This is a genomic window from Flavobacterium sp. 245, from assembly GCF_004362055.1.
Classification (GTDB): domain Bacteria; phylum Bacteroidota; class Bacteroidia; order Flavobacteriales; family Flavobacteriaceae; genus Flavobacterium.
In genome coordinates, this window is sequence record NZ_SNXB01000002.1 from 576,715 (window position 1) to 634,385 (window position 57,671).

A 57,671-nucleotide genomic window follows, 5' to 3' on the forward strand; every position below is an offset into this window, starting at 1 on the left:
AAAGGGCGATTTCTGTCCATTGTTGTCAAGAAAGCCAAACGAAGAATACGACGCACTTTTTCATCTAATTCTTTAGTTCCAATTTCACCTTTTCTAATCATTTCAGAATAAGGTTTTGCTAAATAATAATTATCATAAGCATTGCTTGTTCCCCAAGAAAGTCCATTAGTCCAAGAACCAAATTCCATATCTAAACCATTATAAATGGCTTGTTTTGTATCATGAACACCACCCCAATCTGAAACTACAACTCCTTTAAAACCCCATTCTTTACGAAGAATATCATTAAGCAAATACTCGTTATGGCAACATTGCTGTCCTTTGTATTTATTGTAAGATCCCATAATTGCCCATGCATCACCATCTTGCACTGCAGCTTTAAAAGCAGGAAGATAGATTTCATACAAAGCACGGTCATCAACTACAACGTTTACAGTATTTCGGTTTGTTTCTTGATTATTTAAAGCGAAGTGCTTCACACAAGCCGCAACACCATTTGATTGAACTCCTTTAATATAAGGGACAACCATTTTTGAAGTTAAAAACGGGTCTTCTCCCATATATTCGAAGTTTCTTCCGTTTAATGGGCTTCTGTAAATGTTTACACCAGGCCCTAATAGTACATTTTTATTACGAAAACGCGCTTCCTCTCCAATAGATTTACCATATAAAGAAGCCAATTCTTTGTTCCAAGTTGCAGAAAGTGCAGTAAGTGCCGGGAAAGCAATACAAGAATCATTTGTCCATCCTGCTTGATCCCACTCATCCCATTTTACTTCTGTACGAATTCCGTGTGGCCCGTCTGTCATCCAGTTTTCAGGAATTCCAAGACGTTTTACACCTGGAGAACTAAATTTAGACTGCGCATGAATCATGGCAATTTTCTCGTCGGTTGTCATTCTTTTAAGCGCATCTTCTACACGCTCATTAATTGGCTTTTTATCATCAAGATAAACCGGAACTTTATTTTGTGCATTCAATCCGAATGAACTCAATAAAACTAAAACAACGATTGTTTTAACGTTTTTAAACATAACTATTAATTATTTAGCATTCAATTTTAATAAAGATACATCTAGTAGTCATTTGTACCTTTTAATAATATTGTAAAACTAAAACGTTATCGTACATGTTACATTTTTAAACGGAAAAAAGTAGTGAATTAAAAAATCAAACAACTGATATACAATTAAATAACAAAAAAAATATAGTAAAAAAAGTAGTGATTCTAAAATATTTCTTTATGATTTCAAGGCCATTGAACCAATTTTCATTACCATTTCTTCAAAATCATTTCTCGAAACGGCAGCTTTATTTCGAGCCCTGGTTCTGTAATTGTAAATTGTGCTTAATGAATATCTAAGAAAAGCCGCAATCTTAACACTGTCTGTAATTCCAAGTCGGATCAAAGCAAAAATTCGCAGCTCGGTATTCAATAATTCTCCTTGTTTTAAAACGATTTGCTCTTCTGGAATAAGCAATGCATTAAAATCCTTTACGAAGGTTGGATATAAATTCAAAAATATAATATCGAAGTTTTTATATAATTCTTCCAATTCATTATCAACTAAAGTTGTGGATTTTAGAATTTTATAAATCTCATCAAATTGTTTGGCGGCCGCTTTTTTATTTAAAATAATTCGATAGTTCTCTAATTTATTGATGTAAGTGGAACAAAGACTGAAAAAATGGGCAATATATTCTTCTTTAACATGATTAGATTCAGATAATTGCGAATTTCTTTCCTGCAGCTGTTCATTGGTTTCGGTAATATCTTTATTTAATTCGGCTAGCTTCTGACTGGTTTCATATAGTTCTCCACGAATTCTAGAAACCTTTTTCATTTGTTTGTAAACATAAATTATTGCAGCAATTAAAAACACCGACAGTAAACTAATGCAGAGCAAATAAATCTGTAATTCCGTTTTTCGCTTTGCTTCTCTTTCCAAATAAACGGTATTGATAATCGAATAAACCTCTGACATTAAAAGCGTTCTGAACTGAATATTACAATAAAGCGCATCTTCAATTGCTGATTGTGTGAGTTTATACGCCATATCGACATCTCCAATTTCATAAAAAACAGAAGCTAATTCTTGAAGAGAAGCATTGTCTTTATTGGCATTTTTAAGATCTGATGTGGCCGAAAGCGCATAATATTTTTTGCGAAGTTCTAGATTATGAGTTGCTTCATAAATTTTCCCTAAGAGATAGGTAATAATAGCATATTGCGGATTATCTTCAGTCGTGGTTTTAAGTAAATTTTCTAGCTTTTTTTGCGTATTGTCATACTTTTTGTGGAAAATATCCTGCGTAAGCTTAGTAATTTGATAATCTAAAGTATTTGGTTTTAAAACCAACAAAAGCGAATCACGATATTTTCCAATTTGCTGGCGGTATTCTTCATTGTAGCTATTTGCAGCATAATGTTCAAAAAATTCACGGTATGCAATGTAATAATTTGGCAGTAAGCTCAAAGCCAGTTTATTTTTGTTGATGCTCTTTAAAATAGCTTCAGATTCGCGGTATTTTCCTGAAGAAGAATAAAGTGTAACCAATTCCAGCTGTGCAAGATTTAAAAGTTCCTTATTCTTAAGCTGTTCGCCAATTTTGATATTCTTTTTGACATAACGAATAGCCGAATCCGAATTGAATTTCTGATATTCTAAATATAAAGTCTTATTGTAATTGTATTCCTGTTCAGGACTTAAACTTTCTGATTTTATTTTCTTGAAGTTTAAAATTCGTTCTTCTTTAAGCTTTACATAATGCTGTTTATTTTTTAACGCATCATTTAATTTATCCAAAATAATATCTTCGCTATCCAACGCAAATGTTGGAAAACTAAGTAATAAAGCACAAAACAGTAAAAGGTTTTTCAATTTGGTGGTAGATAGTTTTTAGAAAAGCAAATATAATGAGATACTAAGGTTCTAAGATGGTAAGGTTCTAAGTTTTTTTTATTCGCCCCGAATTACACGAATTTTCACTAATTTCTACGCTATCTTAAATAATTATAATTCGCGGAAATTTGTGTAATTCGTGGCAAAAAAAATTACAATGTTGCAATTGGCGCCGAAAGACAACTTTCTGGAATATCGAAAGCGTTTACCAAAGCCACAGCGTCTGGTCGAATATCCCAGCATAATTGATTTACTATTTTACGGATTGCTTTTGTTTTAACCGCTTCCATATAACCATCTTCAAGGTACCAAGCTCTGTTTTTTTCCATCTGCGAAAGCGCAAATAACTGATACAATTTGGTCAATATTTGTTTTGAATTTTCATCTGAAATTGCTTTCAAAGCTTCTTGAAACTGCTCTAAAACAATACGTTCTAAATACGCCTGCGCCACATCAATCATTTGATGCTGCACGACATTAAAGGCATCGTAAGCTTCTAATCCTCCGTCAACTAATTTCTTGATACGTCTTGCAGCTGATGCTAGTATTGTTTTTTCCCTGTGTACAAAAGCTTGCAGATGAAATTCGCTGTCCAGCAAATGTTCCTCCTCGGTTCGTCTGGTTGCAATTGGATTTTTCTCTGACAAAGCTGTTTTCGCATTTTCATAAACATAATTAATGATTCCGAGAGAACCCATTTCTCCAAAAGATTTTCTGAATTCAGACAAACGATTTTTAGCAACTAATTGCATTAAAACAGTATTATCGCCTTCAAAAGTGGTGTAAATTTCAGTGTCATTTTTTAAAGCGTCGATTCGGTTTTCAGATAAATATCCTTTTCCGCCGCATGCTTCACGACATTCCTGTAGAATATCTCTTGTACTCCAAGTTGAATACGATTTTAATCCGGCCGCCAAAGCTTCAATTTCCTGCATTTCAGCTTCGGTTCTATTCAAAAATCTATTGGTAAGATATTGAAGTGCAAAATGAACTGCGTATGTTTTGGCTAAATTCGGCAATAATCTTCGCTGATGCATTCTGTAATTTAAAATCGGAACTTCTGATCCGCCTTCTGGCCCAAATTGTCTTCTTTGATCGCTATAGCGAATGGCAATTGTTAATCCTGATTTGGCTGCCGCCAAAGCTGATCTCGGAATTCCGATTCTTCCCCCTACCAAAGTTCCCAACATCGTGAAAAATCGGCGATTGTCACTCGGAATAGGACTTTCGAATTCTCCATTTTCATTTACAGATGCAAATCGGTCTAACATATTTTCTTTTGGAATCACCACATTATCAAAACTGATTGTTCCGTTATCAACGCCGTTTAACCCCATTTTATGGCCACAATCACCGATGGTAACACCATTTACAGCATTCCCGTTTGCATCTCGCAATGGTACAACAAAAGCATTTACGCCATAATCATGATCGTCTATAATTAATTTAGCAAAAACAGTTGCCATTTGCCCGTGGACTGCAGCGTTTCCGATATATTCTTTTTGTGCATTTTTATTTGGCGTATGAATCGTAAAAGTCTGATCGCTATGATTGTATGTTGCAGTCGTTTCTAAACCTTTTACATTTGATCCATGATGCGTTTCGGTCATAGCAAAACAGCCCGGAAGTTTAAGTGAACCAATATCTTTTAAGTATTTGGCATAATGTTTTTCGGTTCCGAGAGACTGAACGCTCATTCCCCAAAGCCCGAATTGAACGCCGAATTTTATAACCAGACTCAAATCATGATAACTTAGCGTTTCCATAATTGCAAAATAATCTTCTACGTTGCCTCCTCCGCCATATTCCTTCGGATAGGCCATATTACCTAAATTTTCTTCGGCCAGAATTTTACACCAATTGTAAACCGTTTGACGAAAAACAGTAATATCTGTTGAAGTTTCATAAGCAAATTCAGGTCGAGAAATAATTGATTTTACTCTTTTGATGATTGGCGCTTCTTTTCCGTCCAGAAATTCCGTTATTTTCTGAATATCAAAATTGCTTGTAGTTTGCGAATTTGCAGTAAACGAATCGGCTTTTGTTTTGAAGTTTTGAAGGGCTTCTTCTCCTAAAATTCCAAGATCATTTTCCAGTTTTTTGAAATCTGATTCTAAAACCGAAATGTCAAGATCTTTTCCGGAAAGTGCCAGAGCAATATCAAAAATGGATTTAATAGATGATTTATCCTGAATACTTTTTTCAATATCCAATTTCCATTGTGTGAGTTCATTTCGCGAAGGCGGATTTGATATATCAACTTTTGAAAGAAGAAACTCTTTTTCGTCTGAAGTTAATGCTGACAACGAATTGATAAACTCTTTCAAAGTAATAAACTCTTTTTGTGTCAGCAGATCATCTGACCACACTAAATAAAACAATGGACTAAAGGCTTGAAGTTTGGTATTTTTCATATAAATAGGATTCGGTTTTTAATAGTTTTCTGCCACTGATTACACAGATTAAAAGGATTTTTTTTCAGCCACGAATTGCACAAATTTTCACGAATTAGATTTATTTAAAGCATGTGCTTAATAAAAAAAGAAATTTGTGAAAATTTGTGTAATTCGTGGCTATTTTTTATGCGCAACAATAATCCTTTTAATCTGTGAAATCTGTGGCTATAAAAATCAATTTACTGCATAAAAAAAACAGGAATGAAAAATAATCATTCCTGTTTTAAAACCCTGTTAAGATTCTCGTAATTTTACTTTCTAAACCAATAAAAAATGTAACATTACTTTATTGAGAATCTTTAGATGACAGGATATATTTTTGTTTTAATGCAAAAATATGATGTGAATTAAAAACTAACACCGCTATAAAAATTATGCTGTACGCTGCAATCTGCAAAGTGCTGATCTTTTCGTTAAAAACAAATGCGGCAAGCATAAAAGCAATCATAGGGTTTATGTTTAAAAGCATTCCCACAGTTGATGAAGGAAGTCCTGAAAGTGCATATAAATTCAGAAAAAGCGGAATAATAGTAAACGCTATAGCTATTGTTTCAATACAGAAATAAAATTTAAATTCTGTTGGCACTGGTCCGCTGTATGCAGGATAAAAAGGCAATAAAACTAATGCTGCCAAGGTAATATGAAACGTAAGCACAATAAATTTATCAAACCCCTTATTGATGCGCTGACTCACCAAATAAGAAGCATATGTAAGTCCGATGATGATGCTGAAAAACATATCCATAATATCAGCATAAGACAATAATACACAACCTAGAATACTTAAACCAACAGCAAGCCATTGTGTTTTGGCTAGCTTTTCTTTCAATAAAAAATAAGCAAGCAAAGTCGTTAAAATTGGGCAAACCAAATAAGCCAATGAAGTAGCTTTAACGCTCACATGATTCATTACATAAATAAAAGTAAACCAGTTCGCCATTAAAAAAAAGCTGCCGCCAATGTTCAGCAGAATTGCTTTTTTCTTTTCAGAAGAAGACAATGCTTTAAAAACCCCCACAGTTTCTTTGATTTTACTTCTTCTAAAAAGAAAAGCAATCAGAAGCATCAAAATACTGCAGCTGAAAACTCTGAAAAATAATATGTCGATAGATTGATAATCATGAATTGGTCTCAAAACCAAACTGAAAAATCCCCACACAGTATAAGCGGTAATGGCAGCAGTATAATATTTTGTAGTATTCATGATTTTGATTTCTTCTTTTAACTGAGACAAATTTCTTAAAAATAAAACAGCAATACAGATACAGTTTTTGTAAATTGCACCATAACAGTTTTTTTTTTATGAAAAATTCCAATTACTTGTATTTACAGTTTGCCGATGTTATTGAAAAGCAGATAAAATCTGGACTTTTAAACGTTGGTGACAAATTGCCGTCGATAAGAGAAGTCTGCGCCGAAACAGGTTATAGCATGAGTACTGTAAGCAAAGCCTATTATGAAGTGGAGAGCAGATCGCTTATCGAATCGCGTCCGCAGTCTGGTTATTATGTAAGTAATATTTCGGCAAGAGTTATTGCTGAGCCATCAGCAAGTACGCCAATTTTGAAAGTTGAAAATATTGACCGCGAAGATTTGGTTGATTTGGTTTACGGCGATATGAGAGTGAAAGATGTTACAATGCTTTCACTTGGTTTTCCGTCAAATGAGCTTCTTCCTATCGCTAAATTGAACAAAGGAATGGTTCAAGCTATGCGTCAATTGCCTAATAGCGGTACAAGTTATGAGGAAATTCAAGGTAACAGCAACTTACGAAAAGAAATCGCGCGTTGGTCTTTTACTTGGGGCGGTTCATTGACAGAAGAAGATATTATTACAACTCCAGGATGTATTTCTGCAATTTCTGATTGTTTACTGACTTTGACAAAACCGGGAGATACTATAATTACTGAAAGTCCGGTATATTTTGGCATTCTGCAGTTGGCAAGATCTTTAGGTTTATATGTTATGGAACTTCCAACAAATATGACGACAGGGATTGAATTAGAAGCGGTTAAAAAAAGGCTTAAAACCAATAAAGTAAAAGCTTGTGTTTTGATGAGCAACTTCAGCAATCCGTCTGGAAGTATGATGCCAAACGAACATAAAAAGGAAGTTGTACGTTTAATGGATTTTTATAATGTTCCGCTAATTGAAGATGACATTCACGGCGATTTGTACTTTGGCGCAAGCCGTCCAACAAACTGCAAAACCTATGACGAAAGTGGTATTGTGCTTTGCTGCAGTTCGGTTTCTAAAAGTTTGGCGCCCGGTTATCGAGTTGGATGGGTTTCTCCGGGGAAATTTAAAAAAGAAATACTGCGTACCAAATTGTATCACACTATTTCAGCTACTACAATTACACATGAAGTAGTTGGGGATTTCTTGAAAAACGGCCGTTATGAGAATCATCTTCGAAAAATTCGCCAGATTTTAAATCAGAATTGTAATAATTACATCAATACCGTTTTGGAATCTTTTCCGGCAGGAACAAAAGTAAGCCAGCCTCAAGGCGGATTTTTTCTTTGGGTTGAATTGGATAAAAAAATTGATACTGCCGCATTTTATCATTTGGCTATGAAACATAATATCAGTATTGCGCCGGGAAGAATTTTCTCTTTTCAGGATCAATTTTCAAATTGTATGCGTCTGAGTTTTGGTCTTCCTTGGACAAATGAATTGAGAACTGCTATTCAGACTTTGGGAAGATTGGCTAAACTTAGCATATAGTTTGTCAATTCCGAAGAATGACAAAACTGTGAAATTATTTTTTTTAATCACAAAAAAAACCAGACAGCGCCACTAATTAAAGCGCTGCCTGGCAACAAATTGAGAAACCAAGTCAATTATTTTTATAAAACGTAGTAGGCATCTTTTTCTGCCTTCTTAGGTTCTTCATTTAAATCAAATTCTTTCAGAATATCAAATTCACTTTGGTATTCGTTCAGCATTTGCTTAATATTTTTTTCAATCGTATTTGCAATTGCAGTAACTGGCGTATCTGTAGGCCTGTTTTCAAACGGATCCTGCAAATGAATTGCCATTCTTTCAATTAAAAAGAAAGCGGCACCGATTGCTGTAATCAGCGGAATTGCAAACCAGCTTAACACGCTTGTTAATCCAAAAGGCAATAACATAATAAACAAACACAGCGTTAATCTAATATACATGCTATAAGTTGTTGGGAAAATGGTATTTTTAATTCTTTCGCATTTACCCATTCCGTCGCATAATCTTGATAATGTATTATCAATTTCGACTTGCTGGTATTTATTGAATCGCTTGTCGTTTTTAGCATTTCTTAAATCTCGTCCATGCAGCATTAAAATCGCATTTGGAATGTTCTGATGATTTTTAATGTATCTGATTTCTTCATCACTCATCAAACCTTCAAGCGGTTTTATGGCATCTTTATTTCTAAGCGCCTGACCTAAACTATAACACCATGCAATTTGTCTTTTAGCAAAATTTTCTTTGAATTCACTTGCTTCAACAGAAAAATCTGGATCTTTATAAAATGTCAAAACCTGACGGATCAATGTTCTGGAATCGTTTACAATAGCTCCCCAAACAATTCGAGCTTCCCACCATCTGTCATAAGCTTGATTGGACTTAAAAGCCAACAATAGTGATATAATCGTTCCAATCATTGTTGGAATTGCAATAGGAATATCTACGGGCAAATTGATAAAATAGTAATGAAAAATCTCAAATAAAATCGTGTAAGCTAATACAAGTACAATTTCTACTTTAATTTTCCCGAGAACGTACTTCATTGGTATTCTTTTCTTTAATAACATATTTTCGGTTTTAATTAAATTATTATTTTTTAAGTTCTTAGTGATTAGTCCTTAGTGACTAGTTTTTTTATTTGAATAAATAATCTTAAAAGTCATGTTTTATCACTATCCACTAATCAGTTCTAACTAAGTACTAATCATTAAGAACTAAGAACTAATCACTAAGAACTAAGAATTAAGAATTAAGAACTAAGAACTAATCACTAAGAACTAAGAACTAAGAACTAATCACTAAGAACTAAGAACTAAGAACTAAGAACTAATCACTAAGAACTAAGAACTAAGAACTAATCACCAAGAACTAAGAACTAAGGACTAATCACTAAGGACTAAGCACTAATCACTAAGAACTAAGAACTAAGAACTAAGAACTAAGAACTAAGAACTAATCACCAAGAACTAAGCACTTTCTTTTACGCCATCTCTTCGTACAATGAAAGAACCGGAATTCCTAGTTTTTCATTGATACTTTCTTTTTTATTTTTTTTGAATTTGATCTTCTCTCCTTTTCGAGTTTCCACTAATAAATCAATGTCATATTTAGAAATTGCTTCAGATAAATACGGAGCCAGATTGTCGTAATCATCATCAATTTTAGAAGTCTGGCTTACAATCTCATATGAAAAATTCTCATTCAAAAATTGTTGTACATCTTTAACATGCATATTGGCTCTGCCATTTTCAATATAAAGTGCTTTTGTGAAATCTTCTTTTAAATTCTCATTTCCTAAATGGAGTATTGGACATTTTTGATTTCCTGCCAATTGAATTAAATATTGATAAATACGTTTGGTTTCGTTTTTATACGAATTTGTAAGGATAACCAGTTTAACAGAAAAATGATCAATGACACGTTTAAAAATTGGAGATGAAAGTCCGTATTGATTGTGTACTTTGATTTTGCAGTTTGGCGTATGTTCTACAATATATCGGCAAGTTTCTAGAACTTCTTCCTGACTTATTGTAAGCCCTGTTTTCATTTCACGCAAATAAAAAGAAGAAGAAAACGAATCTGGAGTCTCGGCCGCCATTAACAAAATAATTTCACAAGCCGAATCTTTAGCTTGATTAACTGCCGCTTTTACTGCGCAAATTGTATCATCTTTTAAAGTAGTGGGTATAAGGATATTTTTCATAAGTATAATCGTTTAGTTTATACGTACAAAATAACTCCCTGTAAATTAGACGGGTCTTAATATAAAATTAGAATTTTCTAAGATTCAACATTAGAATTTCTAATGTTATTTTTTTTGATGTTTGATTTGTTGAAAATAATAGTAACGATTGTTCCTTTATTTTGCTCTGATTGCACTTGAATTTCTCCATCGTGCATGCGGATGATTTTAGAAGCCAGCGGAAGCCCTAAACCATAACCAATATATTTAGTTGCAATTTTCCCTCTGAAAAAAGGTTCATATAAATGCGGAATATCCTCTGGAGGAATTCCTATTCCAATATCATTAATGGCTATTTTAATCGATTCCTTATTGGCAGAAAGCGTTACAAACACCTCATTATTATCGGAGTATTTTACTCCGTTGGTAATAATGTTGTTGATTGCCAATTCTAAAAGCGGTTTATTGCACGGAATTAAAAGCAAATTAGAATCTTTTGGTGCAAAATTAAGTTTGATGCTCACACGATTGTCCGGATAAATTTTATCCAAATCAGATTTTACATCCATTAATAATTCATCAATTCTGGCAATATCCAAAACCTGTTTTTTTCCGTCGTAGCCTGTTTGAGTCAATTTCAGCAGACTTTCGGTTAGGTTTCCTAATCTTGACGCCTGACCATATATATTCTGCAAAGATTCGATATATTCAGAAACCTGACGCTCTTTTAAAAGCATAATTTCCGACTCTGCTATTATGGTTGTAATAGGCGTTTTTAATTCGTGCGAAGCGTTATTAATAAAATTGGCTTGAATTTCAAAAGACGTTTCCAATCGATCTAACATATCATTGAAAGTATGTGTAAGATCTGAAATTTCATCTGAGTTTTTAACATCTGGCAATCTGTTATGAAGATTTGATGCACTAATTCGGTTCACTTCTTTTGTAATTCTCGCGACAGGGTCAATAACACGTTTTGCTAAAAAACGGCCTAAAAAGAAAGCTAAAAGTACGAATCCGATGCCACCAAAAAGCAATATTTTTATAATGTATATACTTGTTGTTTTTCCTCTTCGATCTCTTGCGCCAACAATAACAATGTATTTTTGATTGCTTTCGGTAAAAACCTGGCCTAAATAATATTTACTATTTACTTCAAAATAATCTTTTCCTGTACTTAGAATATTGGAATAAAACTCGTTGGGCAAATTCAGTTTTGTATTATAATCAAAACTGTTGGCGCTGTTTATTTTAAGAACATATTCTTCTTCTTCAATAAGTTCTTCCAGTCCATTTTTTTTAAGGTTGCTGTAGTATTTTATTTTTTCGGGATCTTTTTGAAAATGAATTGAAGCCACGATTTTAGCACGGTCTTCTAGCCTTTTTAAAAAATGATAACGGTTGTTTTCTCTAAATAAAACGAAAACAATAATACATAACAATAATGTACTAAAAGTCGATAAAGCTACATAAGTGAACGTAATTCTTTTTCTTATATCCATTTTATAGCTGTATAACATAACCCAGACCTTTCATAGTATGAATAAGTTTGGTTTTATAAGGTTTGTCAATTTTCTTTCGCAAATAATTGATATAAACATCGACAACATTCGTGTTCATATCAAAATTAATATCCCAGACATTGTCCAGAATTTGGTCACGGGAAACGATTCTGCCAGCATTCCTTGCTAAATAATAGAGTAATTTAAACTCTTTAGCCGTTAAAACAATTGGTTCTCCATCTCTCTTTACTGCTTTGGCTTTCCCGTCTATTTCTAAATCGCCAATTATAATTTTATCAATTTTTTCATTATCCTGATTTGCTCTCCTATTCAAAGCGTTTACTCTCGCATCGAGTTCACCAAATTTGAAAGGCTTGACCAAATAATCATCTGCACCAGCATTTAATCCTGTCACAATATTTTCTGAAGTACCTAATGCTGTTAAAAGCAAAATTGGTACGAAGTTTTTGCTGGCACGAAGTCTTCTGCAAATTTCGATTCCGTTGATATCCGGAAGCATTACATCTAAAACTACAACATCGAAATGGTAATTGTTGATCATTTCAATAGCTGTTTTGCCATCGAGTGCCACACTTACTTCGTTGTTGTTTTCAGCAAATCCTTTACGCAAAATGGACAAAAGATTTGGTTCGTCTTCGACTATTAGTAACTTCATTTAAATTTGGATATACAACAAAAATAAGGATTGACATTAAAAATATAAATCAGAATAGATAAAAATTATGATTTAATTATGAACAATATTTTTTTTTCGGTACTAGATAAACGCTTGAAAATATTAGAAAGTTTCGCCTGCATTTAAGTAAAAACCTTTTGAATTATTCCCCCAAGCGTAATCTGCTATAAGATTTGTTCTTGTTGCTTTGTCGATTAAAACACGAAGTCCAAAACCAAAAGCTGGCTGAACGTATTGAAAAAGCTTTGTATTAGTGTCCGGATTACTTGTTGTTACGAAGTTTGTAAAAACCGTTCCGCTGAACATTTGGTTGCACGTAATTGGAAATCTGAATTCGGTTGCAAGATAAACTAAATTTGTTCCTCTAAATAATCCTTGCGTATACCCCTCCCCGCTTCGGCTACGCTGGTCCCAGCCAATTGCAGGCAAATTTAAATAGGGAACTTTTCCTTTCGTAACAAATTGTCCATAAGTCCAAAGTGCTAAAATATATCTTTTATCTTTTTTTGAAACCGGAATAAAATTTCGGTATTCAGCATACAAAATATTACTTACTTCTTGATTATCAAATATTTCTGGATTAAAACGATAATTTATATTAGCAAACCATCCGTGCGTTGCATTCACTTGATTATCTCTAGAATCGTAAACCAAATTGAGGCTAACGCCATTTAAAAAATATTCTTTTTCATTGAATCCATATTTCTGATTGTAATTATAGTGATAAGTGAATTTTCCATTTGCAACATCAAGATCTTTATCAACAATACTGGAATACCAATCGATATTGACACCGCCACCTACATAAAAGTTTGGATGAACCTGAAAAGAAACCGACTGATGAAATTTAAAATAATTGTAATCCATAGGTTCAGCAATAGAATCAATACTAAAGCCCGCCTCTTGATTGCGTCGTGGCGGAATAATATTTGTTCCTAAACCATAATTTGGCTGCGAAAATATGTATATACGATAATCACCACTCAAAAATATCCTATTGTTTTTCAGCAGAATATTGTTTTTTATGTTTACAAGCCATTGTTTTTTTGTAGTATAGGTTATCCCCACATTCGCGATAGAATATTTATCTGCTTTTTCTTTTCCTTTAAAAGTATATTGCGCGACAGCGCCATAAAAGAAACCTGTAGCAGGTTGAGAACCGATTGCCGGAATAATTAAGAAAAAACTGTTTTTTATGGGTTTTACAACATAAACAGAATCCTTTTTTTTGAAGATTTCTAATATTGTTTTAGGAGGACAAATTTTAGAACTGTCGATTTCTGTTTGAGCGCTCAAAGTAAATTGAATAAAAAAGAGCAACCATAAGATTTTAAATCTATTCTGAAAATAATTATTTTTTAAAAATTTTACCATCTGAAAGTTTTAATTTTTTGAAACAATAATCAATCCATAGGTAAATATACAGCTTATTTTCAGCATTTTAAACTTACACCTCAATAAAATTAAAATAAAAAAAGCCGTCTATAAAAGGACGGCTTGCTATTATATTTTTTATAGAAAATCTATTTTGTGATAAATTTTGGATGGATCAAATTTTCTAATGAATAGATTTCATCCCATTTTTCCTGAGTAATCAGCTTTCTTTCTAAAACGGCAATTTGATGTACACTTTTGTTTGTTTTCAAAGCTTCACCGGCAATACTCGCGCTTTCTTCGTAACCAATAATTGGATTCAACTGTGTCACGATTCCGATGCTGTTCATTACCATATTATAGCAATGGTCAACATTTGCTGTGATTCCGTTTATGCATTTATCTATTAAAGTCTGAATGGCATTTGAAAGATAATCCAGTGAAGTAAACATGGCAAAAGCAATAACGGGTTCCATTACATTAAGCTGCAATTGTCCTGCTTCTGCTGCCATAGTCACCGTTAAATCCTGGCCAATTACATAAAAACAAGTCTGATTTACTACTTCTGGAATTACAGGATTTACTTTTCCTGGCATGATTGACGAACCTGGCTGGCGAGCCGGAAGATTGATTTCGTTTAGACCTGTTCTCGGGCCTGAACTCAACAAACGCAAATCGTTGCAGATTTTTGAAATTTTAACCGCAGAACGTTTTAAAGTTCCCATAATTTGAACGTAAGCACCTGTATCAACCGTTGCCTCTATTAAATCAGGTGAAAGCGTCAATGGAATTCCAACTTCCTTCGCTAAATAAGCCACACAAATTTCAGGATAACCTTCTGGTGCATTTACTTTTGTTCCAATAGCTGTTGCACCCATATTGATTTCCAATAATAATTCCTGAGCATTTTTTAAGCGCTGAATATCTTCTCCAATTGTCGTGGCATAAGCTTTAAATTCCTGTCCTAAAGTCATCGGAACAGCATCTTGAAGCTGTGTTCTTCCCATTTTTAAAACTTCTTTAAACTCCTCGCCTTTTTTAGCAAAAGCAACTTCTAAACCTGCTAAAGTTTTAATAAAGCTTTCCATTTTTAAATACAAAGCGATTCTAAATGCCGATGGATAAGCATCGTTTGTAGACTGCGAACAGTTTACATGATTGTTTGGATGAAGAAAATTGTACTCTCCTTTTTTATGTCCAAGATATTCAAGTCCGATGTTTGCAATTACTTCATTGGCATTCATATTTACAGAAGTTCCTGCGCCGCCTTGAATTAAGTCACTAACAAATTCTTTATCAAATTTACCCGAAATAACCTGATCGCTTCCATAGCAAATCGCTTCGGCGATTTTTGAATCGATTGCATTACAATCTTTGTTCGCTAAAGCGGCCGCTTTTTTTACATATCCTAAAGCTTTGATAAACAAAGGTTCTTTTGAGATTGGAATTCCGGTAATATTAAAGTTTTCTACCGCTCTAAAAGTCTGAATTCCGTAGTATAAATGGTTCGGAATTTCTAATTCTCCTAAAAAATCATGCTCTTTTCTTGTTGATTCCATATAATAAAATTGATATGTTTTTAGCTAAAAAAATAAGCGTAAAGCTACATTATTTTTATACGAAAGCGGATAGATTTTTAAAATGTTTTATGATTTAATCCCAATATTTTGCCACAAATTATTACCTTTTCAGCCTTAAACAATTATCAAAACTAAGTTGAAAAAGGAAAGCGAATATTTTCTTGATAAAGAATATAATACAATTATTTACGCCAAAGATGACCTTAATTTTAAGGATTTTGAATGTTGTGTTTTTAATAATTGTAATTTTTCGGCCTGCACTTTTTTAGCCGTTAGTTTTATTGATTGTGTTTTTAACGATTGTGTTTTCAGCGAAGCCAAGATTAACTATGTGGCTTTTAGAACCGTAACCTTTAATAATTGCGAAATTAAAGAAGTGAATTTCGCAATGTGTGATAAACTGATTTTTGAAGTTCGTTTTAATGATTGCATCCTAGATTTTTCCAAATTTTATACTTTAAAAATCAAAGGAACACCGTTTACCAACTGCAGTTTAATTGCAGTAGATTTTATGGCGACGGATTTAACGAATGTTATTTTTGACAACTGCGATTTATACCGATCAGAATTCGACAAAGCCATCGCCAATAAAGCCGATTTTAAAACGAGTTATAATTATACTATTGATCCATCTAAAACGAAACTTAAGAAGGCTGTTTTTTCTTTGAAAGAAGTGAAAGGCTTATTGTTTAAGCATGATGTGGTTGTGGGTTAATTGAATTAAAAAAGCCAGTACAAAACTGGCTTTTACTATATTTTTTTTGAAATACTATCCTACAATTACATCTCTTTTCATGATAAATAATTTTTAAATTAATTTATAAATCAAAATTACAGATTTATAATACAATTTACAATTTTATATAGTTAAATATTATGCAACTCCTAAATCGTCTCCTGATTTAAATTTCTTAGCTGTAATAACATCTTTAGAATAAAAATCTTTTACAAAAATATCTGTAAATCCAGATAGAGAATGCTTTGCAATGACAGTTAATCTAATATACGAAGAATCATCGCTCCAATTCATTTCTATATCCTCAGTAGTCCTCACCCTCATTGCATGCAGACTATTATTGTCATTTGTCTTTTTACAAGGAATATAAGAAATAAAATTATCCTTTAGCAGAATATCTTTTCCTTGAATATCCACCAACTCCTCCAACTTGTTTATAAAAAGTAGGCTCAACTCTAATATCAAATATTTCGTAGTTTGTTCTATTAACAAATTTAAAGAAATAATTAGTTTGCCCTTCAAAAGTAACTTTACTTATATAGGATGAAATCTCAATTTTGACACGTTTTCGATTTAGGAAATACATTAAAAAGACATAAGATGAAATTACACCTGTAAAAATGCTCATTATTATTCCGATTACTATCTCTTTCATTTGCAAAATCAAAAACTAAAAATGCAAACTTACAATTATTTTAACAAGATTAAAATTACTTTTAAATATTTTTTCCCATCACATAATCCTCCATTAAATACCCATTTCCAATTTCTATATCGACTGTTTCTTTAATTTCGAAACCTAGTTTTTTATAGAAATTTAAAGCTGTATTAAAACGGTTTACGTTTAATAAAAGTTCACTTGAATTATTTGCTGAAGCCAATTTCTCAATTGATTCGAAAACTAATTTGCCATAACCTTTTCCTTGTGTTTCTGGTAAAAGATAGATTTTATGAATTTTTGTAATAGCTTCATTTTTATAATTGTGTTCTATTCCTATAAAGCCAATTGTAGATTCAGAGTCAGAAATTAGATAAAACAATTGCTCTTTATTCTGAATTTGTCTCGTTAGAGCTTCATCAGAATAAATTAAATCCAACATATAATCTAATTGCGCTGCAGTTAAAATTTCGCCATACGTAATTGGCCATGTTATGTTTGCAATCTCTTGAATTTTAGCAATATCTTCAACAAATGCTTCGGTAATCTTAATCATATTTATTTTGTAAAAACTTGATTTTCTTGTTCGCTTACGCGGATGAAAGTAGTTCGTTTTGTTAATTCTTTTAATCTCGAAGCACCTACGTAAGTACAAGTGCTTCGAATGCCTCCTAAAATATCTAAAACAGTGTGAATTACATCTCCTTTAAATGGAACTTGCACTGTCTTTCCTTCGCTAGCACGATATTCTGCAACACCGCCAGCATGTTTGTCCATTGCAGTTTTAGAACTCATTCCGTAAAATTGCTTAAATTTTTCACCTTTTACTTCAATTAGTTCACCTCCGCTTTCGGTGTGTCCGGCTAGCATTCCGCCTAACATTACAAAATCAGCTCCAGCGCCAAAAGCTTTGGCAACATCGCCGGGAGTTGTACACCCACCATCGCTGATAATATGTCCGCCTAAACCGTGAGCAGCATCGGCACATTCAATAATAGCAGACAATTGCGGATAACCAACACCTGTTTTTACTCGAGTTGTACATACAGAGCCTGGTCCAATTCCGACTTTTACTATGTCAGCACCAGCTAACAAAAGTTCTTCGGTCATTTCTCCCGTAACTACATTTCCTGCAATAATAATTTTATCTGGGTATTGCTTTCGCGTCTTTTTCAAAAATTGTACAAAATGTTCTGAATAGCCGTTTGCCACATCAATGCAGATGAATTTCAGTAAAGGATTTGCTGTAATTATTTGACCAATTTTATCAAAATCTTCTTTTCCAGTTCCGGTACTTAAGGCAATATAATCGTAGAAATCTGTAGCTGCATTTTTTAAGAAATTATTCCATTCTTCTACAGTATAATGTTTATGGATCGCAGTAAAAAGCTTTTCTTTTGCCAAAACCTGAGCCATTTCAAATGTTCCAACTGTATCCATATTGGCACCCATTATTGGAATTCCGGTCCAAGATGCTGTGCTGTGCAAAAATTTATAATTTTGCTCTAGATTTACTTCCGATCTGCTTTTGAGGGTTGATCGTTTTGGTCTGAACATTACGTCTTTAAACCCTAGTTTTAGGTCCATTTCTATTCTCATAATTCGAGATTTTGGTTACTCTCAAATATAAGAATTTTAGATTGCTGATTTTAAATTTTAGATTAACAAAAAGCTGAACTTGTAAACAATTATAATACTTATTCGTTTTCGCGAAAGCGCTAATCAAAAGTAATTTTTGAACATTTGATTTACTTTGCGTGGGCTTCGACTCCGCTCAGCCTGACAAACGTAAAAACTGAAAACTGCCGCTGAGATTGAACACTAAAAAAACCTTAACACTGAACACTAAAAGACTACCCGTGAATAGTCTCTCCTTTTCCGTAATTGGTTATAATAGATTCTTCAAAAGCAAGCCATTCTCTCCAGCGTTTTTCAACGTCGATTCCAACTCCGTATTTTCTTGCGTAAGTAATGAAAGTGGTATAATGTCCGGCTTCGCTTTCCATTAATTCCCTGTAAAAAATAGCCAATTCTTCGTCCTGAATATTTTCAGACAAAACTTTAAAACGTTCACAGCTTCTAGCTTCGATCATGGCCGAGAAAAGTAGTCTCTCGACTAAGCCAGAAACACGACTTCCATCGCCGCTTTTCTTCATGTATTGGTATAGTTCGTTTACGTAATCATCTTTGCGCTCACGTCCTAATTTCAATCCTCTTTTGATGATGATATTGTGAACCTGCTCAAAATGATCAATTTCTTCTTTCGCTAAAGCCAATAAATCCTGAACTAAATCCTGATGTTCTGAATTGTTTGTAATAATTGTAATCGCATTTGTTGCTGCTTTTTGCTCGCACCAAGCATGATCCGTCAAGATTTCTTCAATGTTTTTCTCAACTATATTTACCCATCTTGGGTCGGTTGGCAATTGTAATCTTAGTACGCCCATTTTTTTAAGTCTTAAAGTTAGAAAGTCATAAAGTCTAAAGTTTGAAAGTCGAAAGTTTGAAAGTCAAAAAAATAAAAGCCGAAGATCAAAACTGAAGTGAATTAAATTCATTTCAAGACTTTCGACCTTCGACTTTAAAACTTTATGACTGATTTTAGTATACGAAAATCGGTCTTTCGCTCATCAATTCGTTTACTTCTTCAGCAACTTCTTCGATAACGTCTTCATTTGTATGATCAGCAAGAACTTTATCAATTAAAGCAACGATAGTTTCCATATCTTTTTCAACTAAACCACGAGTAGTGATTGCAGCTGTTCCAACACGAATTCCAGAAGTGACAAATGGAGATTTATCGTCAAAAGGAACCATGTTTTTATTTACTGTAATTTCAGCTTTTACTAAAGCATTTTCAGCTTCTTTACCAGAAATATTTTTATTTCTTAAATCAATAAGCATCATGTGGTTATCAGTTCCGCCAGAGATAATGTTGTACCCTCTTTTTACGAAAGCATCAGCCATTGCATTTGCATTTTTTTGTAATTGCATTGCGTAAGTAAAGAACTCATCTTTAAGCGCTTCACCAAAAGCAACCGCTTTAGCAGCAATAATATGCATTAAAGGTCCACCTTGATTTCCAGGGAAAACAGCTAGATCTAATAATGAAGACATCATTCTGATTTCTCCTTTTGGAGTTTTTAAACCTTGTGGGTTTTCAAAATCTTTCCCCATTAAGATCAAACCTCCACGAGGTCCACGTAATGTTTTGTGCGTTGTTGTAGAAACAATATGACAATGCGGAATTGGATCGTTTAATAATCCTTTTGCAATAAGACCTGCAGGGTGAGAAATATCAGCAAATAAGATTGCTCCTACACTATCTGCAATTTGTCTAAAACGAGCAAAATCCATATCACGAGAATAAGCCGAAGCTCCAGCGATAATTAATTTTGGCTGTTCTTTAGTTGCAATTTCTTGAATTTTATCATAATCTAAACGGCCAGTTTCAGCATCTACCCCGTAAAAAACTGGGCGATATAAACGGCCTGAAAAGTTTACAGGTGAACCGTGAGTCAAGTGACCACCGTGCGATAAATCGAAACCTAAAATAGTATCTCCAGGATTCAAACAAGCGTGATAAACCGCTGTATTTGCTTGAGAACCTGAGTGTGGCTGTACGTTTGCATATTCAGCACCAAATAATTCTTTAGCTCTGTCAATTGCAATCTGCTCAATAACGTCAACTACTTCGCAGCCTCCGTAATATCTTTTGCCAGGATAACCTTCAGCATATTTATTCGTTAAAACAGAACCAGCTGCTGCCATTACTTCATCACTTACAAAATTCTCAGAAGCAATAAGTTCTAGTCCGTGAATTTGTCTTTCTTTTTCCTCTTGGATAAGATCAAAAATTTGTTCGTCGCGTTGCATTTTTTCGTTTTTCGTTAATTTGATGCAAAAATACAAAAAAACGTTTGTCATACAGTTAGATTATGATATATTTGACATGTAATTTTTCAACAAATAATTAACATCTAACATGCCGATAACCGCCAACGATACCAAAAGAAAATCATGGTTAGAAGTGCCACAAAATAGCGACTTCCCTATTCAAAATATTCCTTTCGGTGTATTTCTTACTAAAGAAAATGTCGTTACAGTAGGAACTAGAATTGGTGATTTTGCTATAGATTTAGGGGCTTTACAACAGTTAAACTATTTTGAGGGAATAGATTTAACCGATGATATGTTTATGCAGGACACGCTGAATGATTTTATTTCTGACGGAAAAAAAACATGGCGATTAGTCCGAAATCGTATCGCTGATATTTTCGACGAAACCAACCCACAGCTTAGAGATTCAACAAAAGACCGCGATATTGTTATTTTTAATATTGACGATGTCGAGATGCAATTGCCTGTTTTAATTGGCGATTACACCGATTTTTATTCAAGTAAAGAACACGCTACAAACGTAGGAAAGATGTTCCGCGATCCAGAAAATGCACTATTACCAAACTGGTTGCATATCCCCGTTGGATACCACGGAAGAAGCTCTACAATCGTTCCATCTGGAATCCCCGTTCACCGACCAATGGGACAAACAATGCCTGCTGGCGGCGATTATCCTGTTTTTGGACCTTCCCGTTTAGTAGATTTTGAACTTGAAACCGCTTTTATTACTACTGATGTGAACATTATGGGAGAAAATATCCCAACATATGAAGCAGAAGATTATATTTTCGGAATGGTTTTATTGAACGACTGGAGTGCACGTGATATTCAGAAATGGGAATATGTGCCTCTTGGACCATTTTTAGCAAAAAACTTTGCAACGTCAATTTCTCCTTGGATTGTAACAATGGATGCTTTGGAACCTTTTAGAACTAAAGGACCAAAACAAGATCCATCGCCACTTCCTTATTTACAAACTAAAGGAAAAAAAGCTTTTGATATTCATTTAGAAGTTTCAATAAAACCTGAAGAGGCTGAAGAAACTATTGTTTCTCGATCAAATTTTAAATATCTATACTGGTCAATGGCACAGCAATTGGCACATCATACTTCAAACGGATGCCGTATAAATTCTGGTGATATGATGGGTTCTGGAACTATTTCTGGACCAACTCCTGATAGTTTTGGTTCTATGTTAGAATTGACTTGGGGAGGAAAAAATCCTCTTAAATTAAAAGACGGAAGCGAACGTAAATTTATTGAAGATAACGATACTGTAATCATCAGAGGTTTCTGTGAAAGCAATGAAGTTCGCATTGGTTTTGGAGAAGTTTCAAGCCAATTGTTACCTCCTTTTGTGAGGCAATGAAGAGAAGATAAAATACATTAATTGTTAATGTATACAAATAAAAAAGCTTGTTAGTTAATTCCTAACAAGCTTTTTTTTGTTTTCTTTTTGCCACAGATTAAGGGATTAAAATGATTTTTTTATCATTTTATGTTATTTCTCCTTCGTCCAAACACTATGCAGTATTACATGTTTAATCTATTAAAACTTCGTGCTTTTTGTGTCTTCGTGGCAATTAACTATGCCGGAATTTGCTGGCTCAAACAATGCAATGTTCCAAATCCCCAGATGAAATCGATACAACTAATTCCGATTACTTCTCTGTCTGGAAAACATTCTGACAATATATTTAAAGCTACGCGATCGTTGCTATCATTAAATGTCGGCACTAAAACGCAATCGTTCAAAATTAAGAAGTTCGCATAACTTGCCGGCAATCTTAAATCTTCGAAATCTACACGTTTTGGCATTGGAAGCGCAACTATAACAGGCGATTTTCCGTTTTCTAATTTTGCATTTTGCAAGCGTTTCAAGTTGTCTTGCAAAGGTTTATAGTTTGAATCGCTTTTATCTGTTTCTACAATCGTCACAATGGTATCTTCATTTACAAATCGGCATAAATCGTCGATGTGTCCATGTGTATCATCCCCTTCTATTCCGTCTCCAAGCCAGATTACGTTTGTAACTCCAAGGTATTCTTTAAAAACGGCTTCATAATCTTCTTTAGTAAAACCTTGATTTCTAACTTGAATTGTCGGGTGCATCAAACATTCTTCAGAAGTCAATAAAGTTCCTCTTCCGTTTACATCAATCGCGCCACCCTCAACAATGACTGGCTTTCCTTTATACGTTACCTGTGTTAAAGGAACATCAATAAAATCAGCTACTTTGCCCGGAACAAATTTATCTAATTGATAGTTTTTATATTTTGCCCAGCCATTAAAATTAAAATTCAACGCTTCTCTCTTTGAACCATTTTTCACAATAATAGGTCCAGAATCACGCATCCAGCTTCTGTTGGTTTTATGAATGATATACGAAATATTTTTAATGTTAACACGAGCTCTTTCAAGCATTTCAGCAACTTTTTCTTTCAGTTTTTCATCGGCTACGACCAAAAAAACAGTTTCAAAAGTGGCTACTTTTTTAATAAATTCTACAAAAGCCCATTGAACAGCTTCGTATTTTCCTGGCCAATCATTACCATTATGTGGAAAACACAATACAATTCCTTGCTGTTTTTCCCATTCTGCTGGAAATCTTCTATTATTTGTTGACATAAAAAGGTTCTAAATTTTGAAAGTGTACAAAGATAAGCATTCGTTAGGATTTTTAAACATCTGCTTGAAAATCCTCTATTATTTCACAAAAAATATCTTGCAAAAATTAAGTTAAAGATTAAATAATGAAGGCTTAATATATAAAAAAAATCTCCTATTTACTTTTGGCAGAACTAAAAACTATTAAAATGAAAAAATTAACTATCTCATTATTAACAGCTTTACTTATTATGACAAGCTGTAATAACGATGAAAATTCAAATGGTGAACCAGAAGTTACTGTAAATGAAAATCCGGGAACATTTAAAGAAATTGGTTCTATCACTATTGGCGGCGAAGCGGCTGCTGAGATTTCGGCATATTGTGAAAAAACAAAAAGACTTTTTACAGTAAATAACAGTGGTGTAAACCAAATTGATATTATTGATATTGCTGATCCAACAAAACCAACCAAGATTGGAAAAATTGATTTAGCTTCTTACGAAGGCGCTGCAAACAGCGTTTCTGTTTTTGATGGAAAATTGGCTGTTGCTTTAGAATCAACTGTCAACAAACAAGGAAATGGAAAAGTAGTTATTTTCAATACATCAGATTACAGCTTAATCAAACAAGTAACTGTTGGCGCTTTGCCTGATATGATTACTTTTTCTGCTGACGGAAAATATATTATGACTGCTAATGAAGGTGAACCTAACGCAGATTATTCGCAAGATCCAAACGGAACAATTTCTATTATCGAAACAAGCACTTATGCAGTAACAACATTAGATTTCAGTTCTTTTAGTGGCCAGGCAACGACATTAGCAAAAGATGGATTCAGAATTTCTAAAGTTGCTAAAAGTTTTGCTCAGGATATTGAACCAGAATACATTACTATTTCTGATGATTCTAAAACGGCTTGGGTAACTTTACAGGAAAATAATGGTGTTGCAAAAGTTGATCTAACTTCCAAAACTATTACTGCTATTTATCCTTTAGGTTTAAAAGATTTCAATACTGCTGAAAATGCTATTGATGTAAGCGATAGTGATGACAAAATTGCTTTCAGTCCTTGGAAAGTAAAAGGAATGTTTATGCCAGATGCTATTAGCCATTTCTCTGCTAATAATGTTCCTTATTTTGTAACTGCAAATGAAGGAGACGCAAGAGAATATACAGCGAACACTGATATTAAGAGAATGAAAAGCTTTAAACTTGATGCTACGATTTTTCCAGATGCAGCTACTTTAAAACTTGATCCAAGTTTAGGTCGATTAAATCTTGTTGCTGATATGGGAGATACTGATGGTGATGGCGATTTAGACGAAATGGTAAGTTTTGGCGCAAGATCTTTCACAATCTGGAATGGAAATACAGGAAAAATTGTTTTTGACAGTAAAAATGATGTTGACAAAAAAACAAATGAATTAGGAACCTATGATGATAAACGAAGCGATGATAAAGGTTCTGAACCAGAAGCTGTTGTAGTCGCTAAAATGGGCAATCAAAACATTTTATTTGTAGGTCTTGAAAGATCTGATGCTTTTATGACTTATGATGTTACCAATCCTGCTTCTCCTCAGTATTTACAGACAGTAAAAACAGGTGATGCCCCAGAAGGTGTACTGTTTATTCCTGCTTCAAAAAGCCCTACTAAAAGAACTTTATTAGTAGTAAGCAGCGAAGGTGACGGAAGTATAAAATTCTATCAGCCAGACTTAAAATAAATTTTACTTCAAAAGAAACAAAAGGACAAAATATAAGTTTTGTCCTTTTTTTTGCTTCATAATTTCGATTTCATTAACGAATTTACATAATAAAAAGCCAAAACGTGGGAATTATGTAAGAGCAAATAGAACACATTCTAAAACCGACAGTATAATTTTGTCATGAGTTTAAAATAAAAACCAACCTAAATTTGAATATCATGAAAAAGAAATTATTTTCCCTGTCCTTTTTAATAGCAGCGTTTTCTGTAAGCGCACAAAATATGACCACCACTACTGCCACCCCAGCAGTTGATCAGCAATTATACAATAAATGGTCAATTGAACTAAATGGGGGAGTTAATAAACCAATGCGAGCAATAACACCAGGTTACTCTACGGCAACATTAAATCCGTTTCATGCTGACTTGGGTGTTCGATATATGTTTAGTCCAAAGTTTGGTGTTAAACTTGATGTTGGATATGATCAGTTTACAGAACGTGATGACACTCCTGATTTTGAAAGCAGATACGTGAGAGCAAGTGTTCAAGGTGTCGTAAACATTGGACGCGCTTTGAATTTTGAAACTTGGACCAATACCATTGGTATTTTAGCACACGGAGGTTTTGGAGTTTCTCAAATTAGTACAGAAACTGGTCCAGGAGGTCAGGATTATATGGGACACGGAATTCTGGGTTTAACTGGACAAATCAAGTTAAGCAATAGAGTTGCACTGACCGGAGATCTTACCGGAATTGTAAATGGAAGACAAAACTGGAACTTTGACGGAATGGGAAATACAACCACTGGTTCATTAGACGGAGTTTTGCTTAACGCTTCTGTTGGTTTGACTTTCTACTTAGGTAAAAATGAAAAACATGCTGACTGGGTTGGCGAAGAGGACAGAATCAGTGAATTGGAAAAAAGAGTGGATTTAGTTGAAACTGGACTTTTAGACACTGATAAAGATGGTGTAGCCGATTTATACGATTTAGAACCAAATAGTATTACAGGAGTTGCTGTCAACACAAAAGGTCAATCTATTGATACCAATCAAAACGGTGTACCTGATGAGCTAGAAAGCTATTTAGACAAAACTTACGAAAAGAAAGGAAATGGCACTGCTACAAACAATACTGTTGAAGAATTAATCAACGGAGGTTATGTAAATGTTTACTTTGACTTTAATTCGTCGAAACCAACAAATGCTTCATTGTCTGGAGTTGATTTCTTAGTGAAATATTTGAAAAACAATCCAGGGAAATCAGCTGATATTATTGGTTACGCTGACGAAATTGGAAGCTCAAACTATAACACTGAATTATCAAGAAAAAGAGCAGAAGCTGTGAAAAAAGTAGCAGTAAATGCTGGAATCGATGCTTCAAGATTGAATGTAATTGCTAACGGAGAAGATACTTCGGTTAACAAAAGCTCTAAAGAAGCACGTCAAATCGTGAGAAGAGTTACTTTCCAAGTGAAGTAATCTAAAGATAAAGCTAAAAACAAGAAAAGGAGCTGTTTCATTTTGAGACAGCTCTTTTTTGTTATAAAAAGATAAATACTTCAAGAGTAGTTTTGAAAAATTTTCAAATTTTAAATACTTATTTAAAACTCCAGCGGAGCAAAATATTTATAGAATTTCAATAAGACAAATGAAAAAGCTCCAGCGGAGCGACATATGCAGTTTACACAAACAAACATGTTGCTCCGCTGGAGCTCTATATTGTAAACATTTATTCTTTGCTACAAATATTTCGCTTCTCTGAAGCTTACAAAAAAAGGGCAAAATAATATTATTTTGCCCTTTTTATATTTTAAATAAATTGAATTATTTATCAATTGCTCTTTTTGTAATATCGCCAAAAGCATCAATTCTTCTATCTCTGAAGAATGGCCAATTCTGACGAACATTTTCTTGTAAATCTAAATCAACTTCAGCGATTAAGATTTCTTCTTTATCATGTGAAGCCTGAGCTAAAATTTCTCCTTGAGGTCCAGCAATAAATGATGCTCCCCAAAATTGGATTCCTTCTGTTCCTTCAAGGTATTTTTCAAGACCGATTCGGTTTGCAGCCGCAACAAAAACGCCATTTGCTACCGCATGACCTTTCATTACATTCATCCACGCACCATATTGGTTTTCACCGTATTGTTCTTTTTCTTTTGGATGCCATCCAATTGCTGTTGGATAGAATAAAACTTCTGCTCCTTTTAAAGCTGTAATACGTGCTGCTTCTGGATACCATTGATCCCAGCAGATTAAAGTTCCAACAGTTCCTTTTTTAGTTTCTATTGCCTGAAAACCTAAATCACCTGGCGTAAAATAGAATTTCTCATAAAAATGCGGATCGTCTGGAATGTGCATTTTTCGGTATAAACCGGCTTCTGTACCATCTGTATCGATGATGTATGCACTATTGTGATAAATTCCAGCCATTCTTTTTTCGAAGAAAGGAACAATAATCACTACTCCTAATTCTTTTGCCAATTCGCTGAAAGCAATAAACGAAGTACTGTACAATGGTTCTGCTAACGCAAAATTATCTACATCTTCGCTTTGGCAGAAATAATGACTGCTATATAATTCAGGAAGCAAGATAACTTCAGCACCTTGGCTTGCAGCATCTCTTACCCAGCTGATACATTTTTTAAGATTATTTTCAGCAACATCATTCAGATTTAACTGAATTACTGATATTTTATATTTTCTTTTCGGCATGACATAAAATTTAGAGTGCAAAAATAATACTTTTTAAAGGAATGGCAAAGTCTATAACTTTTATATAACAGTGCTCAAAACTTTAAAATATCAAAACTAAAAAAACCATTTCACAGCAGTTTAAAATAAACTTTTGCAAAATGGTTTTAGAACCTAAAAAAAAAATATCAACTAAGAAGGTTTCTTATTCGATAACCACCTTTTGAGTCAAGAATTCTGTTTCTGATTTTCTGAATTTGATTTCGATAGTTCCTTTTGCAGTTGCTTTGAATTTGTAAACTGTCTTTTTAGGATCTGGAACTTGCTGAGTACAAACTTCTGATGGGTATTTTGCAATTACTTGCAATCCTTTTGCTTCGCCAATTGTAGTTTCGGTAATTTTATCGAATTCTCCACAAGCGTTGTCTACAGTAAATGTTACATCATAACTTAATTCGTCATTTACTTTTCCAGTTGCTGGACCTTTAATTTCGGTTACGAATGCTGTTTTTGTTTTAACTGTCGATTCTGCTTTGTCATCGTCATTACTGCATGAAATTAATGCAGTTGATAAAAATAATACTACTAAAACTGATTTTAATCTAAACCTTTTCATATAAAATAATAATTAATTGTTAATTACTATGAAGATGCGGTATAGTTGCAAAGGTTGCTTGAGCGAAATGTTAAATAGTTTCAGTAAAACTTCAAACAATTGTAAATCAAAAGTTTATTCTATGAAAATATTTTAAAAAAATACCAATATTTCTTATGAAAATATAAATTTCTCGCTTAGCCCCGATAGCAACGGCATCCTTTTATGGTGGGGTTCACCATAAAAGATATAGTGGATAGCGGGACTTAAAGTTGTACTGAAAATGAATTGCTGTGCTCCTAAAACAAAAAAAACACCAGCGTCAACTGATGTTTTTGAAATGTATTTTTTTGATTTTTTATTATGCTGTTTTCTTTTTAAAAAGCTTTTTGAATAAGCTAACAAACAGTAGAACAATTAATCCAAGGGATAATCCAACCACAAACTCTTTGATAATTGAAGGAATTTTGATCTGTTCTGACAAATGGTGAAAAAATGGAATATAATGTACAAATATTCCTCCGGCTACTAAAAGCAACGCAATTGTTCCAATTACAGTTAACGCTTTTATAACCAGTGGAAGCGCTTTTACCAACAGATTCCCAATGAATCTTGCCGGGCTTTTTTCGCTTTTACTATATCTTATAAGTTTATAACCTGCTTCATCCATCCTAACAATAAGAGCAACAATTCCGTAAACTCCTATTGTAGCGATTAATGCGATTATTGAAGTAACAATTATCTGCTGCGTTAATGGTTCATCTATGACAGTTCCTAAGGCTATGATGACGATCTCTACAGATAAAATAAAATCGGTTACGATTGCCGACTTTATTTTGCCTTTTTCGGCTTCCAAGATTTGTTCTTCTGTAAAGGTTTCTTCAGTAATTCCTTGTGATTCTTCGTGTGAATGCGGAAAAATAAATTCGTAAATTTTTTCAGCGCCTTCATACGCCAGAAAAAGTCCTCCCAAAACCAGAATTACAATAATCGCAATTGGCAAAAAAGCACTTAATAAAAACGCAATTGGCAAAATAATTATTTTATTCAAAAGCGATCCTTTGCTAATTGCCCATAATACAGGAAGTTCTCTAGATGAAGCAAATCCAGAAGCTTTTTCGGCATTTACAGCCAAATCGTCTCCCAAAATTCCAGCAGTTTTTTTTGCTGCAACTTTACTCATTACTGCAACATCATCCATAATTGCTGCGATATCATCTAATAGTACAAAAAAACCTGATGCCATTCTGTTATTTACTTTAATTTTAGTTGTGCGAATCTACCACTTTTTATCCTAATTTCTAAACCGAATATTAGATAAATTCTAACTGCACTGCCCTAATAACACCCAGATAATTACAAATACTAATATAGTACCAAAACATCCTCCGCCTAATTTCTTTGCGCCATATCCGGCGATTAATCCTCTAAATATATTGTTCATAGCTTTTGATTTTAAGTTACTGTAAATTTGAGAATTATAGTTAAGATTTTATTTATAATACTTTAGAAAAAAGTTTCAACATTTATGGTTTTAAAACAAAAAAAACACCAAATCATTTCTGACTGGTGTTTTTTGAATATTAAAATATTTAGAAATTATTCTGCTGTATGAGTCTGGTTTCTAAAAACCAACTTTCCATCAAAAGCATCAATTAAAATAATACTGTCTGTGGTTATATTTCCCGCCAGAATTTCTTTTGACAATTGATTCAAAACTTCTCTCTGAACCACACGTTTTACGGGTCTTGCTCCAAATTGCGGATCAAATCCCTTGTCTGACAAGTAAGCAATTGCTTCTGGAGTTGCATCCATTGTAATGCCCTGCAAAGCCAACATTTTGGTAACGCTCTTTAATTGTAAACTTACAATTCTTGAAATATTATCGACTGTAAGTGGTGTAAACATTACAATCTCGTCGATACGGTTAATAAATTCAGGGCGAACAGTTTGTTTCAGTAGTCCTAAAACTTCTGCTTTAGCTGCTTCTGTGGCCGCTTCAACTCCTCCTTTTAGATTTTCAAATTTTTCCTGAATAATCTGGCTTCCCATGTTAGAAGTCATGATGATGATTGTGTTTTTGAAATCGGCAAGACGACCTTTGTTGTCTGTCAATCGACCTTCATCAAGAACCTGCAATAAAATATTGAAAGTATCCGGATGCGCTTTTTCGATCTCGTCTAACAAAATAACAGAATATGGTTTTCTACGAACAGCTTCAGTCAATTGACCACCTTCGTCGTAACCTACATATCCTGGAGGCGCACCAACTAAACGGCTCACACTGTGGCGCTCTTGGTATTCACTCATATCAATACGCGTCATGGCATTTTCATCATCAAAAAGATATTCGGCCAAAGCTTTTGCTAATTCTGTTTTACCAACTCCGGTTGTTCCTAAGAATAAGAATGTTCCAACTGGTTTTTTCATATCCTGCAAACCTGCACGACTTCTTCGAACAGCGTCACTCACGGCTTCTATTGCTTCCTCCTGACCTACCACACGCTTATGTAATTCGTCTTCAAGATGCAATAATTTTTCTCTTTCCGTTTGAAGCATTTTCATAACCGGAATTCCTGTCCATTTTGCTACAACTTCTGCAATATCTTCACGAGTTACTTCTTCTTTAATTAAAGAATTACCCGACTGAAATTCCAATAATTGCTTTTGCAAAGCATCTTGACGTTCTTGTGCTTCTTTTATTTTTCCGTAACGAATTTCTGCTACTTTTCCGTAATCTCCTTCACGTTCCGCACGCTCTGCTTCGTACTTAAAGTCTTCAATTTCTAGTTTAACAGCCTGAATTCCGTCAACAATATCTTTTTCAGATTTCCATCTTGCGTAGATTTCGTTTCGTTCTTCTTTTAAATTCGCCAAATCCATGCGCAGGATTTTCAACTTGCTTTCTTCTTTCTCACGTTTAATGGCTTCTATTTCAATTTCTAACTGCATGATTTTACGATCCAAAACATCTAATTCCTCAGGTTTTGAATTGATTTCCATACGTAGTTTAGAAGCCGCTTCGTCCATTAAGTCGATTGCTTTATCTGGCAAGAAACGGTTCGTAATATAACGTTGAGAAAGTTCTACAGCGGCAATAATTGCTTCATCTTTAATCTGAACTTTATGATGTGTTTCGTATTTCTCTTTAATTCCGCGCAAAATTGAAATCGCACTTTCAGTATCTGGTTCGTCGATTAAAACTTTTTGGAAACGTCTTTCCAGCGCTTTATCTTTTTCAAAATATTTTTGATATTCATCTAAGGTTGTCGCGCCAATTGCTCTTAACTCACCACGAGCCAAAGCTGGTTTAAGAATATTAGCCGCATCCATTGCGCCATCTCCTCCACCCGCGCCTACAAGTGTGTGAATCTCATCAATAAAAAGTACAATATCTCCTTCTGCAGACGTCACTTCTTTTACAACCGATTTTAAACGCTCTTCAAATTCTCCTTTGAATTTCGCTCCGGCGATCAAAGCTCCCATATCTAATGAGAAAACGATTTTGTCTTTTAAGTTTTCCGGAACGTCTCCATCCACAATTCTATGTGCTAAACCTTCTGCTATTGCGGTTTTACCAACTCCAGGCTCACCAATAAGCATTGGATTGTTTTTTGTTCTACGAGTCAAAATCTGCAATACACGACGAATTTCTTCATCACGACCGATAACTGGGTCTAACTTTCCTGTTCTTGCTAATTCGTTTAGATTTTTAGCATATTTATTTAATGAGTTATAAGTTTCTTCAGCTGAAGCTGAAGTTACTCTTTCACCTTTTCGTAATTCCTCAATAGCCGCTTTAAGCCCTTTTCCTGTAACTCCTTGATCTTTTAAGATCTGTGAAACTTTACTTTTTGAGTCAAAAATGGCTAAAATTAAATGTTCGATCGAAACGTATTCGTCGTTCATTTTTTGTGCAATTATTTCAGCTTCATTCAACGCTTTGTTTGCATCTCTGGAAAGCAAAATATCACCTCCTGAAACTTTCGGAAAACTCTGAATTGTACTGTCTAAAATTTGCAAAAACAAAGGCACATTTACATTTAATTTTTTCAAAATAAATGGCGCTACGTTTTCATCAACTTCAAATATTGCTTTGAAAATGTGTTCATTTTCAATTTGCTGCTGGCCATTTCGTTGTGCTAATTGCTGCGACAACTGTATGGCTTCCTGCGATTTAATAGTAAATTTGTTAATGTTCATATTTTTTCGATTTGATTGATTTTATTTGTTTGATATTCATTAAGATTAAAGTTACGATTTATAGAGCTACATTTTTAACTCAAATAATCTAACTTTGTATTCAAATAGACAAATTATATTCCACAGTAAAAATAAAGACAAAATGGCATTAAAAATATGATTTTCATCACATTTAAATGTCAAAAAGTCACAAATCAAGACAAATATGAGTTTTTTTAATTCAATCTTCGGAAGTTCAGAGAACTCAGAAGCTCCAAAAAGTAAAGTGAACTGGACAGAATTAACAGATATTCTTCAATTAATGGAAATTGAAGCCATCTCTAACGAAAAGCCAGTTGTAATTTTCAAACATAGTACGAGATGCAGTATCAGCCGAATGGCGCTGAAACAATTTGAAAGAGATTTTGATCTTGAAGAAGTAGTTAATGCTTATTTCTTGGATTTGATTGCGCATCGCGATATTTCAAACGAAATTGCAAACCGATTTGGTGTTTATCATGAATCACCACAATTGATCTTAATTAAAAACGGAAAAGCCGTTTACGATGTTTCGCACAGCGATATCGATGCTGAAGCATTGAAAAGTAAAGTATAACTATGAGAAATGTGAAATGTGAAATGTGAAATGTAAAATGAATTTAAACCATTTCACATTTCACATCTTACAAACTTAAAAACTTCCTCCAGAACCTCCTCCACTAAAACCTCCATCTCCAAACTCCATTGGATAATCTATCTTAACTTCTGGTTTCATTCCGAAAGTTGAAGCTACAATTAAAGCCTCGGCGTTTAAGAAATCATCTGAATGATTGATTCTGTCTGGCTTAAAGGTTATACCACTTTCTTTTTCTTTTAATTTTTTAATTGAAAAATACGCTACTGCGAATAAAATAAGTCCGCCAAGCGTCAAAGCTACTTCTATTGGTAAAACAGAATAATAAAAACGAATTGTATAGATTGAGAATCCAATCGCTAAAAAGCTTATCCAAAGCATAATTCTATCTTTTGACCTTAAAGCCTGAATTAAGTAGACAATTGGAACAATAAAGGTAAATGCGTAAAAGAAAAATGCAAATGGAATATCAGTTCCTGGTCTGATTTGTGTTCCTAAAAGTTCAGCTGAAAGCTCTCTAACTACTAAATAATTACAAGAGAGATAAAACAATATCAGACAAAAACTATTCGCTAGTAAGAGTCCGTTATAATAATAACTTTTGGTTAATTTATTGATTAATTTCCGTGTCAAAAAATAAGAAATTGCTGCAAAAATCATCGCTGTGAATGGCAAAACAGCTTTTCCGATGTCGCCAAATTCAAACATTTGAAAGGATAAAAATGCTGTAGTCGCTAAACAAAAAACCAGCATTGAGAGTAAATGCAAATATCTTAAAAACATAATAATTGCAGCTATTGCCATAAAAAATGCAACTACAGCTTCATAATTATCTGTGGTTATAGTAACAGCAATTCCAACTTGTAAAATTGCACCTAAAATAAAAGCATCATCCAAACCTTGATTATGATACTCTTGATTAGCAAATAATTCGGCCCCAGCAAAACCAACCACAGCAAAAATATAGCAACATATTTTAAGGTAAATATCTTCTGAATTTATTCCAAACAAAGAAATCATTCCGCAGATAGAACCGTAAAGCAAACTTCCTAATAAAAAGAAACCAATCCTGACCAAAATATTTTTTTGACCATTTAGAATAGGCAATTCTTTTTCTATAAATTTCTTTTGTTCTTTACTTATAAAACCTCCTTTATATAAAGTATCAGCTTCATTAATTAAAACTTCATTATCTAACTTTTTTCTATCGTGTACTATCATTCTGCAATTTCTTTATGAAAGTTTTTAATTAATTTAATGAACATTACAATCGAGCCAATGAAATAAGCTGGCAATAAAAAAATAAATAATTCCCAAATATTAGAGAAATCAACATCTTCAAAAATTCTGAACAAAAATATATTAGCGCCAATATAGGCGTAAACAATCATGAAAATATACAAAGACATTGCCTTAAATTGATAGCTGATTTTATAAAAATAAAAAGTTGAGCCCGCCAAAACAACGGTAAAAATCATCCAAATTAAACTATCATAATGCAATAAATTACTTATTGCGGCGATACTTGTAATATGCAAAGCAAAAGTCAAAAAGATTAAACTAAAATGAGTTTTAAGTGAAATTCGGTTACTATAAATTGTCCATAAAACCAGTAAAACTCCGAGCATAACTGCAGAATAACTCAAACTCTCACTGGCATAAAAATCATTATTTTTTAATAAATCCTGAGGTGTTACTGAAAGTCCGACATAAGCTGCCAAACCTGTTACAGCAATTGTCAAGACACTTTTATTATCAAAATAATAAGCACAGAAGAAACTCACTATTGTTGGCACCAAAGTGGCTAATCCATAATGATCTCCAAATGGTTTATACTGAAACTGCAAATAACCAATGAAAATACAGGTGAGAATATTAGCCGCTAAGACTAAATATTCTAAAACAGGATGATCAAAAGTTGTTTCCGTTTTTTGAAAACCTTTAGCGTTTTTAAAACAATAATAAAAGCAGACAGCAATTACAAGCAAAAGAAGTGAGAGAATAGCCACATGACCAATACTGTCGATATTTTTATAAATCAATATCCCAATTCCTGAAGTAAAAAGCAAAACAGACAAATAGAGAAAAAGTTTCAACTCAGCATTTAATGAAAAAATATTTAATCTGCGATAAGCAATTATTTCCTGATATTGATTTTCAGTAATTAGATTCTCATCAAAAAGCTTTTTAGTATTCTCGGCGTCAAATTTATTCATATTTCCTATATAAAAGATAACTCAAAAATAGTGCTTTTTGTTTCAATAAAATTTAAATTGTAAAAATAATCGCGCTAAAAAAATAATCTCATCTTTATTAATAATACCAACAAATTTATCACAAACTTGAATTGCCTAAAGTTTAAATTTTAATTAATTACATTTATGTAATCGATTACATTTTATTATATATTTGCAATACAAAACCACCTTAACAAACCACAAAAAATGAAATCAAAATTAATTGTACTATTTCTAATAGTAAGTGTGAATCTTATTTCGGCACAAAACTATTATATGACAGCACCTGAAGGATTTGGTGCCAATGCAACCGGCGGCGGAAATGCCACTCCCATAACTGTTTCAACTTACGCAGATTTGATTGCAAAACTCAAATTGACCACACCACAGGTTATTTTGGTTTCGGGAACCATAAATTTCACGTACACAAGTTTACTAATAAACGACAAAACCATCATTGGACTTCCGGGCGCACGATTAGTAAATACGGATCAAACTGCTGCAGGTTCTGGAATTTTGAACATAAAACCGGGATCAAATAATATCATAATCCGAAATTTAATATTTGAAGGCCCTGGTGCTTATGACGTTGACGGCCATGACAATCTTACTTCTGAAGCGACAAATCTTTGGGTGGATCATTGTGAATTTCAAGACGGAATGGATGGAAATTTTGATAACAAAGGCAGCGCAGACAATGTAACTGTTTCCTGGACGAAGTTTACTTATTTAAAAGCTCCAAAATCAGGCGGTTCTGGTGGTGCAGACGATCACAGATTTTCTGATTTGGTAGGTTCTTCAAAAAGCGATGCTCCGGCTGATGGCCATTACAGCATAACTTTTAAAAATTGTTATTGGGCAGAAGGATGCAAAGAAAGAATGCCAAGAGGTAGAAATGCTGAACTTCATATTCTAAATTGTTATTATAATACGTCTGTATCAGGTTCTTTAGCGATTGGTTTAGGCGGAGGTGATAAAAATTCGACTTGTTATGTTGAAGGAACTGACTTTGCTAAAATTGGGACTGCTTTTAAAAACTACATCAGCACCGATGGTGGAACAGTTGGAATAAGCTTTATAAATTCTCTAAAAGCTCCGACAGATTTTGGCGATGCTGTTGCAAAACCTTCATACACATACGCTACAATTCCTGCTACAGATGTTGCTGGTTATATTACTAATACTTCTTGCGGTGCCGGTGCTACCCTTCAAGTTGCTGCTGATGGAAAAATTGCATCGAGCTGTACCAATCTGGGATTAGGTGAAAAAAAAAGTCTAGACGTAAATCTTGACTATTATCCAACCGTTATAGACAGTATTTTAAACATTAAATTTTCGAATTCAGAAAATGGAACGGCTTCTATAAATGTATTTTCATCTAATGGTGCAAAAGTATTCACAAAGTCAAAAAGCATTACTCCTGATGAAAAGCTAGAATTAAATCTAGGAAATCTTGCAAAAGGAACTTATGTCTGCAAAATTCAAATCGAAAACAGGATAAAAACTTTTAAGGTTATTAAAAACTAAAATCTCCTTATAAAAAAAGGTCATTGAAAGAAATCAATGACCTTTTACTTTTTAAAACTTACTTTTTAACTCTACAAAGAAATTAAAAAGCCGCTTTCATTTTATCTTTTATTGCGTCAAGACATAAATTATTAATACTGCCTTCGTGCGTGTGTTTTGTTTCTTTTGGAGATTTATACGTTCCTGCTTCCAATTGTTCTGCAACAGCTTTGTAAGCATCTCTAAAAGGCATTCCTTCTACAACCATTTCGTTTAAAGTATCAACCGTAAACAAGTAATCGTATTTTTTATCTTCTAGAATATGATCTTTTACTGTAATATCTTTTATTGAAAAAATAGCAATATCCAGACAAGCTTTCAAGTTTTGAATCGCCGGAAACAAACCTTCTTTTAAAAGTTGTAGATCTCTGTGATAACCGCTTGGTAAGTTATTGGTAATCAAAGTTATCTCGTACGGAAGCGCCTGAATCTTATTGCATTTCCCTCTGATTAATTCGAATACATCTGGATTCTTTTTATGAGGCATAATACTTGAACCTGTTGTAAGATGCGCCGGCAAACCAATAAAATCAAAATTCTGGCTCATATACAAACAAACGTCCATGGCAAATTTTGATAATGTACCTGCAACGCTTGTCATGGCAAAAGCAACCGTTTTCTCTGCTTTTCCACGGCTCATTTGTGCCGCAACAGCATTGTATTTCAAGGTTTCAAACCCTAATTCTTTAGTCGTAAATGTTCTGTTGATTGGGAATGAACTTCCGTAACCTGCAGCAGAACCTAACGGATTCTGATCAACAATTTTAGAAGCTGCATTCAGCATTGTAATATCATCAATCAAACTTTCGGCGTAAGCAGAAAACCACATTCCGAATGATGATGGCATTGCAATTTGTAAATGCGTATAACCTGGCAATAATACATTTTGATGTTTGTCTGCCGATTCCATCAACAAGTCAAACAATGTTTTTACCTGCTCTTTTATGGCTTTTAATTCGTCTTTTAAATACAAATGAACGTCTACTAAAACTTGATCGTTACGAGAACGTGCAGTGTGGATTTTCTTTCCTGCATCACCTAGTTTTGCGGTTAATAGATATTCTATTTTTGAATGCACGTCTTCGAAACTGTCTTCGATTTCGAAATTTCCAACTACGATATCAGCAATAATTTCGTTTAATGCATCAACTAAAGAAGTTGTTTCTTCAGCAGTTAATAAACCAATCTGCCCAAGCATTTTGGCGTGCGCGATTGAACCTAAAGCATCGTATTTTGCTAAAACTAAATCCAGTTCACGGTCGTTTCCAACGGTGAATTGTTCAATTTGTTTATCTGTTGGTATTCCTTTTTCCCAAAGTTTCATAACTTAGATTTTTAGACTTCTTAGATAATTAGATTGTTAGACTTCTTAGATCTTTAGACTCCTTAGATTCTAGATTTAATTATTTGTCGTTTATTTTCTAATTTATTCTAATGTTGTCGTTTATACTGTTGGTGTGTCTAGCCCCGATAGCAGTGGAAATCCTTTTGTGCCGGGGTTCGGAACAAAAGATTACTTCACTTAATTTTTATTTCAATCGGAGTTCAGTGAACTTCGTTTGAAACGGATAGCGAGATTAGCTCCTAATTAATATTATAATTTAAAGAAATCAGTTAGTATTTTAATATACAAATCGACTCCTTCTTCAATTTCATTTACAAAAATAAATTCGTCTGCTGAATGCGAACGCAATGTTTCTCCGGGTCCTAGTTTTAAAGACTGACAGCTCAAAACCGATTGATCTGAAAGCGTTGGTGAGCCATAAGTTGTTCTTCCTAAAGCGATTCCAGCTTGAACCAAACCGTGTGCAACTGGAATAGACGATGCGTTTAAATGCATTGATCTTGGTGTTACTTCGGCATTTACGTTAGCTTTTACAACTTCAAGAATTTCGGCATTGGTGTAACGATCTGTTACACGAATATCTACAACCAAATCGCATTCTGAAGGCACTACATTATGCTGTTTTCCAGCATTGATTTGCGTTACGGTCATTTTTACAGGACCTAAAACATCAGAGATTTTGTCGAATTTATAGTTTTTAAACCATTCCATTACCGGAATTGATTTGTATAAAGCATTATCATCATTTTGATGTGCGGCGTGGCTTGCAGTTCCTTTCACTTTTACATCTAAAACTAAAAGGCCTTTTTCCGCAACTGCCAATTGCATTAAAGTTGGTTCACCTACAATTGCACAATCTAATTCTGGTAAACTCTTTAAAACACTGTTTAACCCATTTTTTCCACTGCTTTCTTCTTCGGCGGAAGCCACAATTACGATATTATGTGAAAGATTTTGATTTTCGTAAAAATGAACAAATGTCGCTAATAATGAAACCAAACATCCTCCGGCATCATTACTTCCTAATCCGAATAATTTTCCGTCTTTTTCAATCGCTTTAAATGGATCGTTAATGTAAGCTTGATTGGGTCTAACGGTATCGTGATGTGAGTTTAGTAAAAGTGTTGGTTTATTTTCGTCAAAATATTTGTTGAAAGCCCACACATTATTGTTTTCTCTTTTAAAAGGAATCTCGTTTTGATTGAACCAATTTTCGATTAAAAGTGCCGTTTGATCTTCTTCACTTGAAAATGAAGGGGTTTCAATTAGGCTTTTTAATAAACTAATTGCTTCCTGAGTAAGCGTATTTATACTTTTCATAAGTTTGGTTTCTTTGCCGCGAAGGCGCGAAGTCACAAAGTTTTTAATAAAAATCGTGACATTTTTGATTTGCGCAAATTTCTAAAATTAAATTTTAAAAGCACTGCGCAGTGCTGTTTTTTTGCCTCTAATAACACGAATTTTCACAAATTATTTTTTTGTAACAGATTTAAAATCAAAATAAACTTTTTAATGTAAGTCTAAAATTATTTTCTCTTTTAAAAGAAAAAATTAGAGTCAATTCGTGGCAACATCTTTTATAATGTAATAGTTGTATGCGGAATTCCTGAGTTTTGAAGCATTTTGTGATGTCCAATTTTAATTTTCTGTACACCTCTTGATAAACTATTGAAACAGTTATCCAATTTTGGAATCATTCCGGAATGGATTACTTTTTCTTCTTTAAGTTTATTATATAATGCTTCATTGATTTCTGTAATTACAGATGAATCGTCTTCTGAATCTTGCAAAACGCCTTGTTTTTCAAAACAATACGTAAGCGTAACATCAAAAACTTCAGATAATGCAATTGACAATTCACTTGCAATAGTATCGGCATTTGTGTTTAACAATTGTCCGTTTTTATCGTGTGTAATCGCGCAGAAAACGGGAACAATTCCAGTTTCTAATAAAGTAGCTAATAATTTGGTATTGACTTGCTTTACATCACCTACAAATCCGTAATCAATTGTCGGGTGATTTCTTTTTACTGACTGAATTAAATTTCCATCAGCTCCAGAAAAACCAATTGCATTATTGTCTTTGGCCTGCAATTGAGCGATAATATGTTTGTTGATTTGTCCGGCGTAAATCATTACCACAACATCCAGCATTGGAGCATCTGTAATTCGTCGTCCATCAATCATTTGCGGAACCAAACCAATACTCTGTGCCATTTTTGTAGCCGATTTTCCACCGCCGTGAACTAAAACTTTATAGCCTTCGATTTTAGAAAAATCAGTTAAAAATTGTTCTAATTCTGCCGGATTATCGATGATGTTTCCACCAATTTTTATTATGGTAACTTTCTTCATAAGATTCTAAGGTTCTGAGATTCTAAGATACTAAGTTTTTTGTGCGCAAAGTTTCTTAGCATCTTAGTAGCTTAGAATCTTAGCAACTTTAAAAAAATTATAGTTTTTTCAAAATCTTCTGTAAAACTAATTGTGCTGAATACGTTCTATTATTCGCTTGTTCAATTACGATTGAATTTTCTCCATCCAAAACTTCATCGCTTACAATTACGTTACGACGAACAGGAAGACAGTGCATGAATTTTCCGTTGTTCGTTAAAGCCATTTTTTCCGCTGTAACTGTCCAGTTTGGATCGCTGTTGGTTACTTTTCCATAATCATTGAAATTGCTCCAGTTTTTTACATAAACGAAATCGGCATTTTCAAAAGCTTTGTTTTGATCGTATTCGATTTTGCAGTCTTTTGTAATTTCTGGGCTTAATTCGTAACCTTCTGGATGCGTGATCACAAAATCCATGTCTTTTTGCATCTGCATCATTTCTACAAATGAATTGGCAACCGCTTGAGGCAAAGCTTTTGGATGTGGCGCCCACGAAAGTACCACTTTTGGTTTGTGTTTCGTTTTGTGTTCTTCCATTGTAATGGCATCTGCCAAAGACTGCATTGGGTGACGAACAGCACTTTCCATATTTACAATTGGCACTGTTGCATATTTCAAAAATCCAGAAATAACGGTTTCTGCATAATCTTTTTCTTTGTCAACTAAACCTGCAAAAGCACGGATTGCAATAATATCACAATATTGAGAAACAACTTCTGCCGCTTCTTTGATATGTTCTGAAGCACCTGAATTCATTACTGCTCCATCTTCAAACTCTAACGTCCAGCCTTCGTTGGTAAAATTCATTACCATAACGTTCATTCCTAAATTTAAAGCTGCTTTTTGAGTACTCAAACGCGTTCTTAAACTTGGGTTGAAGAACAACATTCCTAAGGTTTTGTTTTTCCCTAATTTTTTATTTTTAAGCGGCTCTTTTTTGATTTTAATTGCACTTTTTACCCATTTTGATAATGAGTCGATATCTTGAATTGAAATATAGTTCATGTCTTTGTTTTTTGTTTAATCGGTTAATCGTCAATTTGTTTAACCGATAAACAAATTTAACTTTTATCCTTTTTGTTTTTTTTTTAGCAACTCTCTTTTAATCGATTAACCGAATTGACGATTAAACAATTAAACGATTTTCGTAAACGGAATTTCGTCTTTTAATGCTTTTAAAATAAAATTATCATTTAATCCGTTTACGATCCAGGTTTCAATGTTTGCTGCTTTTGCTATTCCAGCAGCTTCTATTTTAGACTGCATTCCTCCCGTTCCGTGTGATGATTTTGATTCGCCGATTTCCTTTTCAAGCGACTTCAAATCATTTACTAATTTAATTGTTTCTGGAACTTCATCATTAATAGAGTCTTTTGTATAAATTCCGTTCGTATTGGTGGCAATAATCAGAATATCAACATTTAAAAGAACTGCCGTTAAAGCCGCTAGTTTATCATTATCTCCAAACCGAATCTCATCTGTGGCAACGGTATCATTTTCGTTGATAATCGGAATGTAATTGTTTTTAACCAATACATTAATTGTATTTACAATGTTCTTTTTGGTCTGCTCTCTTTCAAAATCAGAATAAGAAAGTAAACACTGCGAAGTATTTAATCCTAAATCCTTAAAATTTTCATTGTAAATCCGCATCAAATGAGGCTGTCCTATAGAGGCCAACGCCTGCTTTACAAAAACATCTTTATCTTGATTGTCCAGTTTTACAAACTGCTTTGCCGCCGCAATTGCTCCGGAGCTGACTATGATAAATTCATATTCGTCGTTTAAAGCCGCAATCTGTATTCCGAGGTCTTCAATCTTTCCCCGCGAAATATGATTGGTTTCTTTGGTTAAAGTATTACTTCCTATTTTTAATAAAATCCGTTTCTTACCCATTTTTTTCTAAGATGCTAAGATTCTGAGATACTAAGATTCTAAGTTTTTTTCACCTCAAATCAAAATTATCTAATTATCTAATTGTCAAATTATCTCATTACCTGATTTGTCCTTCTCCATACACGTACCATTTGTTTGTTACGAGATGTTGAAGGCCTATTGGTCCTCTTTGATGCAATTTATCTGTGCTTATCGCTAATTCTCCGCCTAGACCAAATTGTCCGCCGTCAGTAAAACGGGTTGAAGCATTTTGGTAAACTGCTGCTGCATCTATTGCTTCCATAAACTGTTGCGCCACTTCATTATCTCTAGTAATAATTGCTGCAGAATGTCCTCCGCAATATTTATTAATCATTTCGATAGCATTTTCTTCAGAATCAATTGTTCCAATAACAATTTTATAATCTAAAAACTCTTCGTACCAAATATCTTCGTTTTGAAGTGTTTTTGTGTTTTCGAAATTCTCTAATGATTTATCTACAATAACTTCGACTTTTGCCTCAATTAAAGCTTCAATCAGCATTGCTGTAAAACCTTCAAAATTTGGAAGTTTCGAATCAATTAAAACTTTATCTAAAGCATTACAAGCCGATATTTTAGAAGTTTTAGCATTCAAAATTACTTTTAAAGCCAAATCTGTATCAGCATCTTTATGAACAAAAACAAAATTATTTCCTCGTCCACTTACGATTACAGGACAGGTTGCATGCGCTTTTACAAATTCAATCAGCTTTTCTCCACCTCTTGGAACAATTAAATCAACTTTTTGAGTTGGTTTTTCTAAAAAGGCCTGAGTTTCTGTTCTATTATAATTCAGATATTCAACCCAGTCTTTCGAAACTCTATTTTCTTCTAGAGCTTTATGCCAAAGACTTACGATTTTTAAATTTGATTTTAAAGATTCTTTTCCTCCTTTTAATAAAATCTTATTTCCAGATTTAAAAGCAATTCCGCCCGCTTCAATTGTAACATCTGGGCGAGATTCGTAAATAATTAAAATCGTTCCGAAAGCAGCAGTTTTATTTATAACTTTTATTCCATTATCATGAGTGAAATGAAAACGCTCAACTCCAACGGGATCTTCCTGAGAAGCCAATTGGTTTAATGATAAAATCATCTCGTCGACTTTTTTATCATCTACTTTTAAGCGTTCTTCCATTGCTAAATCTGAGCCGTCATAATCAGCAAGATCTTCCTGATTGGTCAAGATTATCTGACTCCGTTCCTGCTCGACCAGCTTTGCCATGGATCGCAAAACCGCATTGCGTTTTTTAATTGATAATGGATTCATTTTTTTGGTTTAATTGGTTAATTCGTTTAACTGGTTAATCGTTAATTCGTTTAATCGATTAACCAGTTAAACGATTAAACGAATTAACATTATAGCTCTTCTAAACTTTCTTTTAAAGCAACAATAAATGTATCAATATCAGCTTTTTTCACTGTCAACGGTGGCAAAATTCTCAATAGATTTTTATTGTTGGCACTTCCAGTAAAAATGTGTTTTTCGATAATTAATTTCTTTCTTAAAGCTGCTACATCAAAATCGAATTCTACTCCAAGCATCAAGCCTTTTCCTTTTACTTGTTTAATGCCTTCAACTTCTTTAATTTTTTCTAAGAAATATTCATAAACTTCGTTTACATTCTTTTGCAAATCTAATTTTTCAATTACATCTAAAACTGCAATTCCTGCTGCACAAGACAAATGGCTTCCGCCGAAAGTTGTTCCCAATAATCCGAAACTTGCTTCGAATTTTGGAGAAATTAAAATGGCTCCAACCGGAAAACCGTTCCCCATTCCTTTTGCAACAGAGATAATATCAGCGTTGATTCCGTGATGCTGGAAAGCAAAGAATTTTCCACTTCTTCCGTATCCTGATTGTACTTCGTCTAAAATCAAAACAACATCGTGTTTTTTACATGCTTTTTCTAAAGCCTGAAAAAATTCGGTTGTTCCTTGATCTAAACCTCCAACTCCCTGAATTCCTTCGATAATTACCGCTGTAACATCTCCTTTAGCCAATTCAGCTTCAACTAATTCGATTTGGTTTAATGGTAAAAAAGTAACAACTTGCTGTGCATTAATTGGCGCTACAATTTTTTTGTTATCTGTAACGGCAACGGCTGCAGAAGTTCTTCCGTGGAAAGAATTATCAAAAGCTATAACTCTTGATTTTCCGTTATGAAAAGACGCTAATTTTAAAGCATTTTCATTGGCTTCGGCACCAGAACTGCACAAAAACAATTCGTAATCTTCTAAACCAGAAAGTTTTCCTAATTTCTGAGCCAATTCAACCTGCAAAGGATTCTGAATTGCATTCGAATAAAATCCTAAATGGTCTAATTGATTTTTAAGTTTTGCTACATAATCCGGCTGTGTGTGTCCGATAGAAATCACACCATGTCCACTGTATAAATCTAAATATTCTACTCCTTTGTCATCTGTAATTGTACAATCAATTGCTTTTACTGGAGTTATGTTGTATAATGGGTAAACGTTGAATAAGTTCATTTTGTTTTTTGTTTAATTGTTTAATCGTCGATTTGTTTAATCGATTAACCGAATTAACGATTAACCGCTTAACCAACAATTTAAAATCCGCTTGGTTTTAAATGTAAACCGGTGGTTTCTTCTAAACCAAACATTAAATTCATATTCTGAATTGCTTGTCCTGAAGCACCTTTGGTTAAATTATCTATAATTGATGTTATGAGAACCCGGTTTCCTTTTTTCAATAAACTAATGACACATTTATTCGTTTGCACAACCTGTTTCATGTTGATGTTTGTTGTGGTAACCGTTACGAAAGGTTCATTTTTATAGAAATCCTCGTATTTAGCAACCAATTGTTCCAAACTATCATCGCATAATGTATATAGCGTTGCAAAAATTCCTCTTGGGAAATCTCCTCTATTCGGAATAAAAAGCAATTCGCTGTCAAAATCGTCTTGTAACTGTACTAAACTTTCTCCGATTTCACCCAAATGCTGGTGTTCAAAAGCTTTGTAATGTGACATATTATTGTTTCTCCAGCTAAAATGAGAAGTTTCAGAAAGACTTACTCCTGCCCCTGTGCTTCCAGTAGTTGCATTAATATGTATATCATTATTCAATAAATTATGTTCTGCTAATGGCAATAAAGCCAACTGAATAGCAGTTGCAAAACAACCTGGATTTGCAATATAATTTGCCTTTTTGATTTCGGCTTTATTAATTTCGGGCAATCCGTAAACAAAATCTTTTCCTTCGAAATGAGCGTCTTTATTCAATCTGAAATCATTTCCTAAATCAATGATTTTAGTATGACTTGCAAACTGATTTTCTTTCAAAAATGAAATTGATTTTCCGTGACCTAAACACAAGAAAACAATATTCACATTTGGATTGATTTCAGCTGTGAAATTCATTTCAATATCGCCCATCAAATCTTGGTGTGCCACAGAAAGCGGTTTCCCAGCATTTGTAGTACTATAAACAAAATCGATGCTTACTTTTGGGTGATACATTAAAATTCTGATGAGTTCTCCGGCCGTGTAGCCCGAACCACCAATAATTCCGACATTAATCATGATCTAATTGATTTACAGATGAAAATATGTTTTGCGCATTTCCAAGAATTTTGATAAATCCTTTTGCATCGTCAGATGTCCATGCATTGTTCATTTCTCCATATTGACCAAAACCTGTGTTCATCAAATCGTTTTTAGATTCGATTCCGTCAAGTGAGAAATGGTATGGTTTTAAAGAAACTGTTACCGTTCCGTTTACTGTTTTTTGTGTGTCTTGCAAGAAAGTTTCAATATTTCTCATAACTGGATCTAAGAATTGACCTTCGTGAAATAACATTCCGTACCAGTTTCCTAGTTGTTCTTTCCAATATTGTTGCCATTTTCCTAAAGTATGTTTCTCTAATAAATGGTGTGCTTTTATGATAATTAATGGAGCTGCAGCTTCAAAACCAACTCTTCCTTTAATTCCGATAATCGTATCTCCAACGTGAATATCTCTGCCAATTGCGTAAGCATTTGCTAATTTTTCAAGAGCGACAATATTATTTGATGGTTTATCCGTTTTACCGTTTATTCCAACTAATTCTCCCTGTTCAAAATGAAGTGTAACTTTCTCTTCACCTTCTTTTTTCAATTGAGAAGGATAAGCTTCACTTGGTAATGGCTGTCCTGAAGTTAAGGTTTCTTTTCCTCCAACACTTGTTCCCCAAAGTCCTTTATTTATCGAATATTGTGCTTTCTCCCAAGAATAGTGAACTCCGTTTTGAGCCAAATAATCAACTTCTTCTTGTCTTGATAATTTTAAATCTCTAATTGGCGTAATGATTTCAATTTCCGGAGCAATGGTTTGGAAAATTAAATCAAAACGAATTTGATCATTTCCTGCACCTGTACTTCCGTGTGCGATCGCACTTGCTCCAACTTTTTTAGCATATTTAATTGCTTCAATTGCTTGAAAAACACGCTCTGCACTTACTGATAACGGATAAGTATTGTTTTTTAATACATTTCCGAAAATCAAATATTTTATAGCTTTATCATAATATTTGTCTACGATTGTAAGATTTGCGTGTTGCGCACTTCCTAATTCGTAAGCTCTTTTTTCTATGGCTGATAATTCTTCTGCGTCGAATCCTCCTGTATCAACAAGTACAGTATGAACTTCGTATCCTTTTTCATTTTTTAAATATTTCAAACAATACGAGGTATCTAATCCTCCGCTATAAGCTAATACTACTTTTTTCATTTTTTATAATTTTGGCTAATACTTTCGTATTTAGCAGTTTGAGATTTCTTTTTGATTAAATTTTAAATAAAAAAACAAATGACAATATTTTGTTTAAGAATAAAGCCTGTTTAATTTTTTTAAGTCTGCTTAAAACAGCCTCGTTAAAAGGATGTCTTGGTGGTGTTTTTTGTTTTTCTTTTGGGTCGTATAACATTCCGGTACAAAGACACATCTTGTTTTCTTTGCTTTGTAAAATTGGGAAGTTAGTACAGGTTTTACAACCAGCCCAGAAACTTGGATCAGTTGTCAATTCCGAGAATGGAACTGGCTTATATCCTAAATCAGAATTAATTTTCATTACAGCCAAACCAGTCGTAATTCCAAATATTTTAGCATCTGGATATCTTTGCAATGAATAATCAAAAACTTTTGATTTTATCTTTTTTGCCAATCCTAAACTTCTATAGTCAGGATGTACAATTAACCCCGAATGTGCCACGAATTTTCCGTGTTGCCAGCTTTCGATATAACAAAAACCTGCAAATTTCCCGTCTGCCAGAGCAATCATTGCATCACCATTCGACATTTTTTTCTGAATGTACTCAGGAGTTCTTTTAGCAATCCCCGTACCTCTCAACAAGGCAGATGATTCTATCGTATCGCAAATTTCTTGTGCGAATTTGAAGTGTTCTTCCTGGGTAACAACAATAGAGATCTTCATTTCAATAATTGAAGTTAGAGTTAAAAATTAAAGCATATTGTTTAGTTTGAAATCCAGAATTGAATCCAATAAAATTAAGCAAAATAGAAGTAACATTCTCAAAACCAAAACATTGATTCGAAAAATTTACAAAATAATAAATACTTTTAGGATATGTTTGTCCAATGGACAAATTATGTGATTTCAAAATGAAAAAGGGATATGAATAAATATACGGCTATAAAACTCAGTGAATACTATATAGATAGTATCCGTACTTCGGGAGAAGTACTAGGTGAGTTTGTCCGTGACAAAGAAGTTATATGTAAACTTATTTTATTCATCGGTGCAAAAGTACATCTTTTTTTTATTTACAAAACAAAAAATTAAAATTCTAACATTTTTTTAATGAAAAGTTATTTTTTGAAGATGCTAAGATTCTAAGTTACTGAGGTTCTGAGTTTTTTTTACAACTTGAAACTTGAAACTTGAAACCTGAAACCTGAAACCTGAAACCTGAAACTTGAAACTCGAAACCTGAAACTTGAAACCTGAAACCTGAAACTTGAAACCTGAAACTTGAAACCTGAAACTTGAAACCTGAAACTTGAAACCTGAAACAAAAAAACAAACCCGATAATCAAACTTGACTATCGGGTTTTAAATTATTCTAATATTTTATTCTTTACTTTTTAGCAAAGGGAATTACTTTTCCATCGGATAAAATCATATCTACGGCAGTTTTAGCTTCATTGAATTTAAACTTAACTCCTGCTCTTTTTGATTCAAATGTATCATTTTCTCCAGCCACCGCTTTCACAGAAAATTTTGGATAGTTTGTTAATTCAGCATTTAGAACGCTGTTTTTTTCTGTAAATTCAACTGTTAAAGGTGTTTTTGTAGCAGCATATGTTCCCAAATAACCATCTAAAATCACATCTTTTTCAATTATTCCTTTTCCAGCTGTCCAAACATTATTTGACTCATTATTATCTGGGAAAGCATGATCCGGATCTAAAATTATACTTTCAATTTCTTCAGTAGAATTATGTTTGAAAGACCAGTTATTGTTGCGTTGCCAAATTTCAACAGGCAAATTAACTCTAGTAACTTTACCACTTTTTGTTTTAACGTCTAAAACAATTGGCATAGGCATTTTATCAAAATTTTCAACTGTAATTACAACACCTTTTGCAGGGTCATTTTTTACATATTTAATTGAATTTACACCTTGATCAAAACGCCAATTATTTACATACCAGCTTCTCCAGAACCAGCTTAAATCTTCTCCAGCCACATTTTCCATTGATCTGAAAAAGTCATCTGGAGTTGGATGTTTATAGGCCCAACGCTCAATATAAGTTCTAAAAGCGGTATCAAAACGTTCTTTTCCTAAAACCTGCTCTCTTAACAAAACGAGCCCCGCACTTGGTTTAAAATAACACAACATACCAATATTTGATTCCTTCATATTATCCGGGGAGCTCATAATAGTTTCTAAATCAGGACGCGTGAATGACTCAGCTTCTTCATGTAAATCTGTTGCCGGCTCTTTGTATTCGCCATTATTAAATGCAGCCGTACTCAATGAATTAATAAATGTATTAAATCCTTCATCCATCCATGCAAATAATCTTTCGTTCGAACCAACAATCATAGGGAACCAGATATGTCCAAATTCATGATCTGTAACTCCCCATAAATCCTGTCCTTTTGATTTCCATCCACAGAAAACAATTCCAGGATATTCCATACCTCCTTCGTTTCCTGCCACATTTGTAGCAACAGGATAAGGATATTCAAACCACTGTTTTGAATAATGCTCAATTGCTCCTTTTACATACTCACTTGAACGTCCGTAAGCGTCATTTCCATTACTTTCAATAGGATAAGCTGATAACGCCAAGGCTTTTTTACCGCTTGGCAAGTTGATTTTTGCTCCATCTAAAATAAAAGCGGGTGACGATGCCCAAGAAAAATCACGTGCATTTTTGATTTTATAATGCCATGTTTTCTCAGTTCCTGCATTTGTATTTGCTGTAGCACTAACTTCATCAGCTGTACGAATCAAAACTGTTTTATCGCTTTGAGAAGCATCTTTATATCTTTTTAATTGTTCTGCAGAAAATACTTCCTGACCATTTAACAATTCTCCCGAAGCCACTACATAATGATTTCCAGGAACGGTAAGTTTTACATCAAAATCTCCATATTCTAAGTAAAACTCAGAAGCTCCTAAATATGGTGCTGTATTCCATCCGCGAACATCATCGTAAACACACATACGTGGATACCATTGTGCAATAGTAAAGATTTTTCCGTTCTTAGTTTCTAAAACTCCCATTCTGTCAGATCCTTCAAAAGGCGCAATGAAAGAAAATTCAATTTTGATTTTTACAGAAGCTCCCTTTGCAGCTAATTCCTGTGGAAGAAAAATCTGCATTCTGGTATCTGTAACAATATATTTTGCGTTAACTTCTGTTTTGGTTTTTCCACCCGAAATCACTTTTACAGATTTGATCTTATTTCCTCCGTCAAAAACCTGGCCTTGAGCACCGTTACGACTTCCTGTTAAAGGCACAACTGCATTTCCTCTAGAATCCTCTTTGAACAAATTCTGATCTAAATTCAACCAAAGGAATCCAAGTTTATCTGGACTGTTATTTGTATATGTAATTTCGTCTGTGCCGACAATTTCATTTGTATTGCCATTTAATTTTGCAGTGATTTGATAATCGGCTCTGTTTTGCCAATATTCTATTCCTGGCTGGCCACTAGCAGTTCTTGTAGCAGTTCCGTTTTTTGTATAAAAATGCGGAGCAAAGGCATCATGGTAATTATAATTATTGGCTGGATTTGCTGTTTGCGCTGGCGGTGTCTGCTGTGCCCATGCAAAAGAAATTCCAAAAAATAAAGCCGCGGTTAAAATGGCTTTTGAAGATTGCTTTTTCATATTTTTTAGCTGTTTATGTAGCAAATTAATGAAAAAAAAAGCTATTTACAGAGGAATATTTAAGCTTAAATTTAATTTTAGCAAAATTTTATCAATAAAATAAATTAAGTGATTTTTCCTAAAAAATAAATTTTATTCAAATATCTTTACATTAGTATTAAAATCAACATTTTCAATTTTACTATTTTGACTACAACTATATCAAATTCAATATTAACCGCTTCGATTAAACATGCGGGAGCAGAATTATTCTCTTTAAAAAACAATCAAAACAAAGAATATATCTGGGAAGGAAATCCAGATTTCTGGGGGAAACACTCCCCTATTCTTTTCCCAATTGTCGGTACTTTAAAAAACAATAATTATAAAGTTAATGGAAAAGAATATCAATTGCCAAGACATGGTTTTGCAAGAGATATGGACTTTCAATTAGTAGAAAAAACAGGAAACAGTGCGGTATTCTCTTTAGAATCGAACGAAGAAACTCTCAAAAAATATCCTTTTGAATTTGAATTACAGCTTATTTACACAATAGAAGGCTCATCGTTAAACATAGAATACATCGTAATTAATAAAAATGATGAAAAAATGCCTTTTTCTATTGGGGCACATCCAGCGATAGCACTTCCAAATAATTTCGAGAATTATTCTTTTAAATTTGAAAAAGAAGAGTCATTGAAATTCAATCTTTTGGAAAATGACCTGATTTCGAATAAAACCGAAACTTTAAAAATTACAAATAATGTCGTTCCTTTAAATTATAAGCTTTTTGAAAATGATGCTTTGGTTTTTAAAACTTTGGAATCAAATTCATTGACTATTCTTGAAAATTCAAAACCTTACGTTCAGGTTGATTTTGAAGATTTCCCGAGTTTGGGCCTTTGGACCAAAGACCAGGCACCATTTATTTGTATTGAACCTTGGTTTGGATACTCAGATACTTCTAATAATTCAGGAAATTTATTCGAGAAAGAAGGGATTTTAATTTTAGAAATTGATCAAACATTTCATTCTCAATTTAGTATAAAAATTTTATAAAATGTTAGAATTTAACTTTCACCCATTTCCAATAATTGAAACAGAACGTTTATTATTGAGAAGAATGACAAACGATGATGTAAACGAAGTTTTTGAATTGCGTTCAAATCCAGATACAATGAAATATATTCCGCGTCCATTGGTTAAAAACAATGAAGATGCTTTGGAGCACATTGCAATGATCGATGAGAAAATTGACACCAATGTTGGCATCAATTGGGGAATCACTTTAAAAGGCAATCCGAAACTCCTTGGCATAATAGGTTATTATCGAATGCAACCTGAAAATTACCGAGCTGAAATTGGTTATATGCTTTTACCAGAATTTCATGGAAAAGGAATTATACCCGAAGCCGTAAACCGATTAATCACCTACGGATTCAAAGATTTAAAGCTTCACTCTATAGAAGCTGTTATAGATCCTGAAAATCTAGCTTCAGAAAAGGTATTACAAAAATGCGGTTTTGTTAAAGAAGCTCATTTAAAAGAATCCGAATTTTATGAAGGACGCTTTTTAGACAAGGTAATATACTCATTATTAGAAAAATAGGTGATTGCTGGTTTTTAACAAAAATTCAACGTTTGTTAAAACAAATATTAATAGGACGAAAAGTATGTGAATACACTATATTTGCACGCGAAATTAGCCACTTTTAACTATTTCGTTCTAAAAACACCTTTATGAAAAAAATATTTTTATTAGCCATTATCTTCTTTTCAACTCAATCACAAAGTCAAACTTTTATTAAATTTAATGGCGCTACCGCACTTGTAGCGATTCCAAATGTTGGTATTGAAACCAGTATTGGAGAAAAGACAACTTTCAGTTTTGATGTAATGGCTTCATTCTGGCAGTCTTTCAATGGACACAGCCCAATGGAGTTTTATACTTTTACACCTGAAGTTCGCTATCATTTTAAAGAAAAGTACGACGGACTTTATGTGGGAGGTCATGCTGGCCCTGATTTTTATAATATTCAAAAATGGAATAATTGGGACAGCAATTATTACGAACACGGTTTTGGGTACCGTTTAGGAGTTACTGTTGGTTATAATATCAAATTAAGCGACAAATTTTTATTGGACATTTTTGCTGGTGGTGGATGGCACCAAGGTTTTTATAAAGGATATTTCAATGATGGAAGTCCAGGTCGAGGCGACAAAGCAGAAAACTGGAATAAAAGCGGTGAATGGCTTCCATACCGAGGTGGAGTAATGATTTCTTATAAATTATAAATAATCATTTAAACTTAGGAATTGAGTTAACATAAAGCTCTTCTACTTTTTTACGTGCCCAATCTGTTTTTCTTAAAAAAGTAAGTGATGATTTTATACTCGGATTTGAAAAAAAGCATTTAATAGGTATTAATTCTCCTAGAGTATCAAAACCATAATAATCGACTAAAGTTTCGACAATTTTTTGAAGTGTTATTCCGTGTAAAGGATCTTTTGATTTGTTTTCCATTTTATTACTTTTTAAATTATATAAAAAAGACCGTACTCTAAAAAAGTACGGTCTTTCTTTTTGCGAAATTACAAAATAGAATTTGACATTCCTCAAATAATAAATATTAGAATAAGAATTTAAATCCGACAGAAATTGGAGAAGTTAAATTTGGATTGCTTCCACCTAAAGCACTGGTGTAAGCTGTATCAACATTTGCAACATGAGCCAATGCAAAATTAGTGACAGTCGTTTTTTCTCCAACTTTTGGATCAAGTGTTGTAGAGGTAAAATTAGCTAAGTCATAAGAAAATTCAACTGAGAAATTCTTGGTAACAAAATAATCAAAACCTCCTGAAAGTGATAATCCTATTTGATTTACTTTTAATTCACTTTCCTTTTCTTTCCCTGTTATAACTGGTAAAGCTAATTGTCCAAAGAAATACAAAGAACCTGCAACATTCCAATATTTTCTTGCTAATGGCTCAATAACAATTAAATCTGTTTTTGCAAGAGTTTTAACATTTGGATCAACATTATCATACCCATCGGATTTAATGTTAATATAACCAACAGCAGCTCCTACCGCAACAGATGGCGTCACAAATGTTCCAACAATTGGCAAAACTGATAAAGTAGTATTTTTCACATCGGCAGTTTTTGTTTGCTGGTAACCAAATTGCGACGTTGCAAACCATGCTCCTTTTAAACCTTGACTTGAATCTTGAGCTTTTACTGATAATCCAATTAAGGCAATACTTACGAATGTTAAAATTTTTTTCATTTTTTTAGTTTGTTTAGAATTATTTAACAAACTTAATCCTAAGCTTTTTCTTTAAAACTGATTAAAATCATAGATTAAAAAAAATGTTTAATTATCTTAGATCGCATTAAAATTTTTCAATTTTGTTTTACATTTGCAGTTATGATAAAATCAGTCAACATACTAAATAAAAGAGCCCGATTTGATTATGAAATAATTGATACCTATACTGCTGGAATAGTTTTAACAGGTACCGAAATCAAATCCATACGCTTAGGAAAAGCAAATATTACAGAGAGTTTTTGCGAATTTAGCGGTATGGAGCTTTTTGCCATCAATACTTATATTGAAGAATATTCTTTTGGAAATCAATTCAACCATAAATCGCGAAGTGAAAGAAAATTGCTTTTAAATAAAAAGGAATTAAAAACACTCCATAAAAGCGTTCAGGCAAAAGGACTTACTATTGTTCCGCTAAAATTATTCACTAACGAAAAAGGATTAGCTAAACTTCAAATTGGGCTTTGTAAAGGAAAGAAAAACTACGACAAACGTGAATCATTAAAAGAGCAGGATACAAAACGTGATTTAGACCGAATTAAAAAAGCTTATAATTAAAAACACGGCTTTAATTTTCTCAAAATGATCGTTTTATAAATATTTTATCGTTATTTTTACTACAAACAATATAACCGTAAAATATGAAAAAGTATCTAATCTTGTTAATTGCTATACTGTCCCTTTCTGGTTGCGGCAGTAATACTTCGATTGTAAACAGTTGGAGAGATCCAGATATCACTGTGGCTCAAGAAGAATTTAAAAAAGTTTTAGTTGTTGCTTTGGTAAAAGATGAAGCTTCAAGAAGAATTACAGAAAACAGAATTGCAGCCAGCAATCCAGTATTCAAAACTTCATATCAATATTTAAATGCCACCTCTCAATTGACACAGGAGCAAAAACTAAAAATCCTCCAAGATGAAAACTTTGATGGTGTTGTTACAATGCGTTTAGTAAGCAAAGAAAAAGAAACTACTTACGTGCCTGGAACATACACAGGAATGTATTACGGCGGTTTTGACGGAATGTACACCGGAATGTACGGCTATGGTTTTGGAAATTGGTACGGCATGTATTCGCCAAATTTTTACGATCCGGGATATTATCAGGAAACAACATCGTACATGGTTGAAACCAATATTTTTTCATTAAAACAAAATAAATTAATCTGGACAGGAACTACAGAATCACAATATGTAACAGATTTAGGGCAAACCGTTGATGCTATAATGCAGGCCGTTGTCAAAGAAATGAGAAAAGACGGCTCTTTGCCTCCAAAATAATATATCAAAGAAGAGCAACTTTTAAAATGTTGCTTTTTTTATGATCAAACAAATGACTATTTTTGTCAAGACTTTAATTTTCATCAAAAATGAAATCACTTTTAAAAAACGCTAGAGAAGAAAAAGGTTTAAAAACCAGAGAATTAGCACAACTTGCCGAAATTGACCAAGCATTGATCAGTAAATTTGAATCTGGAACACGAAAACCTACAAGAGATCAAATTTTAAAACTAGCTCAGCTTTTAGAAATTGATTATGAAACTTTAATGATTGCCTGGCTTAAAGAAAAAATTCTTTACGAAATTGGAGATGAAGAATTTGCTTTGAAGGCCCTACTTTTGGCTGAACAAGAAATTCAAAACAATAAAAAACAAATAGACTCTATAATTATAACATCTGTTCAAACAATTTTAGACGAAATTGAGATACTAAAAAAGAAAATACAATCCTATAGTCATTTTGAATTACGTCAAATTTCGAAAACTTTAGAATTAGATTTTATCTTTAAAAGTATTCGTTTATGCGGAAATCCTTTAACATTAGAAGAAACAAAATCTGTTATAAATGAAGGTTTGACCATTCAGGGCAAGAGTATTCAAAATCATCTCGAAGCTATTAATTTTCAAGAAGCAACATCGTATATTAAAGATTTAAGTCAAAACAAAACATCTCTAAATGAGAAAGATTTTCTCTTGATTCATAATCTAATATTCAAAGGATTTGAATCTGAAAATTCGGGAAAATATAAAAACAATTCATTAATTATGCGAGAAATGAATTTATTTTTCAATTGGTATGAATCACAAAAAAACAATCTTCACCCATTAATTCTTGCATCAGAAGCGCATTTGAAAATACTTGAAATCAATCCTTTTGAAAAGGGAAATCTTCAAATGGCAAACTTGATATTAAACTGGATTTTAATCCAATATAATTATTCATACGCTTCTATTGAAGAAAATCAAAATAGCATAAATGAATATTTTTCTATCTTAGAACAAAGTCAAATCCAGAATGATAAATCGATTTTTATTAATTATATTATTAAAATTGAAAAAGAAAACCTGCAACAAGCCATCGCATTAATCGGAAAATAAAAAAGCCCAGCTATAAAGCGGGCTTTCTCATTAATTTTTATCTTCTAATAGAGGAACAAATCTAAATTCTCCAAACTCATGTTTTTCAAATTGAGTTTCATTTTTTCTGATTAATAAAGTCATAATCTGAACATCTTCTCCTAAGGGAATAACCAATCTTCCTCCTATTTTTAACTGCGCCATTAATGGCTGTGGAATAAATGGTGCACCCGCTGTAACTATAATACTGTCAAATGGTGCAAAATTTGGAAGTCCCTTATATCCGTCTCCAAAAGTGACATGTTTGGGACGAATATTTAATTTTGGAAATAAGTTTGATGTAGTCTTAAATAATTCATTTTGTCTTTCTACGGTATATACTTTTGCACCAAGCATAAACAAAACGGCTGTTTGATAACCAGAACCAGTTCCAATCTCTAAGATTTTATGATCTCTCTTCACTTCAAGCAATTGCGATTGAAAAGCAACGGTATAAGGTTGTGAAATGGTCTGCCCTGCTCCAATAGGAAAAGCTTTGTCCTGATACGCAAAATCTTCAAAACTTGAATTTAAAAAAAGGTGTCTCGGGATTTTTTTAATCGCATCCAGAACCGCCCTGTCAGTAATTCCTTTTTGCTCTAAAGTTGTTACTAATTGATTACGAAGTCCTTGATGTTTTGCAGTGTCTTTCAAAATGGGTTGGTTTTGTTTTCGCAAAAATAAGAAACAAAACAGGATTTCAAATATTGATTTTTAAATAATAAATTAATAACGTTATAAAGTCAAAAATCGAAAGCCAAAAACCATAATCTTCAATGTGCAATTCACAATAGCCAACTCACAATTAGTTAAATTCATTTTTACTTTCAACAAATAAATTCTATTTTTGTTTAAAATACATTCTCATGTTAAAAGTAGGAGTTTTAGGTGCTGGTCATCTTGGTAAAATACATTTACGCTTATTACAACAATCTGACAAATACGAATTAGTTGGATTTTACGACGAAAATCAAGAAAATGCCGAAAGAATTTCAAAAG

Annotated in this window: 52 protein-coding genes (2 of these 52 only partly in view); 15 read left to right on the forward strand and 37 right to left on the reverse strand. The window is 33.3% G+C overall.

Going from position 1 to position 57,671, the window contains the following annotated elements:
- The 4 genes from EV145_RS05790 to EV145_RS05805 form a co-directional block, all read right to left on the reverse strand.
- Window positions 1-1,034: the beginning of a glycoside hydrolase family 3 C-terminal domain-containing protein gene (locus EV145_RS05790; protein ID WP_133524267.1), read on the reverse strand. The gene continues 1,183 nt to the left of window position 1, outside the view; 1,034 of the gene's 2,217 nt are visible here — the first part of the coding sequence; the start codon lies at window positions 1,032-1,034; its stop codon lies off the left edge, out of view.
- Between the two features lie 207 nt (window positions 1,035-1,241).
- Entirely contained in the window at window positions 1,242-2,882 is a 1,641-nt protein-coding gene (locus tag EV145_RS05795) for a DUF6377 domain-containing protein (RefSeq protein ID WP_133524268.1), read from the reverse strand.
- 173 nt (window positions 2,883-3,055) lie between these two features.
- Window positions 3,056-5,317 (reverse strand): acyl-CoA dehydrogenase, encoded by a 2,262-nt coding sequence (locus EV145_RS05800; RefSeq protein ID WP_133524269.1) that lies wholly within the window; start codon window positions 5,315-5,317, stop codon window positions 3,056-3,058.
- A gap of 328 nt (window positions 5,318-5,645) precedes the next feature.
- Entirely contained in the window at window positions 5,646-6,563 is a 918-nt protein-coding gene (locus EV145_RS05805) for an EamA family transporter (RefSeq protein WP_133524270.1), read from the reverse strand.
- Between the two features lie 98 nt (window positions 6,564-6,661).
- Here EV145_RS05805 and EV145_RS05810 point away from each other — a divergent pair, with 98 nt between their 5' ends.
- A complete protein-coding gene (locus EV145_RS05810) occupies window positions 6,662-8,086 on the forward strand; it encodes a PLP-dependent aminotransferase family protein (protein ID WP_133524271.1) in 1,425 nt (474 codons plus the stop codon).
- 122 nt (window positions 8,087-8,208) lie between these two features.
- Here the strand turns inward: EV145_RS05810 and EV145_RS05815 are convergent, their stop codons facing one another.
- From EV145_RS05815 to aspA, 6 genes are all read right to left on the reverse strand, one after another.
- The gene (locus EV145_RS05815; RefSeq protein ID WP_133524272.1) at window positions 8,209-9,156 is read right to left on the reverse strand and encodes a bestrophin family protein; all 948 of its coding nucleotides are present in this window, start codon (window positions 9,154-9,156) and stop codon (window positions 8,209-8,211) included.
- Between the two features lie 413 nt (window positions 9,157-9,569).
- The gene (locus EV145_RS05820; protein ID WP_133524273.1) at window positions 9,570-10,292 is read right to left on the reverse strand and encodes a hypothetical protein; all 723 of its coding nucleotides are present in this window, start codon (window positions 10,290-10,292) and stop codon (window positions 9,570-9,572) included.
- A 77-nt stretch (window positions 10,293-10,369) separates the two neighbouring features.
- Complete coding sequence (locus EV145_RS05825) at window positions 10,370-11,773, reverse strand: sensor histidine kinase (protein WP_133524274.1); 1,404 nt, start codon at window positions 11,771-11,773, stop codon at window positions 10,370-10,372.
- Window position 11,774: 1 nt separating this feature from the next.
- The gene (locus EV145_RS05830; protein WP_133524275.1) at window positions 11,775-12,449 is read right to left on the reverse strand and encodes a response regulator transcription factor; all 675 of its coding nucleotides are present in this window, start codon (window positions 12,447-12,449) and stop codon (window positions 11,775-11,777) included.
- 123 nt (window positions 12,450-12,572) lie between these two features.
- Window positions 12,573-13,844 (reverse strand): BamA/TamA family outer membrane protein, encoded by a 1,272-nt coding sequence (locus EV145_RS05835; RefSeq protein WP_133524276.1) that lies wholly within the window; start codon window positions 13,842-13,844, stop codon window positions 12,573-12,575.
- Window positions 13,845-13,993: 149 nt separating this feature from the next.
- The gene (gene aspA, locus EV145_RS05840; protein ID WP_133524277.1) at window positions 13,994-15,403 is read right to left on the reverse strand and encodes an aspartate ammonia-lyase; all 1,410 of its coding nucleotides are present in this window, start codon (window positions 15,401-15,403) and stop codon (window positions 13,994-13,996) included.
- Window positions 15,404-15,560: 157 nt separating this feature from the next.
- Between aspA and EV145_RS05845 the strand changes: the two genes are divergently transcribed.
- Complete coding sequence (locus tag EV145_RS05845) at window positions 15,561-16,139, forward strand: pentapeptide repeat-containing protein (RefSeq protein ID WP_133524278.1); 579 nt, start codon at window positions 15,561-15,563, stop codon at window positions 16,137-16,139.
- A 159-nt stretch (window positions 16,140-16,298) separates the two neighbouring features.
- Here the strand turns inward: EV145_RS05845 and EV145_RS05850 are convergent, their stop codons facing one another.
- The 6 genes from EV145_RS05850 to glyA form a co-directional block, all read right to left on the reverse strand.
- Window positions 16,299-16,484, reverse strand: coding sequence for a hypothetical protein (locus tag EV145_RS05850; protein ID WP_133524279.1), 186 nt, complete (start codon window positions 16,482-16,484; stop codon window positions 16,299-16,301).
- A 55-nt stretch (window positions 16,485-16,539) separates the two neighbouring features.
- Window positions 16,540-16,788, reverse strand: coding sequence for a hypothetical protein (locus EV145_RS05855; protein ID WP_133524280.1), 249 nt, complete (start codon window positions 16,786-16,788; stop codon window positions 16,540-16,542).
- A gap of 88 nt (window positions 16,789-16,876) precedes the next feature.
- Complete coding sequence (locus EV145_RS05860) at window positions 16,877-17,374, reverse strand: GNAT family N-acetyltransferase (protein ID WP_133524281.1); 498 nt, start codon at window positions 17,372-17,374, stop codon at window positions 16,877-16,879.
- Window positions 17,375-17,376: 2 nt separating this feature from the next.
- Window positions 17,377-18,417, reverse strand: a complete 1,041-nt coding sequence (locus EV145_RS05865; protein ID WP_133524282.1) for a GMP reductase — start codon at window positions 18,415-18,417, stop codon at window positions 17,377-17,379.
- 254 nt (window positions 18,418-18,671) lie between these two features.
- Window positions 18,672-19,265, reverse strand: coding sequence for a tRNA-(ms[2]io[6]A)-hydroxylase (locus EV145_RS05870; protein ID WP_133524283.1), 594 nt, complete (start codon window positions 19,263-19,265; stop codon window positions 18,672-18,674).
- A 154-nt stretch (window positions 19,266-19,419) separates the two neighbouring features.
- Complete coding sequence (glyA, locus tag EV145_RS05875) at window positions 19,420-20,694, reverse strand: serine hydroxymethyltransferase (protein WP_133524284.1); 1,275 nt, start codon at window positions 20,692-20,694, stop codon at window positions 19,420-19,422.
- Window positions 20,695-20,803: 109 nt separating this feature from the next.
- On the opposite strand from glyA, the gene fahA reads away from it, so the two are divergent.
- The gene (fahA, locus tag EV145_RS05880) at window positions 20,804-22,087 is read left to right on the forward strand and encodes a fumarylacetoacetase (protein ID WP_133524285.1); all 1,284 of its coding nucleotides are present in this window, start codon (window positions 20,804-20,806) and stop codon (window positions 22,085-22,087) included.
- A gap of 218 nt (window positions 22,088-22,305) precedes the next feature.
- Here fahA and EV145_RS05885 read toward each other — a convergent pair whose 3' ends face one another.
- On the reverse strand, window positions 22,306-23,346 hold the full coding sequence (locus EV145_RS05885; protein WP_133524286.1) for an agmatine/peptidylarginine deiminase: 1,041 nt from the start codon (window positions 23,344-23,346) through the stop codon (window positions 22,306-22,308).
- 188 nt (window positions 23,347-23,534) lie between these two features.
- Between EV145_RS05885 and EV145_RS05890 the strand changes: the two genes are divergently transcribed.
- Window positions 23,535-25,052 (forward strand): choice-of-anchor I family protein, encoded by a 1,518-nt coding sequence (locus EV145_RS05890; RefSeq protein WP_133524287.1) that lies wholly within the window; start codon window positions 23,535-23,537, stop codon window positions 25,050-25,052.
- A 200-nt stretch (window positions 25,053-25,252) separates the two neighbouring features.
- Window positions 25,253-26,515 carry an OmpA family protein gene (locus EV145_RS05895; protein ID WP_133524288.1) on the forward strand — a complete coding sequence of 421 codons (1,263 nt, stop codon included), beginning with the start codon at window positions 25,253-25,255 and terminating at the stop codon, window positions 26,513-26,515.
- Between the two features lie 345 nt (window positions 26,516-26,860).
- Here EV145_RS05895 and EV145_RS05900 read toward each other — a convergent pair whose 3' ends face one another.
- The 4 genes from EV145_RS05900 to clpB all read right to left on the reverse strand — a co-directional run bounded on the left by EV145_RS05900 (window position 26,861) and on the right by clpB (window position 32,528).
- A complete protein-coding gene (locus EV145_RS05900) occupies window positions 26,861-27,751 on the reverse strand; it encodes a carbon-nitrogen hydrolase (protein ID WP_035644835.1) in 891 nt (296 codons plus the stop codon).
- Between the two features lie 184 nt (window positions 27,752-27,935).
- On the reverse strand, window positions 27,936-28,346 hold the full coding sequence (locus EV145_RS05905) for a hypothetical protein (RefSeq protein WP_133524289.1): 411 nt from the start codon (window positions 28,344-28,346) through the stop codon (window positions 27,936-27,938).
- 340 nt (window positions 28,347-28,686) lie between these two features.
- Window positions 28,687-29,571 (reverse strand): DUF808 domain-containing protein, encoded by an 885-nt coding sequence (locus EV145_RS05910; RefSeq protein WP_133524290.1) that lies wholly within the window; start codon window positions 29,569-29,571, stop codon window positions 28,687-28,689.
- A 353-nt stretch (window positions 29,572-29,924) separates the two neighbouring features.
- Complete coding sequence (clpB, locus tag EV145_RS05915) at window positions 29,925-32,528, reverse strand: ATP-dependent chaperone ClpB (RefSeq protein ID WP_133524291.1); 2,604 nt, start codon at window positions 32,526-32,528, stop codon at window positions 29,925-29,927.
- Window positions 32,529-32,733: 205 nt separating this feature from the next.
- On the opposite strand from clpB, the gene ytxJ reads away from it, so the two are divergent.
- The gene (gene ytxJ, locus EV145_RS05920) at window positions 32,734-33,123 is read left to right on the forward strand and encodes a bacillithiol system redox-active protein YtxJ (protein ID WP_133524292.1); all 390 of its coding nucleotides are present in this window, start codon (window positions 32,734-32,736) and stop codon (window positions 33,121-33,123) included.
- 75 nt (window positions 33,124-33,198) lie between these two features.
- Here ytxJ and EV145_RS05925 read toward each other — a convergent pair whose 3' ends face one another.
- The gene (locus tag EV145_RS05925; RefSeq protein WP_133524293.1) at window positions 33,199-34,362 is read right to left on the reverse strand and encodes a hypothetical protein; all 1,164 of its coding nucleotides are present in this window, start codon (window positions 34,360-34,362) and stop codon (window positions 33,199-33,201) included.
- Entirely contained in the window at window positions 34,359-35,357 is a 999-nt protein-coding gene (locus EV145_RS05930) for a DUF2157 domain-containing protein (protein ID WP_133524294.1), read from the reverse strand. The genes EV145_RS05925 and EV145_RS05930 overlap by 4 nt, the downstream gene beginning before the upstream one ends.
- A 228-nt stretch (window positions 35,358-35,585) precedes the next feature.
- On the opposite strand from EV145_RS05930, the gene EV145_RS05935 reads away from it, so the two are divergent.
- A complete protein-coding gene (locus EV145_RS05935) occupies window positions 35,586-36,905 on the forward strand; it encodes a T9SS type A sorting domain-containing protein (RefSeq protein ID WP_133524295.1) in 1,320 nt (439 codons plus the stop codon).
- An 82-nt stretch (window positions 36,906-36,987) separates the two neighbouring features.
- On the opposite strand, the gene argH is transcribed toward EV145_RS05935, so the two are convergent.
- From argH to EV145_RS05985, 10 genes are all read right to left on the reverse strand, one after another.
- Window positions 36,988-38,268 (reverse strand): argininosuccinate lyase, encoded by a 1,281-nt coding sequence (argH, locus tag EV145_RS05940; RefSeq protein WP_133524296.1) that lies wholly within the window; start codon window positions 38,266-38,268, stop codon window positions 36,988-36,990.
- Window positions 38,269-38,538: 270 nt separating this feature from the next.
- Window positions 38,539-39,609 (reverse strand): M20 family metallo-hydrolase, encoded by a 1,071-nt coding sequence (locus EV145_RS05945; protein ID WP_133524297.1) that lies wholly within the window; start codon window positions 39,607-39,609, stop codon window positions 38,539-38,541.
- A 257-nt stretch (window positions 39,610-39,866) separates the two neighbouring features.
- A complete protein-coding gene (gene argB / locus EV145_RS05950) occupies window positions 39,867-40,643 on the reverse strand; it encodes an acetylglutamate kinase (RefSeq protein WP_133524298.1) in 777 nt (258 codons plus the stop codon).
- 97 nt (window positions 40,644-40,740) lie between these two features.
- A complete protein-coding gene (locus EV145_RS05955) occupies window positions 40,741-41,688 on the reverse strand; it encodes an N-acetylornithine carbamoyltransferase (protein WP_133524299.1) in 948 nt (315 codons plus the stop codon).
- Window positions 41,689-41,817: 129 nt separating this feature from the next.
- Window positions 41,818-42,579 carry a glutamate 5-kinase gene (gene proB / locus EV145_RS05960; protein WP_133524300.1) on the reverse strand — a complete coding sequence of 254 codons (762 nt, stop codon included), beginning with the start codon at window positions 42,577-42,579 and terminating at the stop codon, window positions 41,818-41,820.
- A 97-nt stretch (window positions 42,580-42,676) separates the two neighbouring features.
- Complete coding sequence (locus tag EV145_RS05965) at window positions 42,677-43,870, reverse strand: glutamate-5-semialdehyde dehydrogenase (RefSeq protein ID WP_133524301.1); 1,194 nt, start codon at window positions 43,868-43,870, stop codon at window positions 42,677-42,679.
- Window positions 43,871-43,959: 89 nt separating this feature from the next.
- A complete protein-coding gene (locus EV145_RS05970) occupies window positions 43,960-45,093 on the reverse strand; it encodes an aspartate aminotransferase family protein (RefSeq protein ID WP_133524302.1) in 1,134 nt (377 codons plus the stop codon).
- Window positions 45,094-45,173: 80 nt separating this feature from the next.
- Window positions 45,174-46,151: an N-acetyl-gamma-glutamyl-phosphate reductase gene (gene argC, locus EV145_RS05975; protein ID WP_133524303.1), complete on the reverse strand. Its 978-nt coding sequence runs from the start codon at window positions 46,149-46,151 to the stop codon at window positions 45,174-45,176.
- Window positions 46,144-47,337 carry an argininosuccinate synthase gene (locus EV145_RS05980; RefSeq protein ID WP_056205911.1) on the reverse strand — a complete coding sequence of 398 codons (1,194 nt, stop codon included), beginning with the start codon at window positions 47,335-47,337 and terminating at the stop codon, window positions 46,144-46,146. Before EV145_RS05980 ends, argC begins: the two co-directional genes overlap by 8 nt.
- A gap of 55 nt (window positions 47,338-47,392) precedes the next feature.
- Window positions 47,393-48,040: a GNAT family N-acetyltransferase gene (locus EV145_RS05985; RefSeq protein WP_133524304.1), complete on the reverse strand. Its 648-nt coding sequence runs from the start codon at window positions 48,038-48,040 to the stop codon at window positions 47,393-47,395.
- Between the two features lie 201 nt (window positions 48,041-48,241).
- Between EV145_RS05985 and EV145_RS22360 the strand changes: the two genes are divergently transcribed.
- The gene (locus EV145_RS22360; RefSeq protein WP_166638414.1) at window positions 48,242-48,409 is read left to right on the forward strand and encodes a hypothetical protein; all 168 of its coding nucleotides are present in this window, start codon (window positions 48,242-48,244) and stop codon (window positions 48,407-48,409) included.
- Between the two features lie 295 nt (window positions 48,410-48,704).
- Here the strand turns inward: EV145_RS22360 and EV145_RS05995 are convergent, their stop codons facing one another.
- A complete protein-coding gene (locus EV145_RS05995; RefSeq protein ID WP_133524305.1) occupies window positions 48,705-50,972 on the reverse strand; it encodes a M1 family metallopeptidase in 2,268 nt (755 codons plus the stop codon).
- Window positions 50,973-51,158: 186 nt separating this feature from the next.
- On the opposite strand from EV145_RS05995, the gene EV145_RS06000 reads away from it, so the two are divergent.
- From EV145_RS06000 to EV145_RS06010, 3 genes are all read left to right on the forward strand, one after another.
- A complete protein-coding gene (locus tag EV145_RS06000) occupies window positions 51,159-52,010 on the forward strand; it encodes an aldose 1-epimerase family protein (protein ID WP_133524306.1) in 852 nt (283 codons plus the stop codon).
- Window position 52,011: 1 nt separating this feature from the next.
- Window positions 52,012-52,560: a GNAT family N-acetyltransferase gene (locus EV145_RS06005; protein ID WP_133524307.1), complete on the forward strand. Its 549-nt coding sequence runs from the start codon at window positions 52,012-52,014 to the stop codon at window positions 52,558-52,560.
- Window positions 52,561-52,691: 131 nt separating this feature from the next.
- Complete coding sequence (locus tag EV145_RS06010; RefSeq protein ID WP_133524308.1) at window positions 52,692-53,246, forward strand: DUF3575 domain-containing protein; 555 nt, start codon at window positions 52,692-52,694, stop codon at window positions 53,244-53,246.
- A 4-nt stretch (window positions 53,247-53,250) separates the two neighbouring features.
- Here EV145_RS06010 and EV145_RS06015 read toward each other — a convergent pair whose 3' ends face one another.
- Together EV145_RS06015 and EV145_RS06020 are read right to left on the reverse strand one after the other, a co-directional pair.
- Window positions 53,251-53,475 (reverse strand): VF530 family DNA-binding protein, encoded by a 225-nt coding sequence (locus EV145_RS06015; protein WP_133524309.1) that lies wholly within the window; start codon window positions 53,473-53,475, stop codon window positions 53,251-53,253.
- A 106-nt stretch (window positions 53,476-53,581) separates the two neighbouring features.
- Window positions 53,582-54,238 (reverse strand): outer membrane beta-barrel protein, encoded by a 657-nt coding sequence (locus EV145_RS06020; protein WP_133524310.1) that lies wholly within the window; start codon window positions 54,236-54,238, stop codon window positions 53,582-53,584.
- Window positions 54,239-54,379: 141 nt separating this feature from the next.
- Between EV145_RS06020 and smpB the strand changes: the two genes are divergently transcribed.
- From smpB to EV145_RS06035, 3 genes are all read left to right on the forward strand, one after another.
- On the forward strand, window positions 54,380-54,835 hold the full coding sequence (smpB, locus tag EV145_RS06025; RefSeq protein ID WP_133524311.1) for an SsrA-binding protein SmpB: 456 nt from the start codon (window positions 54,380-54,382) through the stop codon (window positions 54,833-54,835).
- 83 nt (window positions 54,836-54,918) lie between these two features.
- Window positions 54,919-55,557 carry a hypothetical protein gene (locus EV145_RS06030; protein WP_133524312.1) on the forward strand — a complete coding sequence of 213 codons (639 nt, stop codon included), beginning with the start codon at window positions 54,919-54,921 and terminating at the stop codon, window positions 55,555-55,557.
- An 89-nt stretch (window positions 55,558-55,646) separates the two neighbouring features.
- Window positions 55,647-56,654, forward strand: a complete 1,008-nt coding sequence (locus tag EV145_RS06035) for a helix-turn-helix domain-containing protein (RefSeq protein WP_133524313.1) — start codon at window positions 55,647-55,649, stop codon at window positions 56,652-56,654.
- Window positions 56,655-56,684: 30 nt separating this feature from the next.
- Here the strand turns inward: EV145_RS06035 and EV145_RS06040 are convergent, their stop codons facing one another.
- Window positions 56,685-57,326 carry a protein-L-isoaspartate(D-aspartate) O-methyltransferase gene (locus EV145_RS06040; protein ID WP_133524314.1) on the reverse strand — a complete coding sequence of 214 codons (642 nt, stop codon included), beginning with the start codon at window positions 57,324-57,326 and terminating at the stop codon, window positions 56,685-56,687.
- Window positions 57,327-57,538: 212 nt separating this feature from the next.
- Between EV145_RS06040 and EV145_RS06045 the strand changes: the two genes are divergently transcribed.
- Window positions 57,539-57,671 carry the 5' portion of a Gfo/Idh/MocA family protein gene (locus EV145_RS06045; protein ID WP_133524315.1) on the forward strand. The gene runs 833 nt beyond the window's last position, so 133 of the gene's 966 nt are visible here — the first part of the coding sequence; its start codon is at window positions 57,539-57,541; the stop codon falls past the right edge of the window.

Coding starts and splice junctions, on each gene's coding strand:
- EV145_RS05860 (WP_133524281.1), bottom strand. CDS start 17,374: ATGATTAAGATTACCGAAGCATTTGTTGAAGATATTGCTAAAATTCAA.
- EV145_RS05850 (WP_133524279.1), bottom strand. CDS start 16,484: ATGAGGGTGAGGACTACTGAGGATATAGAAATGAATTGGAGCGATGAT.
- proB (WP_133524300.1), bottom strand. CDS start 42,579: ATGGGTAAGAAACGGATTTTATTAAAAATAGGAAGTAATACTTTAACC.
- EV145_RS05910 (WP_133524290.1), bottom strand. CDS start 29,571: ATGGCATCAGGTTTTTTTGTACTATTAGATGATATCGCAGCAATTATG.
- clpB (WP_133524291.1), bottom strand. CDS start 32,528: ATGAACATTAACAAATTTACTATTAAATCGCAGGAAGCCATACAGTTG.
- EV145_RS05970 (WP_133524302.1), bottom strand. CDS start 45,093: ATGAACTTATTCAACGTTTACCCATTATACAACATAACTCCAGTAAAA.
- fahA (WP_133524285.1), top strand. CDS start 20,804: ATGCCGATAACCGCCAACGATACCAAAAGAAAATCATGGTTAGAAGTG.
- EV145_RS06015 (WP_133524309.1), bottom strand. CDS start 53,475: ATGGAAAACAAATCAAAAGATCCTTTACACGGAATAACACTTCAAAAA.
- EV145_RS05820 (WP_133524273.1), bottom strand. CDS start 10,292: ATGAAAAATATCCTTATACCCACTACTTTAAAAGATGATACAATTTGC.
- EV145_RS05825 (WP_133524274.1), bottom strand. CDS start 11,773: ATGGATATAAGAAAAAGAATTACGTTCACTTATGTAGCTTTATCGACT.
- EV145_RS05895 (WP_133524288.1), top strand. CDS start 25,253: ATGAAAAAGAAATTATTTTCCCTGTCCTTTTTAATAGCAGCGTTTTCT.
- EV145_RS05980 (WP_056205911.1), bottom strand. CDS start 47,337: ATGAAAAAAGTAGTATTAGCTTATAGCGGAGGATTAGATACCTCGTAT.
- EV145_RS05930 (WP_133524294.1), bottom strand. CDS start 35,357: ATGAATAAATTTGACGCCGAGAATACTAAAAAGCTTTTTGATGAGAAT.
- argH (WP_133524296.1), bottom strand. CDS start 38,268: ATGAAACTTTGGGAAAAAGGAATACCAACAGATAAACAAATTGAACAA.
- EV145_RS06020 (WP_133524310.1), bottom strand. CDS start 54,238: ATGAAAAAAATTTTAACATTCGTAAGTATTGCCTTAATTGGATTATCA.
- ytxJ (WP_133524292.1), top strand. CDS start 32,734: ATGAGTTTTTTTAATTCAATCTTCGGAAGTTCAGAGAACTCAGAAGCT.
- aspA (WP_133524277.1), bottom strand. CDS start 15,403: ATGGAATCAACAAGAAAAGAGCATGATTTTTTAGGAGAATTAGAAATT.
- smpB (WP_133524311.1), top strand. CDS start 54,380: ATGATAAAATCAGTCAACATACTAAATAAAAGAGCCCGATTTGATTAT.
- EV145_RS05810 (WP_133524271.1), top strand. CDS start 6,662: ATGAAAAATTCCAATTACTTGTATTTACAGTTTGCCGATGTTATTGAA.
- EV145_RS05965 (WP_133524301.1), bottom strand. CDS start 43,870: ATGAATCCATTATCAATTAAAAAACGCAATGCGGTTTTGCGATCCATG.
- EV145_RS06035 (WP_133524313.1), top strand. CDS start 55,647: ATGAAATCACTTTTAAAAAACGCTAGAGAAGAAAAAGGTTTAAAAACC.
- argB (WP_133524298.1), bottom strand. CDS start 40,643: ATGAAGAAAGTTACCATAATAAAAATTGGTGGAAACATCATCGATAAT.
- EV145_RS06030 (WP_133524312.1), top strand. CDS start 54,919: ATGAAAAAGTATCTAATCTTGTTAATTGCTATACTGTCCCTTTCTGGT.
- glyA (WP_133524284.1), bottom strand. CDS start 20,694: ATGCAACGCGACGAACAAATTTTTGATCTTATCCAAGAGGAAAAAGAA.
- EV145_RS05835 (WP_133524276.1), bottom strand. CDS start 13,844: ATGGTAAAATTTTTAAAAAATAATTATTTTCAGAATAGATTTAAAATC.
- EV145_RS05855 (WP_133524280.1), bottom strand. CDS start 16,788: ATGAGCATTTTTACAGGTGTAATTTCATCTTATGTCTTTTTAATGTAT.
- EV145_RS05805 (WP_133524270.1), bottom strand. CDS start 6,563: ATGAATACTACAAAATATTATACTGCTGCCATTACCGCTTATACTGTG.
- EV145_RS05995 (WP_133524305.1), bottom strand. CDS start 50,972: ATGAAAAAGCAATCTTCAAAAGCCATTTTAACCGCGGCTTTATTTTTT.
- EV145_RS06005 (WP_133524307.1), top strand. CDS start 52,012: ATGTTAGAATTTAACTTTCACCCATTTCCAATAATTGAAACAGAACGT.
- EV145_RS05935 (WP_133524295.1), top strand. CDS start 35,586: ATGAAATCAAAATTAATTGTACTATTTCTAATAGTAAGTGTGAATCTT.
- argC (WP_133524303.1), bottom strand. CDS start 46,151: ATGATTAATGTCGGAATTATTGGTGGTTCGGGCTACACGGCCGGAGAA.
- EV145_RS05945 (WP_133524297.1), bottom strand. CDS start 39,609: ATGAAAAGTATAAATACGCTTACTCAGGAAGCAATTAGTTTATTAAAA.
- EV145_RS05865 (WP_133524282.1), bottom strand. CDS start 18,417: ATGAGAATAGAAATGGACCTAAAACTAGGGTTTAAAGACGTAATGTTC.
- EV145_RS05830 (WP_133524275.1), bottom strand. CDS start 12,449: ATGAAGTTACTAATAGTCGAAGACGAACCAAATCTTTTGTCCATTTTG.
- EV145_RS05925 (WP_133524293.1), bottom strand. CDS start 34,362: ATGATAGTACACGATAGAAAAAAGTTAGATAATGAAGTTTTAATTAAT.
- EV145_RS05890 (WP_133524287.1), top strand. CDS start 23,535: ATGAAAAAATTAACTATCTCATTATTAACAGCTTTACTTATTATGACA.
- EV145_RS05800 (WP_133524269.1), bottom strand. CDS start 5,317: ATGAAAAATACCAAACTTCAAGCCTTTAGTCCATTGTTTTATTTAGTG.
- EV145_RS05815 (WP_133524272.1), bottom strand. CDS start 9,156: ATGTTATTAAAGAAAAGAATACCAATGAAGTACGTTCTCGGGAAAATT.
- EV145_RS06010 (WP_133524308.1), top strand. CDS start 52,692: ATGAAAAAAATATTTTTATTAGCCATTATCTTCTTTTCAACTCAATCA.
- EV145_RS05885 (WP_133524286.1), bottom strand. CDS start 23,346: ATGTCAACAAATAATAGAAGATTTCCAGCAGAATGGGAAAAACAGCAA.
- EV145_RS05870 (WP_133524283.1), bottom strand. CDS start 19,265: ATGGGCGTACTAAGATTACAATTGCCAACCGACCCAAGATGGGTAAAT.
- EV145_RS05900 (WP_035644835.1), bottom strand. CDS start 27,751: ATGCCGAAAAGAAAATATAAAATATCAGTAATTCAGTTAAATCTGAAT.
- EV145_RS05905 (WP_133524289.1), bottom strand. CDS start 28,346: ATGAAAAGGTTTAGATTAAAATCAGTTTTAGTAGTATTATTTTTATCA.
- EV145_RS05955 (WP_133524299.1), bottom strand. CDS start 41,688: ATGAACTATATTTCAATTCAAGATATCGACTCATTATCAAAATGGGTA.
- EV145_RS22360 (WP_166638414.1), top strand. CDS start 48,242: ATGAATAAATATACGGCTATAAAACTCAGTGAATACTATATAGATAGT.
- EV145_RS05985 (WP_133524304.1), bottom strand. CDS start 48,040: ATGAAGATCTCTATTGTTGTTACCCAGGAAGAACACTTCAAATTCGCA.